At 73.6% G+C, this 57,671-nt stretch carries 44 protein-coding genes; 24 read left to right on the top strand and 20 right to left on the bottom strand.

Annotated elements, in window-relative coordinates:
- Positions 1-61 precede the first annotated feature (61 nt).
- Positions 62-505 carry an Rrf2 family transcriptional regulator gene (locus ACH4F6_RS00235; protein WP_397957539.1) on the top strand — a complete coding sequence of 148 codons (444 nt, stop codon included), beginning with the start codon at positions 62-64 and terminating at the stop codon, positions 503-505.
- A gap of 67 nt (positions 506-572) precedes the next feature.
- Entirely contained in the window at positions 573-1,310 is a 738-nt protein-coding gene (locus ACH4F6_RS00230) for an NIPSNAP family protein (protein WP_397957538.1), read from the top strand.
- Positions 1,311-1,416: 106 nt separating this feature from the next.
- Here the strand turns inward: ACH4F6_RS00230 and ACH4F6_RS00225 are convergent, their stop codons facing one another.
- Positions 1,417-1,977 (bottom strand): hypothetical protein, encoded by a 561-nt coding sequence (locus ACH4F6_RS00225; protein ID WP_397957537.1) that lies wholly within the window; start codon positions 1,975-1,977, stop codon positions 1,417-1,419.
- A 238-nt stretch (positions 1,978-2,215) separates the two neighbouring features.
- Here ACH4F6_RS00225 and ACH4F6_RS00220 point away from each other — a divergent pair, with 238 nt between their 5' ends.
- The 5 genes from ACH4F6_RS00220 (at position 2,216) to ACH4F6_RS00200 (ending at position 8,024) form a co-directional block, all read left to right on the top strand.
- Entirely contained in the window at positions 2,216-2,800 is a 585-nt protein-coding gene (locus ACH4F6_RS00220) for a TetR/AcrR family transcriptional regulator (protein ID WP_397957536.1), read from the top strand.
- Positions 2,801-3,554: 754 nt separating this feature from the next.
- A complete protein-coding gene (locus tag ACH4F6_RS00215) occupies positions 3,555-3,692 on the top strand; it encodes a hypothetical protein (protein ID WP_397957535.1) in 138 nt (45 codons plus the stop codon).
- A gap of 589 nt (positions 3,693-4,281) precedes the next feature.
- Positions 4,282-5,094, top strand: a complete 813-nt coding sequence (locus ACH4F6_RS00210; protein ID WP_397957534.1) for a universal stress protein — start codon at positions 4,282-4,284, stop codon at positions 5,092-5,094.
- Between the two features lie 37 nt (positions 5,095-5,131).
- Complete coding sequence (locus ACH4F6_RS00205) at positions 5,132-5,941, top strand: universal stress protein (protein ID WP_397957533.1); 810 nt, start codon at positions 5,132-5,134, stop codon at positions 5,939-5,941.
- A gap of 598 nt (positions 5,942-6,539) precedes the next feature.
- Entirely contained in the window at positions 6,540-8,024 is a 1,485-nt protein-coding gene (locus tag ACH4F6_RS00200; protein ID WP_397957532.1) for a protein kinase, read from the top strand.
- Between the two features lie 445 nt (positions 8,025-8,469).
- Here ACH4F6_RS00200 and ACH4F6_RS00195 read toward each other — a convergent pair whose 3' ends face one another.
- On the bottom strand, positions 8,470-8,670 hold the full coding sequence (locus ACH4F6_RS00195; protein ID WP_397957531.1) for a hypothetical protein: 201 nt from the start codon (positions 8,668-8,670) through the stop codon (positions 8,470-8,472).
- 111 nt (positions 8,671-8,781) lie between these two features.
- Here ACH4F6_RS00195 and ACH4F6_RS00190 point away from each other — a divergent pair, with 111 nt between their 5' ends.
- Both ACH4F6_RS00190 and ACH4F6_RS00185 read left to right on the top strand, forming a co-directional pair.
- Entirely contained in the window at positions 8,782-11,436 is a 2,655-nt protein-coding gene (locus ACH4F6_RS00190; RefSeq protein ID WP_397957530.1) for a tetratricopeptide repeat protein, read from the top strand.
- 578 nt (positions 11,437-12,014) lie between these two features.
- Positions 12,015-12,374, top strand: a complete 360-nt coding sequence (locus ACH4F6_RS00185) for an STAS domain-containing protein (protein ID WP_397957529.1) — start codon at positions 12,015-12,017, stop codon at positions 12,372-12,374.
- A 450-nt stretch (positions 12,375-12,824) separates the two neighbouring features.
- Here ACH4F6_RS00185 and ACH4F6_RS00180 read toward each other — a convergent pair whose 3' ends face one another.
- Positions 12,825-13,775 (bottom strand): LysR family transcriptional regulator, encoded by a 951-nt coding sequence (locus ACH4F6_RS00180; RefSeq protein ID WP_397957528.1) that lies wholly within the window; start codon positions 13,773-13,775, stop codon positions 12,825-12,827.
- Between the two features lie 108 nt (positions 13,776-13,883).
- Here ACH4F6_RS00180 and ACH4F6_RS00175 point away from each other — a divergent pair, with 108 nt between their 5' ends.
- Both ACH4F6_RS00175 and ACH4F6_RS00170 read left to right on the top strand, forming a co-directional pair.
- Positions 13,884-15,083, top strand: coding sequence for a cysteine desulfurase-like protein (locus tag ACH4F6_RS00175; protein ID WP_397957527.1), 1,200 nt, complete (start codon positions 13,884-13,886; stop codon positions 15,081-15,083).
- Positions 15,084-15,742: 659 nt separating this feature from the next.
- Positions 15,743-16,309, top strand: a complete 567-nt coding sequence (locus ACH4F6_RS00170) for a dihydrofolate reductase family protein (RefSeq protein WP_397957526.1) — start codon at positions 15,743-15,745, stop codon at positions 16,307-16,309.
- 369 nt (positions 16,310-16,678) lie between these two features.
- Here the strand turns inward: ACH4F6_RS00170 and ACH4F6_RS00165 are convergent, their stop codons facing one another.
- Genes ACH4F6_RS00165 through ACH4F6_RS00155 form a run of 3 tightly spaced genes read right to left on the bottom strand, consistent with a single transcriptional unit; the run spans position 16,679 to position 18,409 of the window.
- On the bottom strand, positions 16,679-17,257 hold the full coding sequence (locus ACH4F6_RS00165; protein ID WP_397957525.1) for a GNAT family N-acetyltransferase: 579 nt from the start codon (positions 17,255-17,257) through the stop codon (positions 16,679-16,681).
- 46 nt (positions 17,258-17,303) lie between these two features.
- Positions 17,304-17,549 (bottom strand): hypothetical protein, encoded by a 246-nt coding sequence (locus ACH4F6_RS00160; protein ID WP_397957524.1) that lies wholly within the window; start codon positions 17,547-17,549, stop codon positions 17,304-17,306.
- A complete protein-coding gene (locus ACH4F6_RS00155; RefSeq protein ID WP_397957523.1) occupies positions 17,546-18,409 on the bottom strand; it encodes a LysR family transcriptional regulator in 864 nt (287 codons plus the stop codon). The genes ACH4F6_RS00160 and ACH4F6_RS00155 overlap by 4 nt, the downstream gene beginning before the upstream one ends.
- 105 nt (positions 18,410-18,514) lie before the next feature.
- Between ACH4F6_RS00155 and ACH4F6_RS00150 the strand changes: the two genes are divergently transcribed.
- On the top strand, positions 18,515-19,387 hold the full coding sequence (locus ACH4F6_RS00150; protein WP_397958186.1) for an aldo/keto reductase family oxidoreductase: 873 nt from the start codon (positions 18,515-18,517) through the stop codon (positions 19,385-19,387).
- Positions 19,388-19,800: 413 nt separating this feature from the next.
- Here ACH4F6_RS00150 and kynU read toward each other — a convergent pair whose 3' ends face one another.
- The 9 genes from kynU to paaA form a co-directional block, all read right to left on the bottom strand.
- A complete protein-coding gene (gene kynU, locus ACH4F6_RS00145) occupies positions 19,801-21,072 on the bottom strand; it encodes a kynureninase (protein WP_397957522.1) in 1,272 nt (423 codons plus the stop codon).
- Positions 21,069-21,917 (bottom strand): alpha/beta hydrolase family protein, encoded by an 849-nt coding sequence (locus ACH4F6_RS00140; protein ID WP_397957521.1) that lies wholly within the window; start codon positions 21,915-21,917, stop codon positions 21,069-21,071. The genes kynU and ACH4F6_RS00140 overlap by 4 nt, the downstream gene beginning before the upstream one ends.
- Positions 21,907-22,755 (bottom strand): tryptophan 2,3-dioxygenase, encoded by an 849-nt coding sequence (locus ACH4F6_RS00135; protein WP_397957520.1) that lies wholly within the window; start codon positions 22,753-22,755, stop codon positions 21,907-21,909. The genes ACH4F6_RS00140 and ACH4F6_RS00135 overlap by 11 nt, the downstream gene beginning before the upstream one ends.
- Before the next feature lie 115 nt (positions 22,756-22,870).
- The gene (locus tag ACH4F6_RS00130; protein WP_397957519.1) at positions 22,871-23,647 is read right to left on the bottom strand and encodes an SDR family oxidoreductase; all 777 of its coding nucleotides are present in this window, start codon (positions 23,645-23,647) and stop codon (positions 22,871-22,873) included.
- A gap of 45 nt (positions 23,648-23,692) precedes the next feature.
- Complete coding sequence (locus tag ACH4F6_RS00125; RefSeq protein WP_397957518.1) at positions 23,693-24,871, bottom strand: 2Fe-2S iron-sulfur cluster-binding protein; 1,179 nt, start codon at positions 24,869-24,871, stop codon at positions 23,693-23,695.
- An 8-nt stretch (positions 24,872-24,879) separates the two neighbouring features.
- Positions 24,880-25,392, bottom strand: a complete 513-nt coding sequence (paaD, locus tag ACH4F6_RS00120; protein ID WP_397957517.1) for a 1,2-phenylacetyl-CoA epoxidase subunit PaaD — start codon at positions 25,390-25,392, stop codon at positions 24,880-24,882.
- Positions 25,389-26,123 (bottom strand): 1,2-phenylacetyl-CoA epoxidase subunit PaaC, encoded by a 735-nt coding sequence (gene paaC / locus ACH4F6_RS00115; RefSeq protein WP_397958185.1) that lies wholly within the window; start codon positions 26,121-26,123, stop codon positions 25,389-25,391. The genes paaD and paaC overlap by 4 nt, the downstream gene beginning before the upstream one ends.
- A gap of 124 nt (positions 26,124-26,247) precedes the next feature.
- Entirely contained in the window at positions 26,248-26,574 is a 327-nt protein-coding gene (gene paaB, locus ACH4F6_RS00110; protein ID WP_397957516.1) for a 1,2-phenylacetyl-CoA epoxidase subunit PaaB, read from the bottom strand.
- Positions 26,571-27,635: a 1,2-phenylacetyl-CoA epoxidase subunit PaaA gene (gene paaA, locus ACH4F6_RS00105; RefSeq protein ID WP_397957515.1), complete on the bottom strand. Its 1,065-nt coding sequence runs from the start codon at positions 27,633-27,635 to the stop codon at positions 26,571-26,573. The genes paaB and paaA overlap by 4 nt, the downstream gene beginning before the upstream one ends.
- A 335-nt stretch (positions 27,636-27,970) precedes the next feature.
- On the opposite strand from paaA, the gene ACH4F6_RS00100 reads away from it, so the two are divergent.
- Genes ACH4F6_RS00100 through ACH4F6_RS00090 form a run of 3 tightly spaced genes read left to right on the top strand, consistent with a single transcriptional unit; the run spans position 27,971 to position 30,527 of the window.
- On the top strand, positions 27,971-28,219 hold the full coding sequence (locus ACH4F6_RS00100) for an acyl carrier protein (protein WP_397957514.1): 249 nt from the start codon (positions 27,971-27,973) through the stop codon (positions 28,217-28,219).
- On the top strand, positions 28,219-29,703 hold the full coding sequence (locus ACH4F6_RS00095) for a class I adenylate-forming enzyme family protein (protein ID WP_397957513.1): 1,485 nt from the start codon (positions 28,219-28,221) through the stop codon (positions 29,701-29,703). The genes ACH4F6_RS00100 and ACH4F6_RS00095 overlap by 1 nt, the downstream gene beginning before the upstream one ends.
- 2 nt (positions 29,704-29,705) lie before the next feature.
- Positions 29,706-30,527 (top strand): enterobactin synthetase, encoded by an 822-nt coding sequence (locus ACH4F6_RS00090; RefSeq protein ID WP_397957512.1) that lies wholly within the window; start codon positions 29,706-29,708, stop codon positions 30,525-30,527.
- Here ACH4F6_RS00090 and ACH4F6_RS00085 read toward each other — a convergent pair.
- A complete protein-coding gene (locus tag ACH4F6_RS00085) occupies positions 30,461-31,126 on the bottom strand; it encodes an MBL fold metallo-hydrolase (RefSeq protein ID WP_397957511.1) in 666 nt (221 codons plus the stop codon). The genes ACH4F6_RS00090 and ACH4F6_RS00085 overlap by 67 nt on opposite strands.
- A gap of 84 nt (positions 31,127-31,210) precedes the next feature.
- Here ACH4F6_RS00085 and ACH4F6_RS00080 point away from each other — a divergent pair, with 84 nt between their 5' ends.
- Positions 31,211-31,633 carry a MarR family winged helix-turn-helix transcriptional regulator gene (locus tag ACH4F6_RS00080; protein ID WP_397957510.1) on the top strand — a complete coding sequence of 141 codons (423 nt, stop codon included), beginning with the start codon at positions 31,211-31,213 and terminating at the stop codon, positions 31,631-31,633.
- A gap of 63 nt (positions 31,634-31,696) precedes the next feature.
- On the opposite strand, the gene ccrA is transcribed toward ACH4F6_RS00080, so the two are convergent.
- The 3 genes from ccrA to ACH4F6_RS00065 form a co-directional block, all read right to left on the bottom strand.
- Positions 31,697-32,932, bottom strand: a complete 1,236-nt coding sequence (gene ccrA, locus ACH4F6_RS00075) for a crotonyl-CoA carboxylase/reductase (protein ID WP_397957509.1) — start codon at positions 32,930-32,932, stop codon at positions 31,697-31,699.
- 108 nt (positions 32,933-33,040) lie between these two features.
- Positions 33,041-36,844, bottom strand: a complete 3,804-nt coding sequence (locus ACH4F6_RS00070; RefSeq protein WP_397957508.1) for a type I polyketide synthase — start codon at positions 36,842-36,844, stop codon at positions 33,041-33,043.
- Complete coding sequence (locus ACH4F6_RS00065; protein WP_397957507.1) at positions 36,837-45,608, bottom strand: amino acid adenylation domain-containing protein; 8,772 nt, start codon at positions 45,606-45,608, stop codon at positions 36,837-36,839. Before ACH4F6_RS00065 ends, ACH4F6_RS00070 begins: the two co-directional genes overlap by 8 nt.
- 476 nt (positions 45,609-46,084) lie before the next feature.
- Here ACH4F6_RS00065 and ACH4F6_RS00060 point away from each other — a divergent pair, with 476 nt between their 5' ends.
- Positions 46,085-47,401 (top strand): protein kinase, encoded by a 1,317-nt coding sequence (locus ACH4F6_RS00060; protein WP_397957506.1) that lies wholly within the window; start codon positions 46,085-46,087, stop codon positions 47,399-47,401.
- 53 nt (positions 47,402-47,454) lie between these two features.
- Positions 47,455-47,973, top strand: coding sequence for an RNA polymerase sigma factor (locus tag ACH4F6_RS00055; RefSeq protein WP_397957505.1), 519 nt, complete (start codon positions 47,455-47,457; stop codon positions 47,971-47,973).
- Positions 47,974-48,169: 196 nt separating this feature from the next.
- Here the strand turns inward: ACH4F6_RS00055 and ACH4F6_RS00050 are convergent, their stop codons facing one another.
- Positions 48,170-48,694, bottom strand: a complete 525-nt coding sequence (locus ACH4F6_RS00050) for a LuxR C-terminal-related transcriptional regulator (protein WP_397958184.1) — start codon at positions 48,692-48,694, stop codon at positions 48,170-48,172.
- 947 nt (positions 48,695-49,641) lie between these two features.
- Here ACH4F6_RS00050 and ACH4F6_RS00045 point away from each other — a divergent pair.
- The 6 genes from ACH4F6_RS00045 (at position 49,642) to ACH4F6_RS00020 (ending at position 57,580) form a co-directional block, all read left to right on the top strand.
- Positions 49,642-50,910: a helix-turn-helix domain-containing protein gene (locus tag ACH4F6_RS00045; protein ID WP_397957504.1), complete on the top strand. Its 1,269-nt coding sequence runs from the start codon at positions 49,642-49,644 to the stop codon at positions 50,908-50,910.
- Between the two features lie 1,031 nt (positions 50,911-51,941).
- Positions 51,942-52,856 (top strand): NADP-dependent oxidoreductase, encoded by a 915-nt coding sequence (locus ACH4F6_RS00040; RefSeq protein ID WP_397957503.1) that lies wholly within the window; start codon positions 51,942-51,944, stop codon positions 52,854-52,856.
- 39 nt (positions 52,857-52,895) lie between these two features.
- Complete coding sequence (locus ACH4F6_RS00035; protein WP_397957502.1) at positions 52,896-53,375, top strand: MarR family winged helix-turn-helix transcriptional regulator; 480 nt, start codon at positions 52,896-52,898, stop codon at positions 53,373-53,375.
- Between the two features lie 564 nt (positions 53,376-53,939).
- The gene (locus tag ACH4F6_RS00030) at positions 53,940-54,545 is read left to right on the top strand and encodes a hypothetical protein (RefSeq protein WP_397957501.1); all 606 of its coding nucleotides are present in this window, start codon (positions 53,940-53,942) and stop codon (positions 54,543-54,545) included.
- 529 nt (positions 54,546-55,074) lie between these two features.
- The gene (locus tag ACH4F6_RS00025) at positions 55,075-55,989 is read left to right on the top strand and encodes a tetratricopeptide repeat protein (protein WP_397957500.1); all 915 of its coding nucleotides are present in this window, start codon (positions 55,075-55,077) and stop codon (positions 55,987-55,989) included.
- A 274-nt stretch (positions 55,990-56,263) separates the two neighbouring features.
- A complete protein-coding gene (locus ACH4F6_RS00020) occupies positions 56,264-57,580 on the top strand; it encodes a phytase (protein ID WP_397957499.1) in 1,317 nt (438 codons plus the stop codon).
- Positions 57,581-57,671 lie beyond the last annotated feature (91 nt).

The raw sequence follows: 57,671 nt of genomic DNA, 5'->3' as shown, positions 1-57,671 counted from the left end.
GACGTGACTTGACTGCGGAGGTGGCTGCAACAGAAGCTGTTGCAACAAACGAGGAGGGGCGATGGCGGCGAACAGCCGATTGACCATCGCGACGCACGCGCTGGCCTGGCTGGCGCTGGCTCAGCGCCGTGGCCAGGAGGTCCTCACTTCGGAGCAGGTCGCGGCCAGCGTCAACACCAACCCCGTGATCATCCGACGCAGCCTCGGCGACCTGCGGCGAGCCGGCCTGGTGGAGGTCCGCCGCGGTGCCGGTGCGGGCTGGCGCCTGGCCCGTGAGCCCGAGGGGATCACCCTGCTCGAGGTGTATGACGCCGTCGACGCGCAGCCGCCGTTCGGCCTGCACCGCACCGAGCCCAACCTGGAGTGTCCGGTCGGCCGAGGCATCCGGCCCGCCCTGAACGGCGTCTACGGCCGGGTCGAGCGGGCCGTGCGGCAGGAGCTGGCGGACACGTCGATCGCCGATGTGCTGCGCGAGACGCTGGTGAACCAGCCGACAGACCGGTAGCCGGACGGTCGCCCCACCGCTTGTTGTGGCGGAGATTGTTCCAACAGCTGAACGAGGAGCAGGACTGGTGAAAGCCCTACGGTGTCCGGTCGTCGAACTGCGGCAGTACACGCTGCACCCAGGACGGCGGGACGTGCTGATCGATCTGTTCGACCGTGAGTTCGTCGAGTCCCAAGAGGCGGTGGGCACGACCGTCCTGGGGCAGTTCCGTGACCTGGACGACCCTGACCGGTTCGTCTGGCTCCGCGGCTTCGAGGACATGCCGCGCCGCGCCGAGGCCCTGGAGAGCTTCTACGGCGGGCCGGTCTGGCAGGCGCACCGCGACGAGGCGAACGCGACGATGATCGACTCCGACGACGTGCTGCTGCTGCGGCCGGCCTCGGCGCGCGGTGGGTTCCCGGTGCCGGTCGGTGCCCGGCCGGCCCCCGGCGAGCCGGCGCCATCACCGCCGTCGCTCGTCCTCGCCACGATCTGGTACGGGCACGGCCCGTTCGACACGACGTTCGTCGAGTTCTTCCAGCAGCGCGTGTGGCCCGTACTGGCCGAGACCGGCGGCGAGCCACTGGCGTACCTGCAGTCGGAACACGCCCCGAACACCTTCCCGGCGCTGCCGGTACGGACGAACGAGGAGGTCTTCGTATGGTTCGCACGCTTCACCGACGAAGACCACATCGACCGCCACCTGAATCGCTTGCGGCTTTCGGAACGCTGGCACGAGGAGGTGCTGCCGACCCTTTCGGCACGGTGGGCCAGGCCCCCGCACCGGCTACGGCTGGCACCCACCGAGCGGTCGATGCTGCGGTGAGTTCCCAAGGACGGATGACCCCACGGTGCGCTCTCCTCGCTGCGGGAGACCACCGACGCCGTCTGCGGCGGGCCGGACGGGGCTCGCGGTGCGGGGGGAACCAGGGTCACTCCTTCGTGCGGGTGCGTCCCAGGCGGAGGGCGGAGACGAGGAAGAAGACGCCGCCGAGGAAGGCGTAGCCGGCCAGATTGCTCAGGGAGGCGCCGTCCTCGTCCGCCTGGGCGATGAACGAGGCGCCGGCGAAGGTGGAGAGGGAACCGCTGGCGATCATCGCCCACTGGCCGCCGAGTCGGCGTCGGACGGCGCCGACGACGAGCTGGACGATGCCCGCGGCGACGGCCCAGGCGCCCCAGACCCGCAGGACGGCGGGGATGCCGGAGGCGGCGGTGACGGCGAGGCCGATGCCGGCGAGCGTGCTGAGCACGACGTTCACGTACAGGCCGCGCACCGGTCGGCCGTTCCCCTGGGCGGACCTGATGTCGATGACCGCGCACGCCACGTCGAACAAGGGGTAGACCACCAGCAGCGTGGCGGTGAGCGCGCCCAGTGTGTCGGCGGTCGCGAACAGAAGGGCGGCCCACACGGCGGCGAACGCGAAGCGCAGGAAGTACAGCCTGCGCAGGGCTGCGAGAACGCTGGGGGGAGCGGTACCGACGAGGGTGTCCACGGAAGTTCCTTTCGGTGGGAGCGTGTTGAGGTCAGCCGGCGACAGGACCGGGCTGCGGGCCAGGGCTCAGGCGACGGCGGTCAGGGCGACGCCCGAGAAGAGAAGGCTGCGACGGAGAGCCACGGAGGCACCACCCTTCCTGAGGGAGAACGTTCGGTCTTGTCGTGTATCCAAGAGGGCCGGGTCGGCGCCTGTCAAGACCGAACGTTCTCCCTCACTGGTGGGGTAATCTGGCCGCATGAGTGAGGGCACAGGAGGCGGCAGCACGTCGGCGGCGCGAGCGCGACTGCTCGACACGGCAACCGAGATCTTCTACGCGGAGGGAATCCACTCCGTCGGCGTCGACCGGATCATCGCGGAGGCGCAGGTCACCCGAGCCACGCTGTACCGGCATTTCGCGGGCAAGGAAGAGCTCGTCCTCGCCTACCTCGACCGGGCCGACCGGGGAATCCGGGCGGGAGCCGAGGCCGCTCAGGCGGGCGAGCAGTCGGCGGCCGACAAGGTCCGGGCGGTCTGCCGGTTCATCACCGAAGGCATCCAGGGCCCCGGATTCCGCGGCTGCGCCTTCCTCAACGCGGTAGCCGAGTACCCCGACTCCACCCACCCCATCCACCAAGCCGTCCTGGCCCACCGCCAGTGGTTCCTGGACACCGTCACCGAGTTGCTGGCGCAGGTCGGTGACGCTCCCGCCGACGAGGCCGGCCGGCACCTCGTCATGCTCCGGGACGGCGCCATGGCCGCCGGCTGCCTCTTCGATCCGAAGTTGATCTGCGAGACCTTCCTGCTGGGCGTCGAAGGAATTCTGCGGGCGCGCGGCGCCTGAGCGGCCTTGCCGGCGCGGCACGAACGTCCAGGTCGTCGCCCGTCCGGACGGCACCCCGCTCTGGCTCTCGCGGGCCGTACCGGGCCGGACCCGCGACCTGACCGCAGCCCGCGCCCACGGCATCGCCCAAGCCGTCCCCACCCTTTTGGCCTGCGACCACAGAGGATGGCACGGAGTCGCGCACCGTGTCGTCCGAGTGGGGCACCACCGGCTCCAGGACGCCGATGCAGTCGCCGCGGTTCGTCACCGGAGCCAGGATCCGGCGGTCCCCCTCGGCATCGTCCTCCTCGAGCGGGCGTTGACCGCGCAGCGCGCGGTCGTATCGGCTCCCCGGCAGCCTGATCCGTTGCGTCTCGCCAAGTGGCCGTGCGGGCGGCGCCGCGGCCCGGGCGCAGCGACGCGGAGCAAAGCCTCCTCGGCGTGCGCACGCACCTTGGTATCACCTCACGTCTCCGCGATGATCCCGAGGCGTGACCCATGCCCCGAGTGGTCCGAGCAGTCGCGCCGATGCTGTCCGCGACGCCTGGGACGAAGCTCGCGGGCCGGCTGGGGAGCGACCCGGCGGGCGATCGAGGAGGCGGGACCGCGCGCGATCTGCGTGCTGCGGGACAGCGTGCGCCTGCCACCGGACAGCGCGGAGTTGTGCCGCCGTCAGTGGCTCGACTTCCGGAAGCGGCGGCCGGATGCTCTCCACCACCTGCTGGCCGAGCCGAGGCCGTCGAGGGCGACGGGAGAGCGCCAGCCTCCGACGCCGGTGACGTCCAGCCGGTACGTGGCGCCGGTACGCGTGGTCGGGTTCGTCGTCCTGTGCCGGAGCGGCGCCGCCGCCTTCATCGGATTCGCTCTGGTGGGGCTGGTGCTGCACCCGCCGGCGGGGCCCACCATGGGCTGACCGCGGTCACGGCGCTGTTGGTCGCGTGCCTCGGACGGCTGACCGACCGCGTGGCGAGGCGACGCCTGACGGCAGCGGCGTTCCGGCGGAACTGCGGGGTGGTGTGCGCGCTGTCGGTGGCATGGTCCGCGGCGGAGCTCTCGACCTTCTGGATTCCCGTGCCGCCGGCGGAGCTGAACCCGCGGCCGAAGGACATCCTCACGCTGGAAGCTCATCGGAACAGGAGCCGTGTACGGGAACCTCGTGTCAGGGGCAGCCCGCGGGCTGCCCGGTCTCGCCTGCGCGGCAGGACCCCGAGCGTGAGAGAACAGTGTGCGCGTCGGCGCCGTCGAGGAGGTGTCGGCCGGACGAGCGGCGCAGCCTGCGGACGCGTCGGTGAATCCGACGGCCGATGCCGGCGGTCTCACTCGTGCCGATGAGATCCGAGGCGTGCCGGTACGGCGGACGACCGCAGCCGTCGGTGCGCAGCGGGAGTTTTGCAGACGGCGTCCTGCGGCCGGCGTGCGGTACGGGGGGCGGGCCAAGAATTGCAGTGGCATGCCGATGGGGCGACGCTGGGAACCCGCAGCTTGAGGTGGAGCAGCCAGCTATGAGCGATCTGGTCGTGGTCGGGGTGGACGGCTCGGCGATGGGTCTCGCCGCCGTGGAAGCAGCCGCCACGGCGGCAGCACGGCGCGGTGCCAGGCTGCGTGTGGTGCATGCCGAAGTTCCGATCAAGCCCAGATACATGGTGCCGGACCCGACGTCCGAGACGCTGGTCCGCCAGGCGGCGGCCCGTGCCTTCGAGGTGGAGCCCGAGGTCGTGGTCACCAAGGCCGTGGTGACGGGTGATGTGGTGTACGTGCTGGAAGCCGAGTCGCGGGCTGCGGACCTGATCGTCGTCGGTTCCAGAGGCATGGGGGGTCTCATGCGCCTGCTGCTGGGATCCACACCGGTGTCCTTGGCCTCCCGCAGCCATTGCCCCGTGATGACGGTCCGCGCAGAACACCGGGCATCCGCTGAGGCAGGGCCGGTCGTCCTGGGAGTCGACGGCTCCCCGGACAGCGACGAGGCCGTCGGCGTCGCCTTCGCCGAAGCCTCACAGCGCCAGGCCGAGCTCGTGGCGGTTCATGCGTGGCAGCCGGACAAGGCCCCGCCCGACGCGGCCCCCGAGTCCGCAGCGCGATTGCTGGCCCAGGCGATCGCCGGCCGGGCGGACGCCCGTCCGGACGTCACCGTCCGACGCGACGTGGTGGACGGCACAGCGCGTGAGGTCCTGCTCGAGGCGAGCCGGGCGGCTCAGCTGCTGGTGGTCGGCGCCCGCGGGCGCAGCGGTATTGCCGGACTGCTCCTGGGCTCGGTGAGCCAGGCCGTGATGACGCACGCGCACTGCCCCGTCGTCACCGTTCGCAGGACGGGATGAGCAGCGGAAGAAGACGTGACTTTCTCGTGGAGGCGCAGTGAGCGGCCTGGTCGTCGTAGGAGTGGATGGCTCGTCGTCGAGTGATGCCGCGGTGGTGCAGGCCGCCCGGGAAGCCCAGCGGCGTCGTGCGAGGCTCCGTGTGGTGCACGCCTTCAGCCGGCCGGTCAGGCCCGTGTACGCGCCGCTGGACCCGTCGTCGCTCGATCACCTGGCGCGCGACGCCGCGGAGCGTGCCCGGAGCGTGGCGCCCGGTGTGGAGGTCGCCGGTTCCGTGATGGCCGGCGGTGCGGTGTCGGTGCTGTCGGCCGAGTCGCGAACTGCGGACCTGGTGGTCGTCGGCCGCCGGGGCGCCGGGGGCTTCGTCGGCATGCTGCTGGGTTCGACGGCGGTGTCCCTGGCAGCCCACAGCCGGTGTCCGGTGTTGGTGGTCCATGAGGAACCGGATGGCGCCGGGCCGATCGTGCTGGCCGTCGACGGCTCCCCCGAAGGCGAGAGGGCGGTCGAATTCGCCTTCGCCGAAGCGTCGTTGCGGGGAGCCGAGATCAGCGCTGTGCACGCGTGGCTGCCGGACTATGCGCCGGCCGGCACGGGCGTGGAGAACGCGGAGCGTCTGCTGGCCCAGGCAGTCGTCGGTCACGGGGAGAGGTATCCGGACGTCACCGTCAGGCAGGAAGTGCTGAGCGGTGAAACCCGCGAGGTCTTGATCGAAGCGAGCAGGAACGCCTCGCTGATGGTGGTCGGAGCCAGAGGGCGCGGTGGTTTCTCCGGGATGCTGCTGGGTTCGGTGAGCCAGGCGCTGCTGCATCACGCGCACTGCCCGGTCGCCGTCGTCCGGGGCACAGCGTGACCCGTGCCGTGCGGTCCGTGCGCTTGTCGCCCACAGCGTCCTCCGCCCTTGCGCGCGCAGTCCGGCGGGATGGCTCCGGTGACGTCCGATCCGGGTTACCCGCCTGTCCCGGCGCCGGCCGGGGCCATCGTCCGGTCGAGTCGCGAGCGGGGGCGGACCTTGCGACAGGTGCGGTGAAGGGCCGGACCGCAAGCCCACCACGCCCCGACGCGCCGTCAGACGCTGACACCCCACAACGTGACAGCGCCGTCCGAAGCGGCTGCGGGCCGCATCGGCGCTGATGCCCAGCCCCGCGTCCTGCTGGAAGAGTCCGGCCGCCTCCCTCCGTGACTTCCCGCGGAAAACTCGCCGTTCGCCTGCCGTGGCGCGTCGCACGTGGCGTGCTGCGTGTGGCGTGTGGCGGCGAGGCGTGAAGCTGATTGCCCCGCGGTAGGCCCGCCCCCGAAGAGTCGGACAGGCGTCTGAAGATACCGATATGACGGAAAATCCCTGAATCGTGACTCTGCGGATAGCCCTGTCTCTCAGGGGTACATGTGTCCGGCGTCCCGTCGGCAACGAGCGCCTGCACGGACCCTTCTTCGAAGCAGTGGGAGATGGAATGAGGCTCCGCGAGTCGGCTCTGGCACTGGCCACCCGGCACTCCGCCGAAGTACTGGCCGGGCGATACCGCCTGGACGCGCTCATCGGCTCGGGCGGTGCCGCCGACGTCCACCGCGGCTTCGACCTGCGTCTGCGACGACCGGTAGCGGTCAAGGTCTTCCGGCCCGGCGCCGACATCGACATGGAGGAACGTTTCCAGAGCGAAGCGGTCATTCTGGCCCGGCTGCAGCACCCCGGGCTGGTCACCGCCTACGACGCCGGACGGCACAACGGCCGCGCCTACCTGGTCATGCAGCTGATCGAAGGCCCCACGCTGAAAGTCCGCATCACCGAAGGTCCCCTGTCCCCCGAAGAGACCGCCGCAGTCGGCGCCGACCTTGCCCAGGCCCTGGCCCACGCGCACGAAGCGGAGATCGTCCACCGTGACGTGAAGCCGTCCAACGTCATCCTGGACGCATCCGGCCATCCCCACCTGACCGACTTCGGTATCTCCCGGCTGCTCGACGCCACCACCCATACCGCCACCGGCACGCTCATCGGCACCGCCGCGTACCTGTCGCCCGAGCAGGTGCTCGGCCGGTCCGTCGGCCGACCCGCCGACATCTACGCCCTCGGTCTCGTACTCCTCGAGTGCCTCACCGGCAGGCTCGAATACGACGGCGGCCCCCTCGAGGCCGCGATCGCACGACTCCACCGCCAGCCCGTACTGCCCGACTCCCTGCCGAAGGACTTCGCGGCCCTGCTGCGGAGCATGACCGCCCTGGACGAGCGGGACCGCCCGTCGGCACGCGAGTGCGCCCGGATGCTGACCGCCCTGGCCGGCACGGCGGACTCCGTGTCCCTCCCCTCCGTGACCCCGGCCACGAGCGGCGTGCCGGGTCGGGAACCGGTGCGGGACACCGAGCCCACGCACCTGAACCCGTTGCCCGCCGTCAGGGCGACTCGGCCGAAAGCCGCAGCCCCGCGGCGCCGCGCCCTGGTCGCCGGTGGAACCGCCGCGCTCGCTGCCGTCCTGACCACTGCCCTCGCCGTCTCCGACGGCCCTTCCCGCCAAGGAAGCGGCGAGAAAGCGACACGGGCCGTCAGTAGCCCCTCCGCGTCGGCCGATCCGTCGGACATCGCTGCCAAAAGGAATGACGCGACCCCCGTGGCTCCGTCGTCATCCGTCTCCGACACCCTGGCCGAACCGCCCCGTGACGCCACCCCGGGGCGAAGCCCCCGCTCCGCCCCGGCTGACCCGAGCCGGGATCCAGCCACCGATGCAGCCGCACACGGCACCGCCGCCCCCACGCCCCACGCCGACTCGGACGGCACTCCGGGCGGCTTGACCGCGGCCCCCTCCGATCCGGGCGAGGAGACCGGGGCAAAGGCCCCCAGCGAACAGCCCGGCAAGCCCGAAAAAGCTGAGAAAAACCAGAAAAAGGCGCAGAAGGAAGAGAGGAAGGCGCGGAAGGGCAAGGAGGAGACGGCCGAAGCGGACTGAGATCCGGGCCACCGAGGCGGAGGCCCGGCGAGCCAGGCCGCCCCCCGGGGGCCTCCGCCTCCTGGTGTTCCCGGCCGGGCGCGCGGTGCGTGGGTGAACGGCACCTTCGGATCGCCTTGTCCGCGTGCGTGGTGGACGACGGCCTCAAGACCGCACCGGCAGTGCCCCTGTCCAGGGCTACGGTGGACTTTCGGTTGTGACGTGCGGGGTTTGTGGCGCGCTGGAGGAAGTGACCCCGGGCGGGGTCGGACGGTGTGGTTCCGCCGGTCGCGGCCCCAGCCGCCTCCGTGGTCGCCCCGGCCGTCTCCAGGGCGCCGTCCGGCACCCGTCCCCGAGGAACCGAACCACCCCGCCACCAGGACGTATGCCCACCGAAAGAGGAACCCGGCACCGACGCCGCTCCGTGACGGCAGGAAATTCGTGACCGGCCCCGGCCGTGCCGCAGTCAGGTGTGCAGCGCTGCCAGGGCGCCGGTGAGGGCGGCTGCGAGGGTCAGGGTCCCGGCGAAGGCGAGGGCGGCGTGCTTGACGGCGGTGGGGTAGGCGGCTCCCTCCAGGCGCGCCAGCTTGGCCGCGGCAGCGGCGGCCAGCGACGCCACGATCACCACGAGCGCGGCTGCGAACAGAACGGCGGCGAGGTCGGACATGACCAGCTCCCTGGAGTGGATGGGTCGGTGACGTGACCCAAGGTCTCGGAAAATCCGTTCTGCGTGGTTCGGCCGGACCAGAATGAACACCGTTGAACACCGGGGGGAAGCATGCAGGAGGAGCGGGCCGAGCGCGCGCTGAGGGAGCTGCGCAACAGGCTCAACGACGCGGCGGCCGCCGCCCGGGAGACCCGAACGGCGCTTGCTCGTCGAGCGGAGATGAGCCGTACCACCGTGTACCACGCCCTCAGAAAAGGCGGGCCGGTTCCCACGGACACGACGGTCGCGGCCCTGGCACGGGCATGGGGCCTGGAACAAGCGGAGCGGCAGGAACTGCTGGATCTGCGGCGGATCGCCGCTGAGGAGGACCGCACCGACCGTCCGGGCGAGCCGGGGCGGGCAGAGGCGAACGCTCGGCGGGGGAGCGAACAGGCCGAGGTCGTGTGCCGAGTCCTGGGGCATGTTCCGTTCGAGGCCGACTGCTACGTGCAGCGGCCGGAACTGCGCGTACGTCTGCAGACCGCGGCCACGGGCGGGACCGCGGTGCTCAGCCATGTGATGACCGGCATGGGCGGGGTCGGCAAGACCCAACTGGCCGCCCACTACGCCCGCACGGCCCGCGACACCGGCCGGGTGGACCTGGTCCTGTGGGTGACGGCGGCTTCCCGCAGCGCAGTCGCGGACGCCTACGCCGGCGCGGCCTCCCGACTGCTGGACGTCGGCCGGGAGGATCCGCAGGCCGCGTCCACGTTCCTGAACTGGCTCAGCCTCGCCCCGGGAACGCGGGACGGCGGACCCCGGCCCGGCCTGCGATGGCTGGTCGTGCTGGACGACGTACCGTACACGAGCGAGGTCCAGGGGCTCTGGCCCCCGCACGTCCCGCACGGGCAGACGCTGGTCACCACCCGGTTCCGGGACGTCTCGCTGCTGCGGGCGGGCAGCCGGCTCGTCGAAGTCGAGCGGTTCACCCCCGAGGAAGCGGTCCTGTACCTGACCACCAAGCTCGCGGCCCTCGGCCGAGAGGACGACCCGGCGCAGATCGCACGCCTGGCGGAAGACCTCGGACGGCTGCCGCTCGCGCTGTCCCAGGCGGTCCCGTTCATGCACTCCCTGCACCTGGACTGCGCCGGCTACCGCGCGCGTCTGGCGAGCCAGGCGAACACCCTCGCCCGTGTGCTGCCGGCCGACATCGGACTTCCCGACGATCAGAGCAAGGCGGTGGCGGCGGCCTGGGACATGTCCATCGAGCGGGCCGACCGGCAGCCGCCCCGGGGCCTGGCGCGTCCGCTGCTCCACGTGCTGTCCCTGCTGGACCCCAACGGCATCCCCGCCCCGGTGCTCGCCTCCCCGCCCGTACGGGCCTACCCGGCCGCCCACCGCACCGCGTCGTCGAACTCGGGCACACCCGCGGGCCGGCCGGGCGACGAGGCCGACGACCTCTGCGACATCAGCGAAGTCCTGCGGAACCTGAACCAGTTCAGCCTCATCGACCGCGACCCGGACACGCCCCACCGGGCCGTTCGCATGCACCAGCTCATCCAGCGCGCGGTCCGCGAGCGGCTCACCCCCGAGGACAGACCCCACGTCGTCCGCGCGGCGGCCGACGCCCTGATGGCCGCCTGGCCCGACATCGAACGGGACACCGACCTCGCTGCCGCCCTGAGGGCCAACACCGCCGTCCTCGCCGGGCACGCGCAAGACGCGCTGTACCGGCCGGTCGCGCACCTCCTGCTCCACCGCAGTGGCACCAGCCTCGGCGCATCGGGCCAGGTCGGCGCTGCCCGTGACCACTACCAGCACCTCGCCGAGCAGGCCGGCACCCACCTCGGCGAACACCACCGCGACACCCTCTTTTTCCGCCAGCAGGCGGCGCGTTGGCAGGGAGAGGCGGGGGACCTGGACGGAGCCGCGGCCGCCCTGGCCGGTGTGCTGGCGGACCAGCGCGGACAGTTGGACGTCGACCACCCCGACCTGCTGGTCACCCGGAACAGCGTCGCGTACACCAAGGCCCTGGCGGGGGACCTGGCCGGAGCCGTGGTCGAATTCGCCGACCTGCTCGACGACATGCGGCGGGTGCGGGGCGACGATCACCGCGACACCCTCCTGCTGCGCAACAACCTCGCTCGCTTCCGGGGCGAGGCGGGGGACCACGTCACCGCAGTGGCCGAGTTGACCGAACTCCTCCAGGACCAGCGGCGGTTGCTGGGTGACGACGACCCCGAAACCCTCATGGCTCTCAACAACCTCGCCTACCAGCAAGCGATGATGGGGGACACGGCCGCAGCCACCACCGCGTTCGCCGAACTCATCGAGGTGCGGACACGGGTGCTGGGCGCCGACCACCCGGACACCCTCGACACCCGGAACAACGTCGCCCACCTGCAGGCGAAGTCAGGCGACGTGGCCGGGGCCACGGCCGCGTTCGCCCAACTGGTCGAGGACAGCCGCCGCCGACGGGGCGACGGCCATCCCGCTACCCTCAGGGCCCGCGGCCATCTCGCCCTGAGGTGGGGAGAGGCGGGCGACCCCGTCCGGGCCGTCACCGCCCTCGCGGACGTCGTGCGGGACTGTGTGCGGCGGCTGGGCCGACACCATCCCGACACCCTCAAGGCGTGGGGCTTCCTCGCCGAGTGGCGGGGCAGGGCGGGGGACACCGCAGGGTCGGCAGCGGCCTACGCCGACCTGCTGCCCCTCCAGACCCGGGTGCTGGGCGAACACCACCCTGACACGCAGAGAACCCGCCAGGCACTCGAAGACCTGAGCTGACGCGTGGCGCACTGCCGGTCAGCCGGCTCGAGGGCGCGGACGACTGCCGCCGCGACGGGACGTCGAGGAAGCGGACGACGGCGGATACGGCGATTGATCGTCTCGCTCGCCGGTTCGGGAGCGCCGGGAACCGGCCGTACGGGCGACCGAAGTGTCCGTCGGACACGAGCGACGCGGAGTGGGCCGTCGTACACGACGCGATGCCGGTCCCCGGCCGGCTGGAGGGCCGCGGCCGGGGACCGGGGTGCACTCCAGCCGGTCGCGCCGTCGGCCGGGGCCGCCGCGGCGTCGCGCCGCGCCGTCGCGCTCGGGCTCTGACGGCCTCTCCCCGCGCGGCGATGGCCTTGGTGGGCGCGCGCTTCACACAACGTTTCCCCGCGGGAGTCGCGGAGGGGGGAGGGAGTGTGCGACGGTGGGCAGACAACGAGACCGACCGGCACCCGCGGGTGCCGGCCTTTCGGGGAGCCGGGCGTTGCCCCCATCCCGGGCACCGGGCCCCCGCCATCGTCGTGGACCCCCTCTCCTCGGGGGTGCTTCGCCGTTGGGCTCATCAACCCCCGGAAGGGGGCGTGCCCAGCATGAACATCACCACCGCCATCGACGGCACCTCCGCACGCATCACACTGCGCGGGGACATCGACTTCGACACCCTGTCCCCGCTGCGCTCCGCCGTCGACGCCCTGCCGGCACACGTGACCGACCTGCTGTGGGACCTGAACCACACAGCCTTCATGGACGTCGCCGGCCTCCACCTCCTCTTCGCCCCCGCCCCCCTCGACGGACCGGACCGCCGGACGACCGTGACGGGCCTGCGCCGGCAGCCGCTGCGCCTGCTGCTCCTGGCCGCCGACGTACACCCCCACGCCGTCGACCTCACCCGCCTGCTCCCCGACACACCGCCCACCGACCTGCAGCAGGCGGCACCCGAGCAGCCTTGATCAGGACCGCTCGGACGCTCACGCGGCAGCCCCTTCGCGAAGTCCTGCGCCCACTCCACGCCCAGCTCCCGTGATGCGTCGAGCTGCCCCTGGGCGAGGGCTGCCGGACCATGCCGGAACACCTGCTGTGCCTTGCTCGGGCCCCCTTCGTCGCACGCACAACTTCCGGGGCGACGGCGTGCTCGCCCGAATCGCTCTCGTCGTCGAGCGGCGTCACCGTCGGGAACCGGCCGGGGCCTGAAGCCGCCGGCTCACCGGCTCCGGCCGTGTCACTTGCCTCAGCGAGGGCGCCACACGTGTTGCCGGCCGCCACCGTGCTGACACACGAGGGATGGCGTCGGTCCGGGCCTGAGGTGTGCCCGCGGCGCACCTGCCGGCGGCAGTACGTGAGGGCGCACGTGCCGGCCACGATCACACCGGCAGCACGGGCCACTTCGACGATCGGGCCGACTACGTGATCACCGGACTGGTCCCCTCCGACGATCGCGTGCTGTCCACGGCACCGGCCAGGAGCGTGACCAGCTCGTCGATGAGCGGGGAGCGGGCACCGGGTCTGCTGACGGCGAGGATCTCCCGGTGAAGCGGTGCGACGCCGGGCGGCAGGACCACTCCCTCGACTCCGGCGTCGTGTCCTGCTCCGAGGAGCGTGGCCGGGATCAGGCCGACCGCGAGGCCCGCCCGGATCATGGCAAGCATGCTGTGCAGGTCCTCGGTCTCCAGCGTCACCTGCGGCGCGATCCCGAGCTCTCCGGCCCAGCGGTGCAGCAGACGCCGGTCGGGGCTGTGGGCGTGGCCCGAGACCCATTCCCGTTCCAGGCATTCGGCCAGCTCCACCGGGCGTCGGCGCCCCGGCTCGGCACCCGTGACCAGGACCAGCGGTTCGCGCCCCAAAAGGGTGATCGTCAACGCGTCGGACGGAGCCGGCGGGTCCTCGGGCAGGTAGCGGTAGGCGACGAGCAGATCCAGGTCCCCCGACGTCACCCTCGGCACGCCCTCGTCCGTCTCCACGACGACGAGACGGATCCGGGGGCCTGGGCGGCGAGCCCTGAGCGTGGACAGGATCTGAGGGAGCAGGTAGGTCATGGCGCTGGGGTAGGTCCCGACGCGTAGTTCGGCGATCTCGTGATGCGCGATGCCGTGGGCGGCGTCCTGGAAGCGCGCGGTCGCGTCGAAGAGCGTCTCGGTCGCCCGGGCGAGGGAGCGGCCGGCCGCGGTGAGGATCAGCCGGCTGCCGGGGCGGCGGGTGATCAGTTCGACGCCCATGTCGCGTTCGAGCGCGGCGATGTGCTGGGAGACCGCGGAGGGCACGTAGCCGAGCTCGACCGCGGCCTCGGCCATCGAGCCCCGGCGTACGACGGCCAGGAAGGTGGCCAGGAGCTTCAGATCCGGCTGAGACTTCACGGTTGATGAACTTTCTCTTCGGGATCCATCGCTTTACGTGTCACGACGTCGACGCCACAGTAAAGGCACCGTGACGCCAGGCACTCCGCCCGACAGAAAGCCGAGACGATGGCCATCGACCTCACCGCCCTGCGGGCCCACTTCCCCTCCCTCGCCACCGGGCTCGCCTTCTTCGACGGTCCGGGCGGAACGCAGACCCCCCGCCCGGTCGCCGACGCCGTCACCGCGACGCTGACCGGCCCCCTGTCCAACCGGGGAACCGTCAGCCCGTCCGAGCTGAACGCCGAGCACGCCGTCGCGGACTTCCGCGCCGCCTACGCCGACCTGCTGAACGTGCCCGCGAACGGCGTCGTCCACGGACGCAGCGCCACCCAGCTCACCTACGACTTCTCCCGCCACCTGGCCAAGACCTGGAACGCGGGCGACGAGATCGTCCTCAGCCGTCTCGACCACGACGCCAACGTCCGCCCCTGGGTCCAGGCCGCCGAGCGCGTCGGCGTGACGGTCCGCTGGATCGAGATCGACCCGGAGACCACGGAGCTCGACCTCGACTCGTACGAGCACGCCCTGACGCCCCGGACCCGGCTGGTCGCGGTCACGGCGGCCTCCAACGTGCTGGGCACCAAGCCGCCCGTCCGCCGGATCGCCGACCGCGCCCATGATGTCGGCGCTCTGGTGTACGTGGACGGCGTCCACTACGCCGCGCACCACCTCGTGGACGTACCCGCCCTCGGGGCCGACGTGTTCGTCTGCTCGCCGTACAAGTTCCTCGGGCCGCACTGCGGGGTCCTCGCGGCGGCGCCCGAGTTCCTCGAAACCCTGCGCCCGGACAAGCTCGTGCCGTCCTCCGACACCGTGCCGGAGCGTTTCGAGTTCGGCACGCTGCCGTACGAGATCCTGGCGGGCGCCACCGCCGCCGTCGACTTCCTCGCCGAACTGGACCCGGGCACGGGGGCCTCGCGCAGGGAGCGCCTCACCCGCTCCCTGGTGTCCCTGCACGAGCACGAACTGAACCTGCGCGCACGGTTGCAGGAGGGTCTGGAGTCCCTGGGCGACGCCATCGACCTGTACTCGAAGGCCCCCGACCGCACACCGACCGTGCTGATGTCCATCGAAGGCCGCGACGCCCGCGAGGCCCAGGCACACCTGGCCGCGCGCGGCGTGGTGGCACCGGCCGGATCGTTCTACGCCCACGAACCCTTCACCGCGCTCAAGCTCGAGGACCCCGCCCTGCGTGCGGGCCTGGCCCCCTACAACACCAGCGACGACGTGGACCGCTTCCTCGACGGGCTCGCCGACTTCCTCTGAACTCGCCGGATCCGGCACCACACAGGGCTGCCCACCGGCGCAGCCGCTCGTGTTCCTGCGCCGCCGCGTCGATCGCGAGCACTGCCACCGCACGGGCAGCGCGGGCGGGAGTGCCACTGCCCTGCAGTACGCACTCGGCGGCGGCGCCGTCGGCCGGCGTGCTCAATGGCCCGGCCGGAACCGCCGGGTCCGCCGCACGCGGCGCCCGGCCGGCGCGCGCAACCGTGGAGTCCACGCTGACCGGCGACACGTCCGTCTTGCCCTGCCTCGCGGCCTCGGCGATCACCCCCTCGCGGAGGGTCGTGAACACGTCGGCCTTCCGCCAGTACCGGAACCGGTCGTACACCGTCTGCCACGGCCCGGACCGGCACGGGTCCGCAGCCCGATAGATGTGGGGTCTCGCCGCTCGTGACATGCCGATCTTGCGTGACCTGGGCGTTCTTGGCTGTCTCACGGCCTTGCCACCCATGATCAGTCCCACATCCGTGGCATTTCCTCGCGAGGGCGAGGGCGAGGTCAGGTGGCTTGCCCGTGTCGGCCGAGTACACCGCGCTGAGCCCCGAGCACGAGGACGGCCGGCGAGCCCGGATCGCGCACCGATGAGTTTCCCGCGCCGCGCTGGTCCATACGCCGGACACCCACGGACGGAAGGCTGGGCCATGCGGAAACTGATCTACGGCATGAATCTGACCCTGGACGGCTACATCGCCGCGGCCGGCGACGACATCGGCTGGAGCGGACCGCCGAGCCACGAGCTGTTCCAGTGGTGGCTCGACCACGAGCAGGCGAGTGCCCTGTCGCTGTACGGGCGCAAGCTGTGGGAGGCGATGAGCTCCTACTGGCCGACCGGCGACCAGCGGCCCGACGCCACCCCGGCGGAGATCGAGTTCGCGCGGAACTGGCGGGACACACCGAAGGTGGTGTTCTCCTCGACGATCGACAAGGTCGACTGGAACACCCGCCTGGTCACCGGCGACGCGATCGCCGAGATCAGCCGGCTCAAGGCCGAGGACGGCGGCCCGATGAACATCGGCGGCGCAACGCTCGCCGGGGCGGCCATGCGCGCCGGGCTGATCGACGAGTACGCGATCGTCGCCCATCCGGTCCTGGTGGGCGGCGGCACGCCGTTCTTCACCGCGCTGGACAGCTGGATGAACCTGAACCTGGTGGAGACGCGGACGTTTCCCGGCGGCGTGGTCCTGACCAGGTACGAGACGAGGCGCTGAGCAGCAGCACCCCACACGCTCCAGTCTCACGGTGATGTCGTGCACGCCATCGGCACGACAGCACCGTGAGGCTACGACATCAGCCGCGAGACCCTGCAACGGAGACCACGACACCGGACAGGCCCTCACTTGATCTTCAACGTCCGGTGTCGAACGGTGCCTCGAACTCGATCACTCGGTTCGGTGTCCGGCGGACGCGGAAGCGGCCTTCGTCCGAACACGTGCTCCCGCTCCACGGCCCCGCCGCACAGGTTGAAGATCGGGTCAGAGGCCGGTGTGCGACTCTTTGTCCGGCTCGCCGTTGTGTGGGGATGAGGCGCAGTGATCAGTTGGTGGGGTTGGCCGATACCGGGTGCCGAGCGACGGGACTCAGTGGGTGGGAGCCGGCTCGGACGACTGCTGCCACTCCCGCCTGAGCAAGCCGTGGACCCACGAGTCGGAGACGTCGCCGTTGACGACGCAGTCCTCCCGCAACGTCCCCTCACGCACGAAGCCGAGCTTCTCCAGCACGCGGGCGGAAGCCGCATTGCGCGTATCGACCTCGGCTTGGACGCGATTCAGGTCCAGCGTGTCGAACGCCCACCCCAGCAGAGCGCGCGCGGCCTCGGTCGCGTAGCCCTGGCCCCACGCTGCATTGTCGTAGCAGTAGCCGAGCGACGCGCTGCGGAAGTCCGGATTCCAACTGCTCAGGGTGCACCAGCCGATGAACGCCCCGTCGGAGACACGATCCACGGCCAACCGTGTCCCGGTACCCTCCTGCTCCATCCGCCGGCAAGCAGCGATGAACTTCTCGGCACGCGAGCGTTCGGTCCACGGTGGCGAGTCCCAGTAACGCAGGATGTGGGCGCTGCTCTGCAGTGCGAAGAGGTCGTTCGCATCCGCGTCCTCGAAGGCGCGCAGTCGAAGACGAGCGGTGCGCAACGAGGGGGTGGGCAGCGACGCCCTCATGTTCCCTCCCCGGTCGGTGGCGGACCGATCAGACATCCGACGCGGGTCACTCGCAACGGGTTTTCCCGGCGGGCCGGCAGACGTGTCCGCTCATCGGCGCGACCGAGCGCCCGGGGAGGGCGGCATCCGAGGCGATGCCTGTCGCGACCTTGTCGAGCAGGGCGGTGCCGAAGGCGTCGTCGTGGACGGATGCGGCGAGCACCGCCACCGCGATCACCGGGCCCAAGGCGTCGACGGCCAGTCCCCGCTCGCGGCCCGGGACCTTGGCCCACCAGTACCGGAGGCCGGTCACAGCCGTGTGGCTGTGCGGACCAGCCCCGCGAGGGCGAGGGAGCGACTGTGGGCGGGCCAGGCGATGTGGGTGACCACAGGGGGCGCATCGGTCAGGGGGACGGCGGTGTGCTCGGCCCACAGCCAGGCGCGGGCGGAGTCGGGGAAGACGGCCACGGTGCGTCCGAGTGCGATCAGTTGGGCCAGCTGCGTCTGGTCGTGGATCTCGGGACCCGGGCCGGGTGGGTAGGTGCCGTTGCGGGCCCAGCGGGCGAGCGGAAGACCGGGGATGTCGCTGACGTCGGCAAGCGACAGGGTGCTGTGCGCGGCGAGGGGGTGTCCGGCGGGCAGGACGGCGATCTGCCCTTCGGTCGTCAGTTCCTCGCTGTCGAACCCGGCGAGGGAGTTGAACGGTTTGTGCATGAGCGCCACGTCAGCGCGGCCGTCGCGCAGCATCTCTTCCTGCTCGCACGTGCCGCTCGGCAGGACCTCGATCTCGGCGGCGTCGGGCTCGGCCGCGTAGGCGTCGAGAAGCTTGTGCAACAGCTCGTGGAACGCGCCGGCCTTCACCGCCAGCACCAGGCGGTTGCGGGGGCCGCCCGGACGGTCGGCGCCACCGGCGCGGCGGGTGCGGCGGACGGCGGCGGTGGTCGCATCGAGGGCCGCACGGCCCTCGTGCAGCAGCATCTCTCCGGCGCCGGTCAGGGCGACGCCGCGGCGGTTGCGTTTCAGCAGCGAGACGCCGAGGCGCCGCTCGAGCTGCTGGATCGCCCGGGACAGCGGCGGCTGCGTCATGCCCAGGCGCTCGGCGGCACGACCGAAGTGCAGTTCCTCGGCGACGGCCAGGAAGTACCTCAGCTCGCGGGTCTCCAACATGTCCATGACCCCACCATACTTCGGTGATACCTCCTGGGTATGACAGGGCGCTGAGCCGGTATTGGATGCGACGCTTGCCCGCGAGCGACCATCGACGGCATGAGCGACACCATGAACACGCCCTCCCCGTCACTGCCCGGCGGCACCTGGACCCTGGGCGATCTGACCGTCACCCGCCTCGGTTACGGAGCCATGCAGCTCGCCGGTCCCGGGGTCATGGGCCCGCCCGGCGACCACGACGGCGCGCTCGCCGTCCTGCGTGAGGCCGCCGCCCTCGGGATCACCCACATCGACACCGCCGGCGCCTACGGACCACGCGTCACCAACCAGCTGATCCGTGAAGCGCTGCACCCGTATTCCGCCTCGTTGCGCATCGTCACGAAGGTCGGCGCGGTCCGCGATCAGCAGGGTGGATGGCCCCCTGCCAGGCGGCCCGAGGACCTGCGCCGCGCCGTCCACGAGAACCTCGAGGACCTCGGTCTCGACGCACTCGACGCGGTCAACCTCCGGCTCGGCGACGCCCGGGGTCCCCGGCCCGGTTCGCTCGCCGAGCCCTTCGAAACCCTCGTCGAACTCCAGCAGGAGGGCCTGATCCGGCACCTGGGAGTGAGCAACGCGACGGCGGAGCAGGTCGCCGAGGCACAGACGATCGCGCCGATCGTGTGCGTGCAGAACATGTACAACCTCGCCTACCGCCAGGACGACGAGCTGATCGACGACCTCGCCGCCAAGGGCATCGCCTACGTGCCGTTCTTCCCGCTCGGCGGCTTCACCCCGCTGCAGTCCGCGGCGCTTTCCGCCGTAGCCGCCCGGCTGGACGCGACGCCGATGTCGGTCGCCCTGGCCTGGCTGCTGCAGCGGTCACCGAACCTCCTGCTCATACCCGGCACGTCGTCGGTGGCGCACCTGCGCGAGAACGTCGCCGGCGCGGGACTCTCGCTCTCCGACGAGGACCTCGCCGAGCTGGACAAGATCGGCCGCTAGGACCTGCTCGGGGTGAACTCACCCGGTGAGGCCGAGCCGCGGCCCCGGAGCGGGGGGCCGCGGAACTCCATGCCGGCCAGGACGGCAGCGAACCGAGGCTGTCGGCCCCCTGGCGCCGGTGTGAGAACGAAGGACAACGGGCGGCAGCGGCCGCGGCGGGGTGGTACGGATGACGTTCATGGCGGCGGTGCTGCCGGCAGCCGCTGACCATGGGCGCACCGGTCCGCGTACAGCCGACATCGGGCAACTTCCCTGGGGGCAGAGGCGGACCAGAGGAAGATGCCCGCGAGGTGGAGTCCGGCCGGGCGGACGGTCGTGGTTTTCTCGTGACGGGTGGCGAGGCCTCGCCCGGATCCTTTGCCGGCCGGCCGTGACGCCCGGTCTCCCCTCCGGCGGGGGGGGGAGACCGGGCGTCACGTCACCGGACCCGACGTCCGAGGCGCCGGGTCGTAGGCGGACCCGGCCGCGATGTCGTGGAGGCGCTGCGCGGCGGTGAGCAGTTCCTGGTGGGTGGTGTAAAGGGCGTTGACGCCGAAGCGGAGCAGGTCGGGGGCGCGCATGTCGGCGATCACGCCGCGGTCGGCGAGCGCGCGGGTCAGCGCGCGGGCGTGAGGGTGGCGCAGCGAGACCTGACTGCCGCGGCGGTCGGGGTCGGCCGGGGTGACGGGAGTGAAGCCCGCAGGGGTGAGCAGTTCGTCGGCGCAGCGCAGGAAGAAGCCGGTCAGGGACAGGCTCTTGGCGCGGACCTCGGCCAGGTCCACGCCGTCGTAGGCGGTCAGGGCCGCTTCGAGGGCGAGCAGGGACAGGATCGGCGGAGTGCCGATGCGGGCCCGGGCGATGCCGGGGGCGGGTTCGTAGTCCCGGCGCAGGCCGAAGGGGTCGGCGTGTCCGTTCCAGCCGGGCAGCGGGGTGCGCAGCGCGGCGTGGTGGCGGCGTGCCACGTACAGGTAGGCGGGGGCGCCGGGGCCGCCGGAGAGGAACTTGTAGCCGCAGCCGACGGCGAGGTCGACGTCCAGGGCGTCGACCTCGACGGGCAGCGCTCCGGCCGCGTGGCACAGATCCCACAGGACGAGGGCTCCGGCACGGTGGGCGGCCCGCGTCAGCGCCCGCATGTCGTACAGCTCGCCGGTGCGGAAGTCGACGGGGGAGTAGCTGACGACGGCCACCCGGTCCCCCTCGGCCCGCAGGAAGCGGGGCAGGTCCGCCGGGGGCACCCGGCGCACGTCCAGGCCGCGGCGGGCGGCGACGGCGTCGGCCGCGTAGCGGTCGGTGGGGAAGTGGTCGGGGTCGGTGACGAGGAGGGTGCGGTCCGGGCGGAGCGCGGCGGCGGCGTCGAGCGCGGTGAACAGCTGCACGGTGGTGGAGTCGCCCGCCACCGTCTGGCCCGCCGCGGCCCCGATGAGCGCGCCGATGGTGTCGCCCACCCGCAGGGGCGCCTGCCACCAGCCGTTGTCGTTCCACGAGGTGATGAGGTCGGTGCCCCATTGCCGTGCGACGACGTCGGTGAGGACGGGCGGGACGGCGGCGGGCAGCGGGCCGAGCGAGTTGCCGTCGAGGTAGACGACGTCCGGGGGGAGCAGGAAGCGGTCGCGCAGGGGGGCGAGGGTGTCCTCGGCGTCGAGGCGGGCGGCGAGCTCGGCGAGGGAGGCGTGCGCCGCGGTGGGCGCCGTCGGTGCGGTGGTCATCGGCGTGCGGGCTCCTCGTCCGCTCGGTCGGGGTGCTGCGGGCGGAAGGCGGCCGCCATCTCCCGCAGGGTGTCGGCGACGGCGCGGGCCCCGGGCGCCCCCGGTTCGATGAGGGTGTAGTGGCCGGTGCCGGGAAGCACGACCGTCCTGAGGTCCCGGTGGACGGCCGCGTAGTCGGTGAACTGGCTGAGGGGGACCTCCTCGTCCACGGCGCCGTGCAGCAGCACGGTGGGCACACCGGTCGTGCCGGCGTCGCGCAGCAGGGTCAGCGGGTCGACTTCCGGCAGCCTCTCCTCGAAGTGCTCCTCACCGCCCAGGAGTTGCAGGGCGGCTCCGTTGCTGAGGCCGTCGCGGCGGGTGGCGGCCAGATCGGTGATGGGGGCGAGGGCGAGCACGCTCGTGGGCAGGGTGCGCGTGTGCCAGCGCGAGCCGGCCGGCAGCAGGCCGCGGGCGGCGCACCACAGGGCCAGGTGGCCGCCGGAGCAGTGGCCCGCCAGCACGTACGGCCGTCCCCGGGGGAGGGTGTCGACGATGCGGGCGACGTCGTCGAAGGTCTCGGGGTGGCCGCCCGCGCCGCCGGAGCGGCGGAAGCCGGGCAGCAGGACGTCGAAACCCTGCTCGGCGAGGTAGGCGGCGAAGGGGGTGAGGTGCATGCGGTCGTAGCGCCAGTAGCCGCCGTGCAGCAGGATCACCAGCGGGGCGTCGGAACCGCCGGCGGGCCAGGAGTCGTAGACCTGGTGGGGGTGGTCGCCGTAGCGGCCGTGGACCGGGGCGAGCACCGGCTTCAGGCTCAGCACCCGCTGCTCCTCCTCGGCGGCGAAGGCGGAGACGACCCTAGACGTCACCGCGCACCTCCCACAGCTCGGGGAAGACCGGGCGGGCGGCGCGCTTCTCCAGCCAGGCCAGCCCCGCGGAACCGGCGCTGCCGGGTTTGGCGCCCATGGCGCGCCGCACCACCAGGACGTGCTCGAACCGCCATCGGGTGACGAGTTCGGCGATGTCGGTGAGCAGTTCGCCCAGGGCGAGGTGCGGGTGGTGCTGCGGCCCTGCGTAGATCTGTCGCCACATGTCCACCACCGCGGGATCGGAGGTGTACGGGCCCGTCACGTCGCGCTCCCTCACCCGGAGCGGCACGTGCAGGCCCTGGCGGTGCAGGAACGCCAGCACCTCGTCGTACAGGGACGGTTCGCGGTAGGTCTCGGCGAGCGCCTCGTGGACGACCGGGTCGCCTCGGTGGGCGCGCAGCATGGCCGCGGACTTGTCGCCGACGAGGAACTCCATGTGCCGGTACATCGCCGACTGGAATCCCGACGCCTTGCCGAACGCCGCCCGGAACCCGTTGAACTGGGCGGGGGTCAGGGCGGCGATGGGCGCCCAGGCGCCGTTGAGGGCGGTCAGCGCGCGGCGGCTGCGGACGAGGGCGCTCATGGCCGCGTGCGGGTCGTCCTTGGCGAAGGCCACCCGTGCCGTGCGCCACTCGTGCACGATCAGGGTGAACCACAGCTCCATCACCTGGGTGGTGACGAGGAAGCCCATCTCGTCCGGTGCGTCGGTGAGGGGGTGCTGCAGGGTGTTGAGGACGGAGGCCTGCACGTAGCCGTCGTAGGGGCTGGCGCCGGGGAAGGGCCGGGTCAGGGAGTCGTCCGGGACCGGCTCGGCGAGGGCGGACGGGCGGTTGGTCATCGTGTCTCCTGGTGCTGCGGCCGCGGGGTCGGACGGCCGTGTGGTGCGTCGGGAGTGGGGGAGCGGGGCGGAGGGCCCGGGGCGTGCGTGGCGTGCGGCCGGGGGCCTCGGTGGGTCACACGCCGAGGTGGGCGCCTCCGGAGGCGTCGATCCACTGGCCGGTCACCCAGCGGGCGTCGTCGCCGGCGACGAAGGAGACCACGTCGGCGATGTCGCCCGGCCGGCCGAGCCGGCCGAAGGCGGAGGCCTCGGAGTACCTGCGGCGGATCTCCGGGATGCTCAGGGTGGGGTTGATCTCGGTCTCGGTGTAGCCGGGGGCGACGGCGTTGACGGTGATGCCCCGCGGTCCCAGTTCCTGGGCGAGCGTCAGGGTGAGGTGGTCGAGGGCGGCCTTGGTCATGGTGTAGGAGACGATCGCGGGGAACGCGATGCGGGTCGCGACGGAGGAGATGTTCACGATGCGGCCGCCGTCGCGCAGCCGGTCCAGGCCGCGCTGGATGATGAAGAACGGCGCCTTGGTGTTGATCGCGAACACCCGGTCGTAGTCGGCCTCGGTGACGTCGGTGATGCGGCGCGGGACGGTGATGCCCGCGTTGTTGACGAGGATGTCGAGTCCGGTCCCGGCGTCCTGGTCGGCCAGGGCCCGGTCGAAGGCGGACCAGAGGGTGTCGGCGTCGCCGGGGACGCCGAGTTCGGCGTGCACGGTGAAGGCGCGGCCGCCGTCGGCCTCGATCTCCTTGACCGTCCGCTCGGCGGCGGACAGGTCATGGCCGTAGTGCACGGCGACCAGGGCGCCGTCGTGGGCGAGACGGCGGCTGATGGCCCGGCCGATGCCCCGGCTGCCTCCGGTGACCAGGGCGGTCTTTCCCTCAAGACGGGCGGTGGTGCTCAACGTGCGTCTCCTTCGCTGCGTGCCGGCAGGGGGTGGGAGCGGGTGTCATGCGTCGAAGTCGAGGACGACCTCGGGGGTGCGCGGTCGGGCCCGGCACACGAGGGTGTAGCCCTGGGCGCGGTCGCGTTCGTCCAGGGCGTACTGCCGCTCCGCGTGGACCTGCCCGGACACGACCTTGGCGCGGCAGCTGCCGCAGACGCCCTCGCGGCAGGCGTAGGGGACGTCGGGGTGGGCGCGCAGCAGCGCGTCGAGGATGACGGTGTCCCCGGAGCCGACGGTGGCCGGCCGGCGCCGCCCGTCGAGCAGCGCCGTGACGCGGCTCGTCCCGGCGGGCGCCGCCCCGGCCGGGAACTCTCCCGCGGTGCGTGCCCGGTCGGCCCGCTCCGGGGCCGGTTCCGGGGTGCCGCCGGAGGTGAACAGCTCCCAGCGCACGAGGGCGGGATCGGCGCCGTGCTCGGCCAGGAACCGCCGGGCGGTGGCGACCAGCCCGGGTGGTCCGCACAGGGCGAAGGCGGTGTCCGGAGCGGGCCGGGCGTCGACGGCGGTGAGCAGGCGGGACAGCCGGCCCGCGTCGATGCGTCCGTCGAACGGTCCGTCACCGTTCGCCCGGTCCTCGCGGGTGAGGACGTACAGGACGGTGAACCGGTCGAGGAAGGCGTCCTTGAGCGTGGCCAGTTCGTCCGCGAGCAGGGCCTGCGCGGCGGTCGGGACGGAGTGGATCAGGGACACCCGGCAGGTGGTGTCCCGGCGCAGCGCCTCGGCGGCCATGGCGGCCAGCGGGGTGATGCCCGAGCCGCCCGCGATCAGGACGTGGTGGGCGCCGGGCAGGTCGGGCAGGGCGAAGTGGCCCGTGGGGGCGGACACTTCGAGTCGGTCGCCGGGCACGAGGCGGCTGACGGCATGGGCGCCGAAGCCGTCGGGCGTGCCGCGTCTGATCACCAGGCGCAGTGCGGTCGCATCGTGCGGGGGCGGGCAGACGGAGTAGCTGCGGCGCAGCTCCCCGCCGGCGCGGCGGTGGCGGACGACGACGTGGTGGCCCGGCCGGTGGGCGAAGACCTCGCGCAGGCCGGCGGGCACGTCCAAGGTGACGGCCACCGCGTCCGCGGTCAGGCGGCGCACCTCGGTGACGGTCAGCGGGTGCCAGCGGGTGCGGGGGTGGGGGCCGCGGAGTTGGCCGGCGGGCAGGTCCCGGGGGGCGGCCGGCGGGACGGCGGTGGTGTTCACGGTGTGCCTCACAGCGCGGTCAGGTGGGGGAAGGGCTCCTGGCACGCCGTGCACCACATCACCGACTGGCAGCGCGACGGACCGAAGGGGCTGTGCGGCCGGGTGGCGCGCGAGCCGCAGTGCGGGCAGGCCACGGCGCCCAGCTCCACGGGGACGGGGCCGCCGGCCGCCGTGGACACCGGCGGGGCGATGCCGTGCGCGGCGAGCTCGCGCAGGCCGTGCGGGCTGATGCGGTCGGTCGTCCAGGGAGGGGACAGCACCTGCCGCACCCGTCCGTCGGGGTGGCCGCACGCGGTCAGGACGTCCTGGACCGCGGCGGTGATCGCGGGCAGCGCCGGGCAGCCCAGGTAGGTGGGCGTGATCTCGACCTCCAGCGTCCCGTCGGGTCCCGGGCCGACCGAGCCCACCACGCCCAGGTCGCCGAGGCCGATCACCGGCAGCTCGGGGTCGGGCAGCGCCTCCACGCGCCTGCGCACCTCCGCCGCGTCGAGGGGGGCCGGGGCCGGTACGGTCGCGTTCACCAGGTCCCCCCGGGGAACTGCCGGTGCACCGACTGCAGTTCGGCGATCAGCGCGGTGAACTCCTCGGTGTGCAGGCCGGATCGGCCGCCGCGGGCCTGCCAGGTGGTTTTCGGCACGGTGAGTCCGGCGCCGGTGACGACACCGGCGACGCGCTGTTCCCACTCCCGGCGCAGGGGGGCGGGCGAGGGCAGGGTCCCGGCGGCCGCCAGGCGCCGGGTCGCGTCGTCCTCGTCGAACAGCTCGCCGACGTAGGGCCAGACGTGGTCCAGTGCTCGCTGCATGCGGCGGGTGCTCTCGGCCGTGCCGCCGCCCAGTTGCCGGGTCCAGCGGTCGGCGTGCAGCCGGTGGAAGGCGACCTCCTTGGCCGCCCGGGTGCCGAAGGCGGCGAGTTCGGGGTCCGGGCAGCCGGCCAGGGACGCGTAGCGCAGAACCGCGTAGTGGGTGAAGGCGAGCTGGCGGGCGACGGTCTGCGCGAAGTCGCCGTTGGGCAGTTCCGTCAGCAGGGTGTTGGTGAACTCGCGTTCGCCGCGGGTGAAGGCGAGGTCGTCCTCGGTGCGTCCGGTGCCGTCGAGTCGTCCCGCGCGGGTGAGCAGGGCGCGGGCGTGGCCGATCAGGTCCAGGGCGATGTTGGACAGCGCGAGGTCTTCCTCGATCGTCGGGGCGCGCGTGATCCACTGGCACAGCCGCTGTCCGAGGACGAGGGCGTCGTCGCCGAGGCGCAGCAGGCACAGGGCGAGGTCGGCGTCCGCACGAACGTCCCCGGCGCCCGCCGTGCCCCCGTACCTGCCCGCCGCGGGCGGGCCGCCGGGTGCGCTCAGGGCGGCGCGGTGGGCGGTCACGGTGCCTGCCCGGTCGTCACTGGTCGTGGTCACCGTCCGGCCCCTCCTCGTGCAGCGGCTCGTCGTTCAGCGGTGGGAAGTGGTCGGGGTACCGGTACGGTTTGTGGCGGGCGCCCGCGAAGTAGGGGTCGTGCTCGTCGGGGGAGGCGGCGTGCACGGCGTCCGAGCGCACCACCCACAGCGACAGCGGTTCGCCGCGGCGCGTGTACAGGTCCCGGGCGACCGCGAGCGCCGCGTCCGGGTCCGTGGCGCGCACGGATCCCGCGTGCTGGTGGGCCAGGCCGCGCCGGGCCCGCAGAAAGACCTCCCAGGACGCGGGTGCGCCCTCCGCGTCGTGTCTCATGCGTCCTCCTCCTGCGTCCGCGGGGCGGCCTGGTGCGGGCCGGCCGTCTCGTGGCCGGCCGGCGATCCGACGGCCGCCCCGCGTGCCGCGTACGCGGCGGCGGCCTCCCGTACCCAGGCGCCGTCCTCGTGGGCGGCCCTGCGGTGGGCGATCCGCCGGCGCGCCCAATGGGTGTCCTCGCCCAGCGCGTCGCGGTAGGTGTCCCAGTCGACGGGGGTGAAGTCGTAGTGGCCGCGCTCCTCGTTCCAGCGGACGGCCGGGTCGGGCAGGGTCAGGCCGAGGCGCTCGGCCTGCGGGACGCACTGGTCGACGAAGCGCTGGCGCAGCTCGTCGTTGGTGTGGCGCTTGATGCCCCAGGCCATCGCGCGGCGGGACACCGCGGCCCCCGGCGCGGCGGTCCGCGCGTCGGCCCCGCCCGCCTCGGTGTCGGGCGGGCCGAACATCAGCGCCACCGCCGGCAGCCACCAGCGGTTCACCGCGTCCTGCGCCATCGCCTTCTGCTCGGGCGTGCCCTCGCACAGGGCGCGCATCAGGTCGTAGCCCTGGCGCACGTGGAAGGCCTCCTCCTGGCAGACGCGGCGCATCGCGCGTGCGTACGGTCCGTAGGAGGTGCGGCACAGGGGGGCCTGGTTGATGACGGCGGCGCCGTCCGTCAGCCAGGCGATGGTTCCGGTGTCGGCCCAGGTCAGCGCGGGGTGGTTGAAGGTGGCCGACGCGCGCTGCTGCCCCTTGTGCAGGGCGTCGAGCAGGTCGGCGCGGTCCACGCCCAGGGTCTCGGCGGCGGAGTACAGGTACAGGCCGTGGCCCGCCTCGTCCTGGACCTTGGCGATGAGCACCGACTTGCGGTGCAGGGAGGGAGCCCTGGTCAGCCAGGCGCCCTCCGGCTGCATGCCGATGATCTCGGAGTGGGCGTGCTGGGCGATCTGGCGGATGAGCATGCGGCGGTAGCCGTCGGGCATCCAGTCGCGCGGTTCGATCGTCCCGCCGTCGGCGATCAGCGTGTCGAAGTGCGCGAGCAGCTCCTCCTGCCGGCTGCCGGCGGCGGTCGTCCGCGCGCTCACGCGGCACCGTCCGCCCGCGCGAGGTTCGCCGCGGCGGCAAGGCGTACGGGGTGCCTTCCCGTGGGGTCCCCCACCGGCTGCCTGGGCACGCGCATCTCTCCTCCGGTCGGTGCACGCCCGGGTCCCGCCTCAGCGGGCGGACCGGGCGGAGCGGGTGTCTTCGTCCTGTCAATGAGGGCGGGCGACGGCCCCGGCTATCCCGCCGTGCGACACGTGGGCGCGTGACAAAGCTCACGGGTCCGCCCGGGGAGTGCGACCGGACCCCGCTCGCCTCTTGAGGAGGTGACAGTCGGGAACCGCACGGCCGCCGGCACGCCGCGGCGAAAGGGGAAACCATGAGCACCATCAGGGAGTTGCTGGTCGAACTCACCGGCACCGGCGAGTACGCGAGCGAGGTCGGCGACGACGTCGACCTCGCCGCCAGCGGCATCGACTCCGGGGACCTGGTGCGCCTCGTGCTGCTCGTCGAGCAGCGCCTCGGGGTGGAGATCACCGCCGAGGACATGGAGCGGCTGCACACCATCGCCGACTACGAGCGGTTCGTGGCCGAGCGCTCCGTCGCCGGCGCCGCCGGCGGTGCGTGATGTGGCTGACGCAGCTGCTGGAGCGCAACCGGCAGTGCTGGCCGGACCGGACGGCGCTCGTGGACGAGCGACGCAGCGTCACCTGGGCGCAGTTGCACGACCGTACAATGGAACTGGCTCTGGGCCTGGCGGAGTCGGGTGTCCGGCGCGGTGACCGCGTCGCCGTCCTGTCCAAGGACCGCGTCGAGGTGCTGGAGAGCTACTTCGCGCTCGCCCGGCTCGGCGCGCTGTTCGTGCCGCTGAACCACAGCCTGGCCGAGCCGGAGGTCGCCGGCATCATCGAGCGCGTCGGCGCGGTGGCCGTGCTCGGCGAGTCCGAGCTGCTGGACCGCCATCCCCGGCTGCCGGAATCGGTCCGCACCAGGGTGGCGCTGGACGAGCCCGCCTTCGCGGCGCTGGGCACCCTGGCGCCCGAGCGGGAACTCCCCCGGGTGGCCGACAGCGACCCGATCGCCGTCCTGCACACCTCGGCGACCACCGGACAGGCCAAGGGCGTCACCGTCGACAGCGGGTCGTTCCGGGCGATCGCCCTGGGCTGGCTGGTCATGGCCCGGCCCACCGACGACATCGTGATGGTGAACTGCTGCCCGCTCTACCACGGCAGCATGGTCGTGTCGCTCACCTACCTGGCCGCCGGCGCCACCGTGGTGCTGATGCCCGGCTTCACCCCGCAGCGGGCGCTGACCGCGGTGGAACGCCATCGTGCCACGCACCTGTGGATGGTGCCGCAGATGCTGCGGTTCATGCTCCAGGCCAAGGCCGCGCAGCACACCGACTTCTCCTCCCTGCGGGAGATCCTCTACGGCGCGGCGCCGATGCCGCTGGACGTGTACGCCGAGGCGGTGCGGCGGCTGGGCTGTGGTTTCCGGCAGGTGTACGGCATGACCGAGGTCGGCGGTCCCTTCGTGACCCTCGGCCCCGACGAGCACCCCGCGCCGGGGGACGTCGCCGCCCGCATCCCGTGCGGACGGGTCGTGCCGGGCATGTCCGCCCGGGCCGTCGACCGGGGCGGCCGGGAGGTGCCGCGCGGCGAGATCGGCGAGATCGTGGTGCGCGGGCCGGGCGTCATGCAGGGCTACTGGAACGACCCGGAGGCCACCCGCGAGATCACCCTCGACGGCTGGATCCGCACCGGCGACCTCGGTTTCGTCGACGACGAGGGCCGCATCAGCCTCGTGGACCGCACGAAGGACGTCATCATCCGCGCGGGTCAGAACGTCTACCCCTCGGAGATCGAGCGCGCCCTGACGTCCCACCCGGCGGTGCACGACGCGGCGGTCGTCGGCATGCCCGACGAGGACTACGGCGAGGTGCCCCTGGCGTACGTCACGCCGGAGCCGGGCGCGGACCCGAGCGCGGCCGAGCTGCTGCAGCACGTCGCCCGGCTGCTCGCGCCCTACAAGCGCCCGCGGCGGGTGGAGTTCATCGACCAGGTGCCGCGCAACCCGGCCGGGAAGATCGTCAAGAAGCTGCTGCGGGTCTGACGGTGGACGGCGGTGCGGACGGCCCGGTCGAGCCCGCTGCGCATTCCCCCCTGTGCCCGCAAGGCGGTGACGGCGGGGCCCGGCCCCCTGATCGGCTCGCGCCGGACGGGGACGACACCGTCGGCGCGCTGCGGCGGCTCGGTCCGCTGCCGGCCGCCGCGGGGCTCGGCCTGGGCATCGCCCACGTCGGGGAGCCGCGGCTTCGACCGGCCGGTCCCGCGGAGGAGTCCGCCGTCGCGCCGATGCCGGCGCGCCGCCGCCTGGAGTTCCTGGCCGGGCGGCACGCGGCTCGGCGCGCGCTGCGCGCGGTGGGTCTGGAGTGCGGCGAGATTCCCCGCTCGGGCCGACTGCCCGTGTTTCCGCGCGGACGGGCGGCGTCCATCTCGCACAGTGCGGGCGTCGCCGTCGCCGTGGCCCGCGGGCCGGGCGAGGACGCCCCGCTCGGCTGCGATCTGGAGCTGCGGCCGCTGCCGTACGCCGCGGCACGGCTGGTGCTGGGCCCGGACGAGGAGCGGCTGCTCGGCACCGCCGCGGGGGCGCGGGGCGGGCCCTGGTCGCTGACGGGCCTGTTCTCCGCGAAGGAGGCCGCGTGGAAGGCCCTGTGCCTCGCGGCCGGTCAGACCGTGACCGCCCCGACGGGGACGCTGCGGGACCTGCGGGCCGAGCCGTGCGGCGACGCACTGTGCATCGCTCCGCGCACCGGTCCGGCGTGCGCGGTGCGGGTGAGGGTCCTGCCGGTCGGCGCGGGCGTGTTCAGTTACGCGCTGGGCTGGGCCGACGCCGCGGGAAGGTCGACCCCGGCGCCGACGGCGAGGCGGTCGTAGGGAGCGCCGGTGCCGGGGCCGCCCGCGCCGAGGAGGCCGCCGACCATGGCGAGGCCGGTGTCGTTGAGGGCGCCGTCGTGGACGGCGTAGACGTGGCGGGGCGCGACCTCGCGCACGTAGTCGATCAGCCGGCCCGTGCTGGACCAGGGGCCGTGCACCGGCAGCAGCAGGGTGTCCACGCGGACGTCCGGGACGGTCAGGGCGTCGCCGGGGTGGAAGAGGGCGCCGTCGACGAGGAAACCGATGTTGCCCACCCGCGGGATGTCGGGGTGGATGGTCTCGTGCCAGGCGCCGTGGACCTCGACGGTGAAGCCGGCGGCCTCGAACGCCTCGCCGTGGCCGACGGCCGTCACCCGGCCGCCCAGGCCCTCCAGCCGGCCGGCCACGGACGCGTTGGTCCAGATCCGCAGGGCGGGGTTCGCCTCGGCGGCCCGGCGCAGGTTCTCCTCGGAGAAGTGGTCGAAGTGCTCGTGGGTGACCAGGACCGCGTCGGTCCCGTCGAGCACCCGCGGGTCGGTCAGGCCGCCCGGGTCGACGACCAGGCGCCGGCCGTCCTTCTCGACGCCGACGCAGGCGTGGCCGTACTTGATGAGCCGCATGGCGGGCTCCTCCCGTGAACTGTGCAACCAAGTTGTACAACTGGACTGTACAATACGGTTGTGTGAGCTCGCTAGGATGAGCGCATGGACGACACCCTCGCCGAAGACCTGCGGCGCGCCGTCGGGGAACTGGTGCGCGCCGCACGGGCCGTCGACACCATGCCCGCGGGGGAGGCAGCCGTCCTCGGCCACCTCGATCGCGGCGGCCCCCACACGACCGCCGAACTCGCCCACCTGCGCGGCGTGACGCACCAGTCGGCCGCCAAGACCGTCAAGGACCTGCAGGGCGCCGGCCTGGTGCGCGCCGAACCGCACCCGTCCGACGGCCGCAAGCTGCTGCTGCACATCACCGACCGCGGGCGCGCCCGCCTGAGCGGCGAACGGGCTCGGCGCGCCGACTGGCTCAACGCGGCCATCGAGGACGCCCTCAGCGCGCGGGAGCAGGAGCACCTGCGCGCGTGCGTCCCCCTGATCGCCCGGCTGGCCGGCCGCTTGAGCGACCGCTGAGCCCTCGGGAACCGCAAGGCCCTTCGCCCGGGGCGTCGCCGCCGGGGGAAGGGCCTTCGCCGGTCAGGAGTCGGGGCGTGCGTTGACCAGTGCCGCCATGTTGCCCGCGGGGTGGCGGTTGTCGTGGATGAGCTGGTGGGCCAGGCCGATCTCGTCGAAGGCGAAGGTCCGGGACAGACACGGGTCGATGACGCCCTGCGCGATCAGCCGGGTCACCTCGCGCGCCTCACGGGCGCCGGCCACGTGGGAGCCCTGCAGCCGCTTCTGTCGCATCCACAGGAAGCGCAGGTCCACGTCGCCGTTGTAGCCGGTGGTGCCGCCGCACAGGACGACCATGCCGCCGTTGTCGCACAGGTACATCGACGTGGGGACGGTGTCGGCGCCGGAGTGCTCCAGCACGATGCGCGGGTTGCGGCGTTCGCCGAGCACCTCCCAGAACCGCCGGCCGAAGGCGCGGGCGCCGCTCAGCCAGCGGGCCGTGGCCGCCTCGTCGGAGGTGTCCGGCAACCGTCCCCAGTGGTCGAACTCGCGCCGGTCGATGAAGCCCTCGGCGCCGAGCTTGAGGCAGAACTCACCGCGCTCCTGGCTGGAGACGACCGCCACCGGGATCCCCCCGACGTGGCGGACGAGCTGGATGGCGATGCAGCCGAGCCCGCCCGCGCCGCCCCAGATCAGCACCGGGTCGCCCGGTCGCACGGTGTGCGGCTGCCAGCCGAAGAGCTGGCGGTAGGCGGTGGCGGCGGTCGCCATGTAGCAGGCGGCCTCCGCCCAGGACAGCCGGGCCGGCTTGGGATGGCACATGTAGTCGTCGACGACCGCGAACTGCGCGAAGGAACCGTAGTTCTCCTCGTAGCCCCACACGCGCTGGGTGGAGGAGAAGGCCGGGTCGGCGCCGAGGCGGACGTCCTCGGCGGACTCGTCCCAGCGGCTGGCCAGGACCACGACCTCGTCGCCGAGTCCGACGCCGCGTACGTCCTCGCCGACCGCCCACACGATCCCGGACAGGTCCGAGCCGCCGATGTGGAAGTCCTCGGTGGCGCCGGCCTTCTGCCGGGCGGTGATCACGTCGAGCGGCTCGCCCAGTGCCGCCCAGACGTTGTTGTAGTTGATGCCGGCCGCCATCACCTTGACCGCGACCTGGCCACGGCCCACGGGCGGGACGTCCACCACCTCGGTGCGGAAGGCGTCGACGGGCCGTCCGTAGCGCTCGCGGCGGATGAGCGAGGCGTACATCCGGCGGGGGACGGTGCCGATCTCGGGCGCGTCGCCGAGCTCGTAGAGGTCCTGGGTCGCGGTCACGCGGGGTCTCCTGAACGGTCGGGGCGTACTCGGGTGGGGACGGTCGGGCTACGGGGGTGCACTCGGGTGCAGGGGCGGGCCCGCGGGGGCGAACCGGCCGGCCGGGGGTCAGACGCTCAGGGCGCGCAGGGCCTTGGCGACCGTTTCACCGATGCGGGCGATCGGCTCGGGCTCTGTCATCTCGTAGTGCCCGCAAGGGACTTGGTGGTCGTGGAGGGTGCCGTCGACGTACGGGCGCCACGCGTCGGCCTTGCCCGGCTGGACGGCGAGGTCGCCGGCGAAGTCCGTGGCCGGTTCCTCGGCCGCGCTGAAGAACAGCACGTCGCCGCGGAAGCGGCCGGGCGCGAACTGCGGCGCGATGCGCAGGTTGTTGCGCATGACCGTGGCGATCGCCGCGGCCTGCGCCCGGGTGATCGGCGCGCTCTGCGCGTCGGCCTCGATACGGTCCAGGACGCGCTCCACGTCCGCCGCCCCGGCCCCCGGTGCCACCGGCAGGCCGGCCACCCGGGACAGCAGGGCCGCGACCTGGCGTTCGGCCGTCCCGGGGTCGTAGGGGGTGCCGTGCGGCTGGGGCGCGTCGAGCATGGCCAGCAGGTCCACCCGTTCCCCGGCCTCCTGCAGCGCGCAGGCCATGGCGTGGGCCACGAAGCCGCCGTAGGACCAGCCCAGCAGCCGGTAGGGGCCGTGCGGCTGCACCTGGCGCACCACGTCGAGGTACGCCGCGACCATCGCGGCGGCGTCCGGCGCGGGAGGCCGGGTGCCGTCCAGACCCAGGGCCTGGACGCCATAGACGGGCTGGTCGCCGCCGAGGTGGGGGAGCAGGCCGGTGTAGCGCCAGGACACGCCCGCCCCGGGGTGCAGGCAGAACAGCGGGACGGCGGTGCCCTCCGCGCGCAGCGGCAGCAGCGGGCCCAGCGCGGTGGCGGGAGCCGTCCCGGGCGTGGCGTCCGCCGGTTCCTCGGCGAGTATTCCGGCGACGGTGGGCGCGGCCAGCAGTTTCGCCGCGGGGACGTCCAGAACGCCCTCCTGGCGCAGCCGGCCCGCCAGGAGCACGGCGCGCATCGAGTCGCCGCCCAGGTCGAAGAAGTTGTCGTGCACGCCGATGCCGCCGATGCCGAGGGTCTCCTCCCACAGCCGGGTGACCGCCTCCTCGCGGTCGGTGCGCGGCGGCACGTGCCGCGTCGTCAGCCGAGGGCGCGGGGCGAGGGCACCGGGGACGGGTGTCGCGGCCGGGGTGCCGGGCGCGGCCGGGTCCGTACGGGCGCCGGGCGCGTCGATCCAGTGCCGGTGGCGTTCGAAGGCGTACGGCGGCAGCGGCACCCGCCGGGCGGTGTCCGGTGCCGGGGGCAGGGCGCTGTCGACGCCCGCGCTCCACAGCCGGCCCAGGGCCTCGGCGAGGACGAATCCGTCGGCCGCCTCGGCCTTGGCGTGCCGCATGGTGGTGACGGTCACCGGTGCCCGGTCGGCGAGCCGGTTGCCGGCCAGCTTGGTCAGGGTGTCCCCGGGCCCGATCTCCACGAGCACCGGGTGCAGGCGTTCCCACAGCGCGGTGATGCCGTCGGCGAACCGCACGGTGTGCCGGGTGTGGTCCAGCCAGTGCTGTACGGAGGTGGCCTGCGCGTCGGTGATCCAGTCGCCGGTGACGTTGGTGACGTAGGGGATGCGCGGCGGGCGCAGGGTGACCCGGCGCAGGTGGTGCTCGAAGGCGGGCAGGACCGGGTCCAGGACGTGGGAATGGGCGGCGACGGGGATGCGCAGTCGGCGGAAGGGGACGCCCCGGCGGGTGAGTTCGGCCTCGAAGCGGGCGACGGCGTCCAGGCGCCCGGCGACGGTGCACGCGGTGGGGCCGTTGACGGCGGTCAGGGACAACTGGTCGTCGAGCAGCGGCTCGATCTCCTCGACCGGTGCGGCGACGCCGGTGGTGGCGCCGCCCGCCGAGCTGATCAGCCGGATGCGCTCGGTGACCAGGGGCAGCATCTCCGCCAGGTCGATCACCCCGGCCAGACAGGCGGCCGTGTACTCACCGAGCGAGTGGCCGACGAGGGCGTCCGGGCGCACGCCCGCCTCCATCAGCGTGCGGGCCAGCGCGTACTCGGTCACCACCAGGCCGAGGAAGGCCTCCGTGTCGTCGCCCGGGCGGCGCTCGACGAGCGTGGTGCGCAGGTCGCCGCCGAGGACGGGCCGCAGGATGCGCGCGCACTCGTCGACGGTGTCGCGGTACACGGCGTTCTCGCGGTACAGCTCCGCCCCCATGCCGGGGTACTGGGTGCCGCCGCCCGGCAGCAGGAACGCCACCCGGGCCGGGTCGTCGCCCGCGGGCGGGGTGACGGGCGCGGCGGAGCGCAGGGCGTCGACGGCCTCCTCGCGGGAGGAGGCGGTGACGGTGAGGCGGTGGCGCAGGGCGGGCCGTTCGGTGCGCAGGCTGTGCGCGACGTCGTCCAGGCGCAGGTCGGGACGGCGTTCGAGGTGCCGGGCGAGGGCGTCGGCCTGGCCGCGCAGGGCGCCGGCGGTGCGGGCGGACAGGGGCAGCACCAGGCGGCGGCCGTCCTCGGGCGGGCGCGGCGCGGCGGGGGAGGCGGGCGGGGCCTCCTCCAGGATGACGTGGGCGTTGGTGCCGCCGATCCCGAACGCGGAGACGGCGGCCCGGCGCGGGTGCTCGCGCTCCGGCCAGTCCTCCAGGGCGGTCGGCACCCGGAAGGGGCCGGAGTCGAAGTCGATGAGCGGGTTGGGCCGGTCGAAGTGCAGGCTCGGCGGGATCCGGCGGTGCTCCAGCGCCAGCACGGCCTTGATGAGCCCGGCGATGCCGGCGGCCGCCCCCAGGTGGCCGATGTTGGTCTTCACCGACCCCAGGGCGCAGAACCCGCGCGCGTCGGTGCTCTGCCGGAACGCCTCGGTGAGCGCCGCCACCTCGATGGGATCGCCGAGCTTGGTGGCGGTGCCGTGCGCCTCGATCAGGCCGATGGTTCCCGCGTCCACCATGGCCTGGGCCTGCGCGGCGAGGACGACCTCGGTCTGTCCGGCGGCGCTGGGCGCGCTGAAGCCGACCTTGCGGCGCCCGTCGTTGTTCACGGCACTGCCGCGGATGACGGCGCGGATGCGGTCGCCGTCGGCGAGGGCGTCCTCCAGACGCTTGAGGACGACGGCGCCCACGCCGTCGCCGGAGGAGGTGCCGGCGGCGTCGGCGGCGAAGGCGCGGCAGTGGCCGTCGGGGGAGAACGGCCCGTCGGGCACGTGCCGGTAGCCGAGGGCGGCCGAGGGGTTGAGGGAGACCGCGGCCGCCAGCGCGGTGTCGCACCGGTGGTCCAGCAGGTCCTGGCAAGCGGTGTGCACGGCGACCAGCGCGGTGGAGCAGGCCGTCTGCAGCGACACGCTCGGGCCGGTCAGGCCCAGTTCGTAGGAGACGCGGGTGGCGAGCGTCCCCAGGGAGTTGGCGGTGGCCGCGTGCACCAGGGCGACCGAGCCGGGCTGCCCGGCGAAGCGCGGGTGGACGTGGGCGGGGTAGTAGCGGCTGTCGCCGCTGCCCGCGTACACGCCGAACGCCCCGCTGTCGCGGCCCTCGCCCAGGCAGCCGGCGTCCTCCAGAGCGTGGTAGGCGGTCTCCAGCAGCAGCCGCTGCTGCGGGTCGACGACGGCGGCCTCGGCGGGGCTGTAGCCGAAGAAGCCGGAGTCGAAGCGGTCGACGCCCTCCACGACGGAGGCCATGCGCACCAGGGACGGGTCGTCGAGGTCGCTCGGGTCGCCGCCCGCCGCGAGGAACTCCTCGTCGCTGACGGGGCGTACCGACTCCCGGCCGGCCGCCAGGTTGTCCCAGAAGGCGTCCAGGTCGTCGGCGCCGGGGAAGCGGCCCGCCATGCCGATGACGGCGACGGCGGGGACTTCCTCCTCGGCGTGCGCTGCGGGGGTGTCATGCATGGCCGCGGTCCTTTCCGTGGCGTGCGGTGCGGCGGGCACGGGCCGCACGCTGCCGTCGTGCTTGTTCCTTGGCGCGGTCCAGACCGCTGGGGGCGGGCTCGGCGGACCGGTGTCCGGCCGGGCCGTCCGCCCGGGCGCCCGCGGTGTCCGGGCCCGGTGACGGCTGCGCGGCGGCGGTGCCGGTGGTGGCCGCCAGGTGGCGGGCCAGGGCGCGGACGGTGGGGTGGGCGAACAGGTCGACCACCGACACATCGGCGTCGAAGGCGCTGTTGACGGCGCTCTGCGCGGTGACCAGCAGCAGCGAGTTGCCGCCCAGGTCGAAGAAGTTCTCGTCCAGGCCCACCCGGTCGCGGCCCAGCACCGCGCACCACACCTCGGCGAGCCTGCTCTCCAGATGCCGCGTCTCCTCACCCCTGTCGGCCCGCTCGGGGTGGTCGGCGGTGCCGGCCGAGCGCAGCACCCAGTCGTCGACCAGGCCCGCCGCACGGGCGGCGTCGCTCGCCGCGCGGTACAGGGCGCCCAGGTCGGTGCCGTCCGCCAGGCCGAGGCGCGCGGCGGGGCGCCGCACCGGTCGTACGGGTGCCGTCACGTGGCTGCGCACCCAGGGGGCGGTGCGGTCGGCGCCGACGAGCAGGTGCGGGAGGTCGAGCGTGCGCGCCAGGTCGAAGGAGCGCAGCGCGGCCGGCACGTCCAGCAGCCGGTAGCCGCGGGCCTCGGTGAGCGCGGCGAGCCGGTAACCGCGGCTGATGCCCTGCTCGCGCCACATGCTCCAGGCCAGGGACTGCGCGGGCAGACCGAGGCCCCGGCGGTACAGGGCGAGGGCGTCGAGCGCGGCGTTGGCGGCGGCGTAGGCGGCGTTCATGGCGCCGCCGAAGAAGCCGTTGACGGAGGAGAAGGTCACGAAGGAGGCGACCGGGTGGTCGGCGGTCAGCCGGTGCAGCGTCCACGCGCCGCCCGCCTTCGCCGCCACCGCCTGCCGCCAGGTGTCCTCGTCCAGCTCGCCCACCGGGCGCTCGACGAGCGTCCCGGCCAGGTGCAGCACGGACGTCAGGGGGACCCCCCACGCCCGGGTGGCCGCGTCCACCGCGGCGCGCACCTGGGACTCGTCGGTGACGTCGGCGCGGGCGTAGCGGACCTCACCCAGCTCGCGCAGCCGTCGCAGCACCTCCCCGCGCCGCGGGCCGTCCGCCGGGGCGTCCAGGTCGTCCTCGGGCGTGCGGCCCAGGACCAGCAGCCGGGTGCCGGGCGTGCGCAGCAGATGCGCCGCGACCTCGCCGCCGACGCCGCCCAGGCCACCGGTGAGCAGGGTGAAGCCCTCGGGGGCGGCCGGCCTCGGACGCGGGAGCGCGTCCGGCAGCGGGGCGAGACGGCGTACGAGGCGGTGGCCGTCGCGGTACGCCACCTCGGCGGCGTCGGCGGCGACGCGCGCCTCGGCCAGCAGCAGCGCGGGCGCGTCCTCGTCGGCGTCCGGCGGCAGGTCGACGTGCGTGCCGCGCAGCCGACCCAGCTCCTCCGTCAGCGACTTGAGCAGGGCGCCCGCCATCGCGTGCCCCGGGTGGACCCGGTCGCCGGCGCGCACGCCCTGGGCGCCCGCGGTGGCGTACACCAGGTCGACGGGACGCTGCCGTCCGGTCCGGGAGGCGAGCGCCCGGGCGAGGGCGAGCAGGGACAGCGTGCCGCTCTCCTCGTGCGGTGCCGCCGCCCTGTCGAGAGCCGGCGTGTCGTGCCGTGCCGGCGGCGTGTCGTCGGTGCCGCGCAGCCCGCCGAGGTGGATCACGGCGTCGACCGGCCGCTGGTCGTGCTCCACCTGGTCGAGCAGGGCGGCCAGGTCGCTCTGCTCGCCGGGGCGGATCCGGTAGCGGGCGGCGTCGAGACGGGCGTAGGACGTGCCGTCGCAGGCGACGGTGCACCGCTCGCCCGTGGCGCGCAGGGTGCCGGCGATCCGCTCGGCGATCCGCAGGGAGCGCGGGTCGTCGCCCGCGAGGACGAGGGTGTGCCGGCCGGGCGTGGCCTGCCGCGGGCCGTGGCGGTGTGCGCGCTGCCAGACCGGCCGCAGGAACCAGTCGGGCACGGTCGCGGCGGTGCCCAGCAGCAGTTGGGTGGCGCGCACCTCCTCGTCGAAGACGCCGGCCTCGAAGCTCTTGCGCAGCTTGGTGCGCTGGATCTTGCCGATCTCCGTCTTGGGAACGGCGTCCCGGGCGACCGGGACGAGGAAGGCGGGGCTGACGCCGATCTCCCGGGTCACCTTGCCGGCGATCTCCCGCAGGGCGGCGGCGGTGTCCCCGTCGGCGGCCTCGGGGGAGAGGTGGAGGAACAGGGCGAGTTCGTCGGTGGGCGCGGACGGGGCGGAGCGCACCGCGACGGCGGCGGTGAAGCTGCGCACCACGTGCGGCAGTTCCTCGACGCACGCCTCGATCTCGTGGCTGTAGTGGTTGACGCCGTTGACGATGATGACGTCCTTGGCGCGTCCGGTGATGTACAGCTCGCCGGCGCGCAGGAACGCCAGGTCGCCCGTGTCGAACCAGCCGTCCTCGGTGAACGCCTCCGCGTTCGCGTCCGGGTTGTCGTGGTAGCCGCCGGTCACCGAGGTGCCGCGGACCTGGAGACGGCCGGCGTCGCCCTCGGCGAGCACCGTGCCGGTGTCGTCGACGACGCGCATGGCGAAGCCGGGGTAGGGCAGGCCGCAGCTGACGAACGTGCCCTCGCCGGGGACGGGTTCGCCGGGCAGCACGGCGTCGGTGACCACCGAGCAGGTCTCGGACATGCCCCAGCCGGGGTGCATCACGTCCTGCGGCAGGCCGAACGGCTCGAGCACGTGCAGGAAGCGGCGGGCCGCGGCGGCCACGACGACCTCGCCGGCGTTCATCACCAGCCGCATCGGCGACAGGTCCCAGGCGCGGTCGGCGAAGCGGTCGGCCTGCTCGGCGAGGAGACCGAACGCGAAGTTGGGCGCCCAGGTGACGGTGACCCGGTGACGGTCGGCGAGGTCCATCCAGCGCAGCGGGTCCTGCAGGATCCACGAGGTGGGGGCGTGGATCTGGCGGCAGCCCAGGTAGACGTCCCGCAGGTGGAACATCACCACGCCGGTGACGTGGTCGAGGGGGATCCAGTTCAGGGAGACGTCGCGGGAGCTGAGGGCGTTCATCTGCTCGGTGGCGGCCGAGCGGGTCAGCACGTTGCGGTGGGTGAGCCGCACCGCCTTGGGCAGGCCGGTGCTGCCGGACGTCATCAGCATCAGGACGAGGTCGTCGGGCCGGGCGGGATGCCAGTCGCGGTCCTCGGGCGCCGCGCGCAGCGCGTCGGCGGTGGTCAGCCGCAGCGCGGGCCACTCCTGCCGGGCCGCCAGCTCGCGCAGCCCGGCCTCGCGGTCGGCGGAGCAGACGATCCAGGGCCGGCCCAGCATCCGCCAGATGCCCTCCAGCTTGGTCAGCGCCGCCGAGGGCGTGTCGTAGGAGGCGGGCACGGTCAGCGGGACGGCGACGAAGCCGCCCAGGACGCAGCCCCACAGCACGGCCAGGAAGTCCTCGGTGGCGTCGCACTGCAGGATGACCTGGTCGCCGGGGCGCAGTCCGGCCCGGCGCAGTCCGGCCAGGACGCGGGAGGCCTCGGGGATGAGGGAGGCGTAGCTGCGCCGGTGCTCGCTGCCGTCGGCGTGGACGTGGACGATGTCGCCCCGCGCCCGCTCCGCGGCGCGGCGCAGGGCCTGCGCCCAACTGGAGACGGACGGTTCGACGAGCGCGGGGCCCTCGCTGAGCGCCGGTACGGCGGACGCCGGCGTGCCGCTGCCGGTGGGCTCGGTGCCGGTGGTGTCCGGGGCGCGGTCGGCGAGCCCGGCGTGGCGGCGGCCCAGTTCCTCGGGGGCGTCCTCGACCGTCACCTCGGCGTGGGTCACCCCGGGGACGCGGGTCAGGCGCTCGCGCCAGGCGGTGGTCGCGGTGCGGTCGACGGCGGGCAGGGCCGTCAGCGCGTCGGTGTCGAGCAGGCCGTCCTCGTCGTGGGGCAGGGCGTTGACGGCGGTCACCCGGACGGTGCCGTGGCCCGCGCGGTCCAGGACCTCCTCGACGCGTTCCGTCGCGTCGGCACGCCCCGGCACCACGAACAGGCGTGGCGCCCGGCCGTCGGCGGCCGGCAGCGCGCGGGCGTCGCGGATGCCGGGCACGGACAGCGCGGCCGCCTCCAGCTCCGCGACGGCGGGCCCGGACGGGGCGGGCGTGCGCTCGGGGACCGTGGGCAACCGCCCGACGCGCACGGCGGGGTCGGTGCTCACCGCGCGCAGGACGTCGTGCAGGGCGCGTGCGAAGGCGTCGGCGGTGGAGCCGTCGTACAGGTCGGTGGCGTACTCGACGTGGAGCGTGAGGCCGTCGGGGGCGCCCTGGGGGGTGTGCCGTTCCAGGACGTCGACGAAGAGGTCGAACTTGGCGGTGCCGGTGGCGATCGGCCGCAACCGGGCCCGGCGCCCGTCGAGTTCGAGGACGGCGGGGTCGTTGTTCTGCAGGGCCAGCATCACCTGGAACAGGGGGTGCCGACCGGGGTGGCGGGGCGGGTTGAGCTCGTCGACGAGTCGGTCGAAGGGCAGGTCCTGGTGGTCCAGGGCGGCCAGGTCGGCGGTGCGCAGCCGGGCGAGCAGGTCGCGGAAGGCGGGGTCGCCCGAGGTGTCGGCGCGCAGCACCAGCGTGTTGGTGATCAGCCCGACCAGCTGGTCCAGGGCGGGTTCGGTGCGGCCCGCGACCGGGGTGCCCAGGACGATGTCCTCACCGGCGCCGCAGCGGGTGAGCAGGGCGCTGACGGCGGCGTGCAGCACCATGAACAGGCTGGCGCCCTCGCGGTCGGCCAGGGCGAGCAGGTCGCGGTGCAGGGCGGCGTCCACGACCGTCTCGAGGTGGGCGCCGGTGCCGCGCGGCGCCTCGGGGCGCGGCCGGTCGCCGGGCAGCGTGCACTCCTCGGGCAGGCCGGCCAGGGCCGTGCGCCAGTGCGCGGTCAGCCGCTCCAGGCGGCCCGTGCCGTCGGGTGCGGGGGCCAGCAGGGCGCGCTGCCACAGGGCGTAGTCGGCGTACTGCACCGGCAGCGGCGTCCACTCGGGGGCGCGGCCGGCACGGCGGGCCGCGTAGGCGGCGGTCAGGTCCTCGGCGAACGGGCGCAGCGACCAGCCGTCGGCGGCGCTGTGGTGCAGCAGGAGCAGCAGCGTGCGGTCGTCGGCCGGACCCAGCAGCCAGGCGGCCAGGGGGCTTTCCGCGGCGAGGTCGAAGCGGTGGCGCAGGGCGGCGTCGACGTGGGCGGCGCTCTCCGTGGCGGGGCAGTCGACCCGGCGCAGACGCGGGCGCAGCGTGCCGGGCGGCAGGACGCGCTGGTGGGGCGTGCCGTCGTGCTCGGCGAACACCGTGCGCAGGCTCTCGTGGCGGTCGGCCAGGTCGCCGAGGGCCGCCTCCAGCGCGTCGGCGTCGAGGTCGGCGGGCGGTGTCACCACGAGCGGGATGTTGTAGGTGGCGGCCCGGTCGCCGAGCCGGTGCAGGAACCACATGCGTTCCTGCGCGAAGGACAGCGGCACCCGCTCGGGACGCACCGCGGCTCCCAGGACGGGCCGGGGCAGGGCGTCGGCGACGTCGGTGGAGTGGGCGGCCAGCCGTGCCGCGAGCGCGGCCGGGGTCGGGGTCTCGAACAGGACGGTGATGGGGATCTCCGCGCCGGTGTCGTGCCGCAGCCGGGCCAGCAGGCGGGTGGCGAGCAGCGAGTCGCCGCCCAGGTCGAAGAAGTCGACGTCGGTGCCCACGGTGTCGCGGGGCAGCTTCAGCACGTCCTCGAACAGGGCGCACACCAGCGCCTGGTGGGGGGTCTCGGGGCGGGTGCCGGAGGCGGCGGCGGTGAAGTCCGGCGCGGGCAGGGCCTGTACGTCCAGCTTGCCGTTGGCGGTCAGGGGCAGGGCGTCGACGGGGACGCAGGCGGCCGGGACCATGTGCTCGGGCAGGCAGGCGGCCGCGTGGGCGCGCAACTCGGCGGGGTCGGCGGGCGTGTCGCCCGCGGTGAGGACGTAGGCGACGAGGTGCTGGGCGCCGTTGTCGGCGCGGCGGGCGACGACGGCGGCCCGGGCCACCCGGGGATGGGCGGCGAGGACGGCCTCGATCTCGCCCGGCTCGACGCGGAAGCCCCGGATCTGGACCTGGGCGTCGGCCCGGCCGAGGTAGTCGAGGGTGCCGTCCGGGCGGCGCCGCGCCAGGTCGCCGGAGCGGTACATCCGGGTGCCGGGCGGACCGAAGGGGTCGTCGAGGAAGCGCTGGGCGGTCAGCTCGGGCCGGTGGAGGTACCCGGCGGCCACACCGGCGCCGGAGACGTACATCTCGCCGCTCGCGCCGGGCGGCACCGGCCGTCCCTCGGCGTCCAGGAGGTGGACGCGCAGGTCGGACAGGGGCCGGCCGATGACGCTGCCGCGGCGCGGGTCGTCCAGATCGGCCCGGGTGAGGCGGTGGTGGGTGACGTGCACGGTGGTCTCGGTGATGCCGTACATGTTCACCAGAGCCGGGCGGTCCAGGCCGTGCCGGTCGGCCCAGGGGCGCAGCCGGGCCGGACGCAGGGCCTCGCCGCCGAAGACGACGTAGCGCAGCGCCCCGCTGTCGCCGCCGCGTTCGAGATCGGCGTCGATCAGCTGCTCGAAGGCGGACGGGGTCTGGTTGAGGACGGTGACGCCCTCGCGGTGGAGCAGCTCGAGGAAGTCCCGGGGGGAGCGGCTGACGGCGTGGGGGACGACGACCAGGCGTCCGCCGTGCAGCAGCGCGCCCCACATCTCCCACACGGAGAAGTCGAAGGCGTAGGAGTGGAACAGCGTCCACACGTCGTCCGGACCGAAGGCGAAGTGCTCCGCGGCGGCGGAGAACAGGCGCACCACGTTGGCGTGCGGCACCGGGACGCCCTTGGGGCGGCCGGTGGAGCCGGAGGTGTGGATGACGTACGCGATGTCGGCGGGGCTCGTCGGCCCGTCGCGGTCGGCGTCGGTCAGGTCGTCGGCGGGACGGCGGGCGAGGTCCGCCGTCGTCCGCGGGTCGTCCAGGAGGAGGGCGGGGACCGCGTCGCCGGCGAGGTGGGCGTGGGCGCGTTCGGTGACGAGGGTGACCGGGGCGGCGTCCTCGACGACCAGGCGCAGCCGCTCGGCCGGGTGGCCGGGGTCCAGGGGGAGGTAGGCGGCACCGGTCTTGAGGACGGCCAGCAGGGCGGGCAGCAGTCGCGCACCGCGTTCCAGCGCCAGCGCGACCACCCGGCCCGGGCCCGCACCGCGCTCGGTCAGCAGCCGGGCCAGGCGGTTGGCCTCGGCGTTGAGCGCGGCATAGGTGAGGTGTGTGTCGCCGCAGGTGACGGCGGTCCGCTCGGGGACGGTGGCCGCTCGCTGTTCGAACAGCTGCGTGAGGGTGTGCTCGACGGGATACGCGGAGGCGGCGGCGTCGCCCGGGTGCTCGCCGGGAAGCAGGACGTCCAGCTGCGCGAGGGCGGTGGACGGCGCGGTCTCGGTCAGCCGGCGCAGGACGGTGAGGAACCGGTCGCGGTGCAGGGCGAGTTCGTCCTCGTCGTAGAGGGCGGGGTTGGCGTCGAAGGCCAGCCACAGGCCGCCGGCGTCGACGCCGGGCCGGACCGATATCTGCAGGTCCTCCACGGCTCCGCCGGAGAGGTGGTGCCAGGTGGTGGGGTGGCCGTCGAAGACGGGCGACTCGTCGAAGGGGACGATGTTCAGCACCGGACCGAACAGGCGGCGGCCCGTGCCCAGCAGGTTCAGGTCGCGGCGCAGGTACTCGCCGCGGTACTGCTGGTGGCGGCGCAGGGCGCGCAGTTCCTCGGCGACGGTCCGGACCAGGTCCGCGAGCGGCGTGTCCGGGGCGGCGGCCACCCGCAGCGGCAGGATGTCGGAGGCGGTGCCGGGGGTGCGCAGCGCGGCGCTGCCCAGGCGGCTCATCGTGGCCAGCCCCAGCACCAGGTCCCTGCTGCCGGTCATCCGGTGCAGGTACACGGCGGTGGCGGCGGCCAGCAAGTCGCTGCGTGCCACGCCGAGACGCGCGGCGGCCTGGTCGAGGGCGTCCACCTCGGCGGGCGCCAGTTCGGCGGTGCGGCGCAGGAAGGGGGCGGTGGGGGTGGCCGTGCGGGAGGTGAGCCGGGCGGGTTCGGGGAGGTCGGCGAGGCGGGCCGCCCAGTGGGCGCGGTCCCGGGCGCAGCGGTCGCCGGCGCGGTAGGCGGCCTCGTCCGCCTGGAGTCGGCTCGCCGGGGCGAAACCGGCGGGGTCCGGTTCGCGCCCCGCGGCGAGCGCGTTGTAGGTCTCGGCCAGGCGGCGCCCGAGGAGCTTGTAGCTGTAGCCGTCGAGGAGGATGTGGTGCGCCCTCAGCAGCCAGATGAACCGGTCGGGGGCGAGGGTCAGCAGGGCGTGTGAGAACAGCGGGCCCTTCTCCAGGTCCACCGGGGTGGCCAGGTCGGCGCGGATCCAGTCCCAGGCGGCGGTTTCGGGGTCGGCGCTGTCGCGGACGTCGACGTGGTGCAGTGGCCAGTCGTCCGCGTCCGCGGCGCGATGGCAGCGGGGGCCCTCGTCGGTGTCGACGAAACGCAGGGCGAAGGTGTCCGCCTCGGCGACCGTGCGGCGCAGCGCGGTCTCGAACAGGCCGGTGTCGAGCGGCCCGTGGATCTCCACCGCCTCGCCGGTGTTGTACGCGGCGCTGTCCGACGCGAGCCGCCCGGCGTACCAGAGGCCCTCCTGGGCCCCTGACAGCGGACGCCGCTCGTCCTGCTGGAGTGACATAGCACAACCCTCACGTGGCAAGCCGTAGTGTCCCGGCCGGCGAAGGCACGACCGGATCGGACGGGTGCGGCCGCCGCCTCCTGCCGCCCTCGCGTGTGCGATGCGCGCCGGGCCGGTCCACGAGGCGGAAGGGGAGGTCGCACGCCGGGGGCGTGGGGGATGCGTGCCATCCCGGCCCCGGTTCTCCGGCACATGACGGTGCGCCACCGCGGGGCGCCGGGTCAAGGCGATCCCGGTCCCGCGCGGCCGATTCAGGGATTTCCCCAAAGTGCGCGACGCCGGGGAGTGTTCCGGGACACGCCGACTTCTAGGGAATTCACGGGACTTCGCTTTCCCAGGGCCTTTCCGGTGGATCCGGCGGCGCCGTCCGGTGCATTCTTCGTGGCGACTCCCCGATGCCCGCGGCCGAACGCCGGCGATCCGTCGGTGCCGTGCCCGGGCGCACCCGTTGGACGACCGAGAAGAGGGCAGACGTCATGCAGCGTGCGCTGTGTCCGGTTGAGACGCTCTACGTGGGCCAGCGGAGCAGAGCGGTGCTGTCGTGCACCCTGCGCGGGCGCGTCGACGCCGAGGCGCTGGCCGCCGCGTTCGACGCCGTGACGCAGGCTCACCCGACGCTGCGCTCGCGCATCGTGGCGGACGGTGCGGGGCACGCGCTGACCCTGCTGGACGACGGGGGACGCCCCCGTCTCGAGAGGCGCGCCGGCGATCTGGAGGAGGCGTACGCGACGGAGCTGAACAGGCCGCTCACCGTGGGCGGCCCGCTCTCGCGCGCGGTGCTCGTGAGCGCCCCCGGTGGCGAGGACCACCTGTTCGTCCTGGTCATCGACCACACGGTGACCGACGGCCACAGCAGCATCGCCCTGCACAACGCGCTGTGGGACCACTACCGGGCGCTCGTCACCCACGGGCGGCTCCCGGCCGTGGACACCGCGGACGCGGGCAGCCCCGAGTGGCCGCAGCCGGTCAGCGCGCTGTTGCCGCCGGCGGTCGAGGCGGACACGGCCGCATACCTGGAGCAGCGCGTGCGGCAGACGCGTGAGCACCCGGTCGAGCTGGTGCCCTACGACGTGCCGGGCACCGCGCCGGCCGAGGGGGCGGGGGAGGGGCACATCGAGGTGTGCCGGCTGACCCTGGACACGGAGCACACCGCGCGGCTGCGCCGGACGGCACGGCAGGCCGGTGTGTCCGTGCACGCGTCGGTCGCCGCGGCCCTGCTGGCGGCGGCCCGGCGGCGCCTGGAGGGCGACGGGCCCCGCACCCTGGGCTGTCTGTCCCCCGTCGACCTGCGCTCCCGGCTGACGCCGCCGCTGCCGGCGTCCGTCATGGTGCCGGCGGTGACCACGCACCTGCAGACGCTGGAGGTGACCGCGGCCTGCGACCCGCTGGACGTCGCGCGTACCGTCCATGCCCGCCTGAGCGACTTCATCGCCGACGGCGGGCACTTCCAGGAGATGCGGATCACCCCGGAGATCCCCCGCACCCCGGCGCTGCAGCTGGCCACGGTGATCGCCACCAACATGGGGGTGGTGCCCGGCCCCCGGCTGCCCGAGGGCCTGCGGGCGGCCGACGTCCGTCTGGTGCCCGCCCGCGAGCACTACTTCCCGCAGGCCGGGCGCAGTCCCGTCATGGCATGCGTGGTCTCCTTCGAGGGCCGTCTGTCCATCGAGTTCCCGCACTGGACCGCCTGCTTCAGCCCGTCGTTCGTGCGGGCCTTCCGCGACGACGTGCTCGCGGGCCTCCTCGCCTTCGCCAGTGCCCGGCGCGAGCCCGCCACCGCCGACGCGGGCTGAGCGCCGCCCCGTTCCCGCCCACGCCCGGTCGCCGCAAGGAGTGCTCCCTCGACATGACCACCGTCAGCGAACTCCCTTCCCCCCTGACGCTGCTGCCGCGAGCCCAGTCGGGCGACGCGCAGGCGATGAACCATCTGCTGACCCTCATCACCCCCTACGTCGCACGGATCTGCCGGTCCGTCACCCGTGACGACGCGGCCGACGCCACCCAGGAGGCCCTGCTCGCCATCTACCGAGGCCTGAAGACGCTGCGCGAGCCGGCGGCGTTCTACGGCTGGGTGCGCTCGGTGACGGTCCGCGAGGCGATGCGCACCGCCAAACGCTTCGGCGAGGAGCAGACCTGCTCGCAGGTCGAGTCGCAGGCGCAGGACAACCCGTGGGACGCGGTGCACATCAGTGACGTGCTGGAGCGCCTGTCCCGGGCGCATCGGCAGGTCCTCACCCTGCGCGCCTACGGGCTGAACGAGGAGGAGATGGCCGAGGTGCTCGCGCTGCCGGTGGGCACCGTGCGCTCCCGCCTCTTCAGGGCCCGCCGTCGTTTCCAGGAGGCGTGGCAGCCCTCGGCGGCCTGAGCGGGGCGCACGCGGCGTCCCGCGTCCGCCGGCTCCGCGCGCGGCGTACGGCGAGGCGGGCGAGGCGTGCCGACCTGCGCCGGTCCGCCGCTCCACCGCGCCGGCTCGCGCCCCCCCCCCCGGGGGGCGAACGGGCGTGACGAGGGCCGTGGCGTCGATGACGACCACGACCCTCGTCCGGAAACGATCCTTGTGCCTACGGCTGGATGCGTTCCGGCAGCACGCGCGGCGGCCACTGGCCGGCGGCGAACATGCCCAGCGCGTGCACGCGCGAGACGAGCGCGGGGCGGTTGGGCGCGTCGAATCTGCGCAGCATCTGCCCGATGCGGTACTCGATCCCCTGACGGCTGAGGTACAGGCGGGAGGCGAGCTGCACGGTGGACTCGCCGCGCGCGACGCCCTCCAGCACCTGTGCGTCGAGGGTGCTGAGCACCGGCCCGTCGACGGGTGCCGGGGCGGGGTCCGCCTGCGGCGCGCCGGCGGCCGTGAGACGGCGGAGAAGGACGACGACGCCGGCGGATCCGCCGGTCAGACCGCGTACGGCGAGGGCGGTGATCTCCACGGGGAAAAGGCTGCCCGCGGCGTCCTTTCCCTTGGCCTTTTCGGTGAACCGGGACCGGCGACCGGAGGAGAGAGCGGTGAATTGTTCCCTCGGACGTGCGGACACGGGGAAATGCAGGAGATCCAGAAGGCGGTGCCCGCATATCTCGTCGGCGCTCAGGCCGAATTGCCGGGCGAATTCCGGTTCCGCGGCGGTCACGACGAGATCCGCCGGTGAGACGTGGGCGGTGCAGACGGCCCGCGACGGGGTGGCGCGCCGGGGGCCGTCCCCTGGGGGGAGGCGGCTGACGGGAGGGGCGGGGTGTGCGGTGCGGTGGTGCCTGCGGGGCGAGGCGTCGGGGAAACTCGTGGTCGCCACGGACGTACCGTCCTTCTTGCTGCGCATGGGGGGCTGGAAGGAGTGTGCGTGCGGAGCGCACCGGCGCGTGGGTGCCTGGGTGTCGGCGGGAGTCCGGTACGGGGCTCGGTCGCCGCGTCGGCGGCCGGGGCCCGGTGCTCCGCGTCCTCGGGATCGGTTGGCGGCGGAAGCCGTGTCCCGAGGAGGTCAGGGTGAGCGGATGCGTCCGTCCGGGGACCGTTCCGCCGATAACGTTGTCATGGCCATTCGATCTCACCGCTCGAGGCAGCCGCCGAGCCCGGCCGGAGGGAGGCGGACGAGCCGGGGGTGCCGGTGTCGTACCGGCTCGGGGGGCGCTCCGCCGGATCCGCGCAAGAGGCGGGTGCGGCGAGCACGGGAAGCCGCGGGACGGACCTTCGCGTTGAGCCCGGTCGGGCGTGGCGCGGCACGGGAACCTCCATGAGACGAGTTGGGGGAATCGCATCAGGACGGCATCTTTGAGGCTAAGGCGCGGCAACTCCCGTGGCAAGAGTTTGCCAGGTGACCTGAGCAACTTGCCAACTCCCAGGTACGGCAGCGGTGTTCAGGGTCCGCGCGCGTGTCGGGCGACCGCGGAGCCACCGCAACACGCCTACTGAGCAGGGAGGTTGGCCGACAGGTAACAACTTGCCGCCCTATCACGGGCTTCGTAAAGTGTTGACAACTTCAGGCCTCCGATCGAACGGCCGAGGACGGAGGTCTGGCGTGAATCACGGGAGCAGGGGTGGGAGATGCTCGAGCAACCGCACTTCGGCCGCCGCCTCAAGAGGCTCCGGCTGGAGCGGGGTCTGAGCCAGGCCGAGCTCGTCGGCGAAGGCATGTCGACGGGGTACCTGTCACGTCTGGAGTCGGGCGAACGCCCGCCCACCGAACGCGCCACCGCCTATCTCGCGCAACGGCTGGGCGTGGACGCGTCCGCGCTGACGGCCCCTTCGTCACAGCGGTCCCTGTCCCTGGAGTTGGCGGCCGCGCTGTCGGCGCCGTCCGGCACCGCCGACACCACGGCCCTCAGCAGCGCGGTCGACGAGGACACCGGCGCGGATCCCGCCGCTCGCTGGCAGGCGCTGTGGCTGCTGAGCCGCACCGCCGGCCGCGCCGGGGACCACGCACAGGAACGCACCCGCCTGCTCGAACTCATCGAGCTGAGCGAGGTGCTGGAGGCACCCGAACTCCGCGCGCGGTCACAGGTGCAGTACGCCCGCTGCACGCGCGCGCTGGGTGACATGCGGACGGCGGAACCGGCGGCCGTCCAGGCGCTCGCCATCGCCCGCTCCGAGGAACTGGCCCCGTCCGACACCATGGCCGCCCTCATGGTCCTGATCAGCATCGAGACGGAGCTGGGCCGGCTGGACGCGGCCGCACGGCACGTCGGTGAACTGGAGCGCGACCTGCTTCCCTCGGCCGCCCCCGCGCAGGCGGCCGAGGGGTGGTGGACGGCCGCCGTGGTCTGCAACCGCCGCGGCGACCACGCCGGCGCCCGCACCAGGCTGGAGACCGCGCTGCACCTTCTGCAGGGCAAGGACGATCTGGTCCTGTGGACCCGGCTGCGGGCCGCCGCCACGGCTGCCGCACTGCAGATGTCGCCGCCGCAGGTCGACGCGGCCGAGCGATGGCTCAGCGAGGCCGCGTCCGTTCTGCACCTGATCGGCACACCCCTGCAACTGCAGGAGTTGCGCGCGCTGGAGGCCCATCTCGCGTTCCACAAGGAACAGTTCGACGAGGCCCGCGCGCTCGTCGGCGCCCTGCTGGGTGAGGGGGACCTGCGCCTGTCCTACCGGGACCGGGTGCGGCTGTCGGTCCTCGACGGTCGACTGATGATCCTCGAGGGACGCGTCGAGGAGGGCATCGAAGCTCTGCAAAGCCTGGGCCGCCGAGCGACGGAGTCCCAGAATCTGGACCTGGCCGCCCACGTCTGGCAGTCCCTGGCGCAGACGCTGGCCGACCTGAGCCTCTCGCACGCGCGAGCGGACACCGGCCCCGCCGCACGACCGTCCACCTGACGCCCGGTGCGGCGCCACCGCGCACCGGCCCCCGCCGAAGTGCTGCCCCCGGGTTCCCGGCCGCGCCCGGCCTCCCGCTCCGCTCCGCTCCCAGGGAAGCACTCCTCGCCGTCCCCGACCGGCCTGCCCCCTCGGCTGGAGCCGGTCGACCCCGGCCCGGGACGCGTGGGCACGCCCCGGGCCGTGCCCGGAAGCGCACCCCGGGCACGGCGGTCCCCGACAGCCCCCTCAGGAGGCTCGCTGAAGACACCGGCCGGCGGTTCCTTCTGCAGGTCACCCGGCTTCCGGGCCCCGACCGCACGCTCGCACGGTGCTCGGCGCCGTTGCGCCGCTCCGTGAGGGCGTCGGCGTCGCGGAAGTACCCGACGGTGATGCCCGGCCCGCCAGGAGTGCGCGCGTGGTCCGTCCCCGGGAACCCGGGGACGTCCTTCACGAGGTCTTCCACGCGTGCGTCGGTCTCGCTGCGGCCGCCCCGGTCCTGCGTGCGCACCGACGTGGAGACAGCCACGCAGCAGGGCGGTCCTGCGCCTTCACCGACGAAGTCTGCGGCGAGGTCGCCGTCGAACGGGCCGGTTCCCCACGTTCCCGTGGAGGGCTCCTGATACGGCTGTCGCGGACGAAGGCACGGTTCCAGGAGCTGCTGACATCGGTCACGGGGCGAGAACGACCCGCTTGCGGAGCAGTGCGAAGCCGGCGCGTCCGGACATCCGGCGCTCGAGCATCTTGATCCTGTTGACGTGTCTTTCGACGACGCCGGAGTTCCAGGCACGGTGGGGCCCGGCGGCCGGCTGCGTCGGTGACGGGGCGGCGGGACGGCCGGATCGACCGGTCCGGCAGGACGACCGCCCCGCCGGTCACCCGATCCGGCGATGTGCGGGCCACGCCGCCTCGGACCCCCGGACTGCGCGGGTTCATCGGACGCGCGATCCGCCTCGCAGCAATTACTTGGCTAGCCACACAATCGGTGCTACTTTTATGTGGCTGGCCACGGAATGTGGCTGGTGCGGCATCCCACTTCGAGGAGAGCAGTCATGAAGGCCATCGTTTTCGACACGTTCGGCGGCACCGAGGTCCTGCACGAGGCGGAGATCGACGTTCCCCGGCCCGGCCCCGGCCAGGTCCGTGTGCGTGTTCAGGCCGTCGGCGTCAACCCGGTGGACGGCAAGATCCGATCCGGTGGCATGGAGGCCGTCTTCCCGACCACGCTGCCCGCCGTGCCGGGTGGGGAGATCGCCGGTGTGGTCGACGCCGTCGGCGAGGACGTCGACCACCTGAAGGTGGGGGACGAGGTCCTGGGCTGGTCCGACACCGGCTCCTACGCGCAGTACGCCCTGGCGTCCGCGGCCGTCCTCGCGCCCAAGCCGGCCGGCCTGGACTGGACTCACGCCGCCGCCCTGCCCGTGGCGAGCGACGGCGCCGAACGGGTCCTGGATCTGCTCGGCGTCACCTCCGGTGAGACGCTGCTGATCCACGGCGCGTCCGGCGCGCTCGGCACCATCGCCGTCCAGCTCGCCGTCGCCCGCGGCGCCCGCGTCATCGGCACCGCCGGACCGGCCAACCAGGAGTACGTCACCTCGCTCGGCGCGACCGCGCTGGTCTACGGGGACGACCTGGTCCAGCGGGTCCGTGAAGTCGCCCCCGAAGGGGTGGACGCCGTCTTCGATGCCGCGGGCAAGGGCGCGCTGGAGGACTCCATCACCCTGCGCGGCGGCACCGACCGGATCGTCACCACCGCCGACTTCCGCGCCGCCGAACTCGGCATCGTCTTCGCCGAGGGCCCCCAGCGCCGCTCCGCCGCCCGCCTCGCCGAACTCGCCCAGCAGGCCGCGGACGGCACACTGGTCACCACGATCAGCGCCACCTACCCGCTCGCCGAGGCGGCCAAGGCCCAGCAGGCCAGCGACGCGGGCCACAACCGGGGCAAGATCGTCCTCACCGTCAACTAATCCGTCACCCCACACTCTCTGTGTGATGAGGGAGCAGCAATGTCAGACACCACCTCATCGGAGCTGCCGAACACGGCGGGCGAGGGGCCGTTGAGCTACGCCATCTTCCAGCTCGCCCGCGCCCACCGCGGCCATGCCGCCGCCATGCTGCGCGCCATGAACCTGCACCCGGGGCAGGAACTGCTGCTGATGCAGCTCTTCGACCACGACGGCCGGACCCAGGCGGAACTGCTGGAGCGGGTCGGCCTCGACCACTCCACCGTCTCCAAGTCCCTGCGGCGTATGCAGGAGGCAGGGCTGCTCACCCGGGAGCCCGCTCCCCATGACCGGCGGGTCATGGTGGTCCGCCTCACCGATGCCGGCCGTGCCCTCAAGGAGCCCATCGCCGACATGTGGCGCTCCCTCGAGGAGATCTCCGTACGCGACCTGACTCCGGACCAGGTCGAAGTGTTCACCACGTGCGCGCGCATCATCGAGAAGGCGGTCAGGGACCGCAGCCGGCAGTCCCCGGTCGAGTGAGCAGGGACGGAAAGCCGGCCCGCTTGCCGGGCAGACCGTCTCCTGTCCTGTGCGGAGCGAGGGCTTGCCCGAGGGCAGCCCTCGCCGCCGGGGCCCCAGGGCCTCCCTGAGGATGGCGGACCGTCGGCCGACGAACACGCACGGGGCAGGTCCCTGCCCGCTCCTGCTGCGGGGCGGCGCCACAGCCGCATGGCTGCGGGGCGGCGGTCGGGCTGCTCGTCGTAGCGGGTGGTGATGCCGCGCCATTGCTCGAGGCGGCGGAAGCAGCGTTCGACGACGCCGCGGCGGCGGTGGACGGTCCTGTCGAAGCCGCAGGAACGCTCGCGGCCGCGGTCGGATGCGCAAGCCGTGGATCACGTACCCCCCAGGAGCTCGACGCCGAGGCGACGAAGCTCCTCCTCGTCCGTCGGCGAAGTCACTTCGAACCCGGGAGGGGCCAGGTGGCCGCGGGGATCGCGCTCGCAGCGGGGGCTGACTCCGCGGCGGGGAGAACCGCGACCTCACCCCCGCACCGCCGACCCCCGGGCGGACGTGCTCAGTTCGCTCGTCGCTACAGTGCGTCTCATGTCGAACGCCCAACCGGCGGAGCCCGGCCCGCAGGGCCCGTACCGGCCGCCCCAGGCCCCCGGCCCGTACGGTCCGAACACCCCCGCCGGCCCCCCGCAGCCCCAGGCCGCGTACGGCCCCGGGCCCTATGGTCCCCCCGGCCCGTACGGCGCCCCCGGACCGTACGGGCCGGGGACCTGGGGCCCGCACCCCCAACCGTTCGCTCCGCCCTTCCCGCTCACCATGCCCGCCTCCGTGCGGAGCGCGCAGGTGGTGAACTTCGTCATCGCGGGACTCGGATCGCTGCTCACCGTCGTCGTGGGTGCCGCGGCCGGCGCAGAGGCCGCCGGGCGTTCCCTCGCGGGGTATCTGACGGCGTTCGTGCTCTGCGTGCTCGCATTCCTGTACCCGAAGGCGGGCAACGGCGTCCGGGTCGCATCCGTGGTGCTGGCCGTCCTGCAGATCCTCGCCGGTGCGGGCGCCGCGGCGAACCACGACTCCGGGGGCGTCGTTCCGCTCGGCGGTGCCATCGCCGTAGTGGTGCTGCTCACCCAGCGCTCGGCGATCCAGTGGTTCGGGCGCCCCCGTACGCCCGGCGCACCGCCTCAGCCGCCGTACGCCTGACACCTGCGCGCGTCCGTGCGTACGTGCACGAGGTGCCGATGCATCCGACCGCCCGCCTCCGGGGGAAACGGATGCAGGGCTCCCGTCCTGTGACCCCCCGAGCAGGGGCGGGAGCCCGCCCGCGCGGGAAACGACCACGGCGGTGCCGTCCGCGCCCGGCGCCAGGGACAACCCGGCCCGTCGAGCACTCAAGAGGCGAGGGTGGTCGACGCAACGCGAACGTTCGAACTCTTCCGGTTCGCAGATGCGGTGCGGAGCGCCACCGTCCTGGTGTGAGGCGGAAGGTGCCCACGGAGGGCAGGGACTCCGCCTCTCCCGGGCTGATCGCCGACCGCGGTGATCGGCGCCCTTGCGTGCCGGCGTTGCCGTCAGGGCTGCCGTCACCGACAGATCACCTCGGCCGTACCGCCGTCCCGACGCACGGGCTCACACAATCTTTGGCCATGGGTATTCTCTGGCGATGGCGAATCGGACGGTGGCGGCGGGAATCGGTCTCGCTGGTGTGATGGCGCACTGCGGTGGAAGCCCGATGGGCGCCGTGAAGCTGCTGGTGGGGGCGGTAGCCTCGGCACCGGCTGCTCCGGAGCCCTATGCGGCCCTCGCCGAGCTGTGGCGGGACCGACGCGCGGAGCTGAAGGAGGGCCTCGACGAGGACGGCTCCTTGAGCGCCGTGCCGGCGCAGGCGTACTTCTTGTTCCTCGACGGGGACATGGACGACGCGGTGATGGCCCTTGGTTCGGTCACGGGTGTGCGGCCCGACGTGGCGTGGGGCGCTGCACCCTGGTTCGGCGATGCGCGCTTTCTCGGCGCGGTGAGTGCCGAGGCGCTGGCCGAGGCGTGTCTGCGGACGTTGGACTACGGCCACGACCTGGACACCGACGAGATGCGGGAGCGGTTCGCGCCCTGGTTCCATGCCCTCGAGGTGGTGTCCGAACGGAATCCCGTACCGGAGTCGCTGGCCGCCATGGCCCGGCTGCCCCGGGCCTGCGGCCGGTACGAGCTGTCCTTCGCTCTGTGCGACCGTGCCGATGCCGTCGACCGGGTCATGTGGACCGCGGTCGCACGAGCGGCCACCTGGCGCGTGATGGGCGACCTGGATCAGGCCGCTGCGGCCTTCGAGTGCGCCTTGCGCCTGGACCCCGCCAACTGGTCCCTGTACCTGGACCTGGCGGACGTGCGTGCCGAGCAGGGCGACTTCGCCGCAGCCGCCAGCCTCGTCGAACAGGGCCTGGAACACGAACCTCACGAAGTCTCCCTGCGCGCGGCGGGCGCCGCCTACCGCACACGCCTTTCCGGCTCGTCCGACGACCTGAGGGCCCTGATCGCCCTGGCGCCGCAGCTCGCGAGCACCACCTACCGGAACCTGCTGATCGACTACGCGTGTGCGGGGCCGGAACTGTCTCAAGAGCTCGTGGCCGAGGCCCACCGCATCCGCAAGAACTGAAAGGGCTGCCGCGCCAACCGGTGCCGGTCAGGAGGGCCTGCCGGCGCCCGGTCGGGTCAGTCGCCGGACAGTGTTCAGCCGTCGTACGGCTCGTGGGCGGGTGGCCGCCCGTGGGGGAGAAGCCCACCCGGCCGGTCGATCCGCCGTCCGGCACGTCGTTCACCTCGTGTACACGCGAGGCCGGGGTTACCGGTCAGTGGGCGGCTGCCGTGCCGACACGAAGAAGGCCCACTCTCTCGCAGGACCACCCAACCCCCTCCCAGAGGAGATCCGCGTGACTCGCTCCACGATCGCCCGGTCGGCCGTGCTGACTGTGACCACGGCCCTCACGGCGGTGGCCCTGGCCGTGCCGGCCCAGGCCGAGGGCCGCCACCGCGTCTCCGGCGATTCGCTGCCGTCCGTCACCCCCCGCGCGGAGACACCGGTGCTGCACGACGACGACGAAGGCGGCAACGCCGACGCGGACGACCCCGCCATCTGGCGCAACGCCGCGGCCCCCGGCCGCAGCCTCGTCGTCGCCACCGCCAAGGAGGGCGGTCTGCGCGTCTACGACCTGGACGCGCGACTGGTGCAGTCGATAGCCGCGCCCCCCGCCGTGGGCGAGGACGACGCCCCGGGCCGGTTCAACAACGTGGACCTCCTCCACGGGCTGCGGCTCTCCACGGGGAAGGCCGACCTGGCCGTCACCAGCGACCGCGGCCATGACCGGCTGCGTTTCTACCGCATCGACCGCGACCGCACCGGCGGTCCGCTGACCGACGTCACCGACCCCGCCTCGCCGCCCGTGTTCTCCCAGGACCAGGCCGAGATCAACGACCAGCGGACCGCCTACGGTCTGGCGACCTGGACGGACTCGGCGACCGGGAAGTCCTACGCCCTGGTCAGCCGCCGCGAGCGCACCGGCATCGCCCTCCTGGAGCTGCTGCCGGCCGCCGACGGCAAGGTCACGTACCGCAAGATCCGCACCCTGGACCTGCCCTCCGCCTTCCGGCTGCCCGACGGCACCTCGTGGTCCCCGTGCGGCGAGCCCGGCGAGCTGCCGCAGGTCGAGGGCATGGTCGTCGATCCGGCCAACGGCATGCTCTACGCCGGTCAGGAGGACATCGGCATCTGGCGCCTGCGCGCCGACCTCACCGGCACGCCGAAGCTGATCGACAAGGTCCGCGAGTACGGCGTCCCCGGTACCTACGACGAGGAGACCGAGGAGTGCACGCCGGGCGCCGACCCCGGCTACGGCGGCACGAGGATCTCCGCGGACGTCGAGGGCCTGACGCTGCTCACCGAGTCCGACGGCGACGGCCACCTCCTCGCCTCCAGCCAGGGCGACGACACCTTCGCCGCCTACGACCGCGAGCTGGAGGACGCCAACGAGTACGAGGGCGGCTTCCGGATCACGGCCGCGAGCGACGTCCTCGACGGCTCCGAGGAGTGCGACGGCGCCGCAGTCCTGAACGCCCCGCTCGGCTCCAGGTACCCGAACGGTCTCCTCGTCGTCCAGGACGGACACGACGCCCCCGGCGACGGCGACCGGGACGCGACCAACTTCAAGTTCGTCGACCTCGGCAAGGTCATGGACGCCCTCGACGACTGACCCTCACCCGGCGGGGGGGCCCCGCCCCCCCCCCCGGGGCCCCCCCCCCCCCCCCCCCCCCCCCCCCCCCCCCCCCCCCCCCCCCCCCCCG

The sequence above is a fragment of the Streptomyces sp. NPDC017936 genome, from assembly GCF_044328485.1.
Lineage (GTDB): Bacteria > Actinomycetota > Actinomycetes > Streptomycetales > Streptomycetaceae > Streptomyces.
This window is presented reverse-complemented; position numbering and strand designations above follow the sequence as displayed.

What these genes read in the sequence shown, in the direction of transcription:
- ACH4F6_RS00235 (WP_397957539.1), top strand. Translation starts at nt 62, where the DNA reads ATGGCGGCGAACAGCCGATTGACCATCGCGACGCACGCGCTGGCCTGG.
- ACH4F6_RS00220 (WP_397957536.1), top strand. Translation starts at nt 2,216, where the DNA reads ATGAGTGAGGGCACAGGAGGCGGCAGCACGTCGGCGGCGCGAGCGCGA.
- ACH4F6_RS00210 (WP_397957534.1), top strand. Translation starts at nt 4,282, where the DNA reads ATGAGCGATCTGGTCGTGGTCGGGGTGGACGGCTCGGCGATGGGTCTC.
- ACH4F6_RS00200 (WP_397957532.1), top strand. Translation starts at nt 6,540, where the DNA reads ATGAGGCTCCGCGAGTCGGCTCTGGCACTGGCCACCCGGCACTCCGCC.
- ACH4F6_RS00195 (WP_397957531.1), bottom strand. Translation starts at nt 8,670, where the DNA reads ATGTCCGACCTCGCCGCCGTTCTGTTCGCAGCCGCGCTCGTGGTGATC.
- ACH4F6_RS00190 (WP_397957530.1), top strand. Translation starts at nt 8,782, where the DNA reads ATGCAGGAGGAGCGGGCCGAGCGCGCGCTGAGGGAGCTGCGCAACAGG.
- ACH4F6_RS00185 (WP_397957529.1), top strand. Translation starts at nt 12,015, where the DNA reads ATGAACATCACCACCGCCATCGACGGCACCTCCGCACGCATCACACTG.
- ACH4F6_RS00175 (WP_397957527.1), top strand. Translation starts at nt 13,884, where the DNA reads ATGGCCATCGACCTCACCGCCCTGCGGGCCCACTTCCCCTCCCTCGCC.
- ACH4F6_RS00170 (WP_397957526.1), top strand. Translation starts at nt 15,743, where the DNA reads ATGCGGAAACTGATCTACGGCATGAATCTGACCCTGGACGGCTACATC.
- ACH4F6_RS00165 (WP_397957525.1), bottom strand. Translation starts at nt 17,257, where the DNA reads ATGAGGGCGTCGCTGCCCACCCCCTCGTTGCGCACCGCTCGTCTTCGA.
- ACH4F6_RS00155 (WP_397957523.1), bottom strand. Translation starts at nt 18,409, where the DNA reads ATGGACATGTTGGAGACCCGCGAGCTGAGGTACTTCCTGGCCGTCGCC.
- ACH4F6_RS00150 (WP_397958186.1), top strand. Translation starts at nt 18,515, where the DNA reads ATGAACACGCCCTCCCCGTCACTGCCCGGCGGCACCTGGACCCTGGGC.
- kynU (WP_397957522.1), bottom strand. Translation starts at nt 21,072, where the DNA reads ATGACCACCGCACCGACGGCGCCCACCGCGGCGCACGCCTCCCTCGCC.
- ACH4F6_RS00135 (WP_397957520.1), bottom strand. Translation starts at nt 22,755, where the DNA reads ATGACCAACCGCCCGTCCGCCCTCGCCGAGCCGGTCCCGGACGACTCC.
- paaB (WP_397957516.1), bottom strand. Translation starts at nt 26,574, where the DNA reads ATGAGACACGACGCGGAGGGCGCACCCGCGTCCTGGGAGGTCTTTCTG.
- ACH4F6_RS00100 (WP_397957514.1), top strand. Translation starts at nt 27,971, where the DNA reads ATGAGCACCATCAGGGAGTTGCTGGTCGAACTCACCGGCACCGGCGAG.
- ACH4F6_RS00095 (WP_397957513.1), top strand. Translation starts at nt 28,219, where the DNA reads ATGTGGCTGACGCAGCTGCTGGAGCGCAACCGGCAGTGCTGGCCGGAC.
- ACH4F6_RS00085 (WP_397957511.1), bottom strand. Translation starts at nt 31,126, where the DNA reads ATGCGGCTCATCAAGTACGGCCACGCCTGCGTCGGCGTCGAGAAGGAC.
- ACH4F6_RS00080 (WP_397957510.1), top strand. Translation starts at nt 31,211, where the DNA reads ATGGACGACACCCTCGCCGAAGACCTGCGGCGCGCCGTCGGGGAACTG.
- ACH4F6_RS00070 (WP_397957508.1), bottom strand. Translation starts at nt 36,844, where the DNA reads ATGCATGACACCCCCGCAGCGCACGCCGAGGAGGAAGTCCCCGCCGTC.
- ACH4F6_RS00065 (WP_397957507.1), bottom strand. Translation starts at nt 45,608, where the DNA reads ATGTCACTCCAGCAGGACGAGCGGCGTCCGCTGTCAGGGGCCCAGGAG.
- ACH4F6_RS00060 (WP_397957506.1), top strand. Translation starts at nt 46,085, where the DNA reads ATGCAGCGTGCGCTGTGTCCGGTTGAGACGCTCTACGTGGGCCAGCGG.
- ACH4F6_RS00055 (WP_397957505.1), top strand. Translation starts at nt 47,455, where the DNA reads ATGACCACCGTCAGCGAACTCCCTTCCCCCCTGACGCTGCTGCCGCGA.
- ACH4F6_RS00045 (WP_397957504.1), top strand. Translation starts at nt 49,642, where the DNA reads ATGCTCGAGCAACCGCACTTCGGCCGCCGCCTCAAGAGGCTCCGGCTG.
- ACH4F6_RS00040 (WP_397957503.1), top strand. Translation starts at nt 51,942, where the DNA reads ATGAAGGCCATCGTTTTCGACACGTTCGGCGGCACCGAGGTCCTGCAC.
- ACH4F6_RS00035 (WP_397957502.1), top strand. Translation starts at nt 52,896, where the DNA reads ATGTCAGACACCACCTCATCGGAGCTGCCGAACACGGCGGGCGAGGGG.
- ACH4F6_RS00030 (WP_397957501.1), top strand. Translation starts at nt 53,940, where the DNA reads ATGTCGAACGCCCAACCGGCGGAGCCCGGCCCGCAGGGCCCGTACCGG.
- ACH4F6_RS00025 (WP_397957500.1), top strand. Translation starts at nt 55,075, where the DNA reads ATGGGCGCCGTGAAGCTGCTGGTGGGGGCGGTAGCCTCGGCACCGGCT.